This window comes from Deltaproteobacteria bacterium (assembly GCA_029858205.1).
Classification (GTDB): Bacteria; Desulfobacterota; GWC2-55-46; order GWC2-55-46; family DRQE01; genus JAOUFM01.
The window spans coordinates 1-55,611 of record JAOUFM010000011.1 but is presented as its reverse complement, the minus strand read 5'-3'; the positions used below and the strand labels follow the sequence as shown (position 1 = coordinate 55,611).

66 protein-coding genes, 1 pseudogene and 1 riboswitch (1 of these 68 only partly in view) are annotated in these 55,611 nt (G+C 53.2%); all 67 genes and pseudogenes read left to right on the top strand.

The window, feature by feature from the left end; all coding sequences use genetic code 11:
* On the top strand, positions 1-497 hold the 3' portion of the coding sequence (rplA, locus tag OEV59_08640) for a 50S ribosomal protein L1 (protein MDH4227794.1). Its footprint begins 205 nt before the window's first position; only the last 497 of its 702 coding nucleotides appear in the window; the start codon falls outside the window, past its left edge; it ends in the stop codon at positions 495-497.
* Between the two features lie 303 nt (positions 498-800).
* A complete protein-coding gene (gene rplJ / locus OEV59_08635; GenBank protein ID MDH4227793.1) occupies positions 801-1,331 on the top strand; it encodes a 50S ribosomal protein L10 in 531 nt (176 codons plus the stop codon).
* Positions 1,332-1,396: 65 nt separating this feature from the next.
* Positions 1,397-1,783: a 50S ribosomal protein L7/L12 gene (gene rplL, locus OEV59_08630; GenBank protein ID MDH4227792.1), complete on the top strand. Its 387-nt coding sequence runs from the start codon at positions 1,397-1,399 to the stop codon at positions 1,781-1,783.
* A gap of 150 nt (positions 1,784-1,933) precedes the next feature.
* The gene (rpoB, locus tag OEV59_08625) at positions 1,934-6,076 is read left to right on the top strand and encodes a DNA-directed RNA polymerase subunit beta (protein ID MDH4227791.1); all 4,143 of its coding nucleotides are present in this window, start codon (positions 1,934-1,936) and stop codon (positions 6,074-6,076) included.
* Between the two features lie 65 nt (positions 6,077-6,141).
* The gene (rpoC, locus tag OEV59_08620; GenBank protein MDH4227790.1) at positions 6,142-10,290 is read left to right on the top strand and encodes a DNA-directed RNA polymerase subunit beta'; all 4,149 of its coding nucleotides are present in this window, start codon (positions 6,142-6,144) and stop codon (positions 10,288-10,290) included.
* A 61-nt stretch (positions 10,291-10,351) separates the two neighbouring features.
* A complete protein-coding gene (gene rpsL, locus OEV59_08615; GenBank protein MDH4227789.1) occupies positions 10,352-10,723 on the top strand; it encodes a 30S ribosomal protein S12 in 372 nt (123 codons plus the stop codon).
* Positions 10,724-10,847: 124 nt separating this feature from the next.
* A complete protein-coding gene (gene rpsG, locus OEV59_08610) occupies positions 10,848-11,318 on the top strand; it encodes a 30S ribosomal protein S7 (protein ID MDH4227788.1) in 471 nt (156 codons plus the stop codon).
* A gap of 72 nt (positions 11,319-11,390) precedes the next feature.
* Positions 11,391-13,469 (top strand): elongation factor G, encoded by a 2,079-nt coding sequence (fusA, locus tag OEV59_08605; protein MDH4227787.1) that lies wholly within the window; start codon positions 11,391-11,393, stop codon positions 13,467-13,469.
* A gap of 38 nt (positions 13,470-13,507) precedes the next feature.
* Entirely contained in the window at positions 13,508-14,707 is a 1,200-nt protein-coding gene (tuf, locus tag OEV59_08600) for an elongation factor Tu (GenBank protein ID MDH4227786.1), read from the top strand.
* A 21-nt stretch (positions 14,708-14,728) separates the two neighbouring features.
* Positions 14,729-15,043, top strand: coding sequence for a 30S ribosomal protein S10 (rpsJ, locus tag OEV59_08595; GenBank protein ID MDH4227785.1), 315 nt, complete (start codon positions 14,729-14,731; stop codon positions 15,041-15,043).
* 24 nt (positions 15,044-15,067) lie between these two features.
* On the top strand, positions 15,068-15,694 hold the full coding sequence (gene rplC, locus OEV59_08590) for a 50S ribosomal protein L3 (GenBank protein MDH4227784.1): 627 nt from the start codon (positions 15,068-15,070) through the stop codon (positions 15,692-15,694).
* Positions 15,695-15,709: 15 nt separating this feature from the next.
* Complete coding sequence (gene rplD, locus OEV59_08585) at positions 15,710-16,336, top strand: 50S ribosomal protein L4 (protein ID MDH4227783.1); 627 nt, start codon at positions 15,710-15,712, stop codon at positions 16,334-16,336.
* A gap of 15 nt (positions 16,337-16,351) precedes the next feature.
* A complete protein-coding gene (gene rplW, locus OEV59_08580) occupies positions 16,352-16,642 on the top strand; it encodes a 50S ribosomal protein L23 (GenBank protein ID MDH4227782.1) in 291 nt (96 codons plus the stop codon).
* A gap of 116 nt (positions 16,643-16,758) precedes the next feature.
* Positions 16,759-17,583 (top strand): 50S ribosomal protein L2, encoded by an 825-nt coding sequence (rplB, locus tag OEV59_08575; protein MDH4227781.1) that lies wholly within the window; start codon positions 16,759-16,761, stop codon positions 17,581-17,583.
* A 2-nt stretch (positions 17,584-17,585) separates the two neighbouring features.
* The gene (gene rpsS / locus OEV59_08570) at positions 17,586-17,873 is read left to right on the top strand and encodes a 30S ribosomal protein S19 (protein MDH4227780.1); all 288 of its coding nucleotides are present in this window, start codon (positions 17,586-17,588) and stop codon (positions 17,871-17,873) included.
* Positions 17,874-17,905: 32 nt separating this feature from the next.
* Positions 17,906-18,235: pseudogene (rplV, locus tag OEV59_08565) on the top strand (50S ribosomal protein L22).
* A 140-nt stretch (positions 18,236-18,375) separates the two neighbouring features.
* On the top strand, positions 18,376-19,032 hold the full coding sequence (rpsC, locus tag OEV59_08560; protein MDH4227779.1) for a 30S ribosomal protein S3: 657 nt from the start codon (positions 18,376-18,378) through the stop codon (positions 19,030-19,032).
* Positions 19,033-19,070: 38 nt separating this feature from the next.
* A complete protein-coding gene (rplP, locus tag OEV59_08555) occupies positions 19,071-19,487 on the top strand; it encodes a 50S ribosomal protein L16 (GenBank protein MDH4227778.1) in 417 nt (138 codons plus the stop codon).
* Entirely contained in the window at positions 19,484-19,678 is a 195-nt protein-coding gene (gene rpmC / locus OEV59_08550) for a 50S ribosomal protein L29 (GenBank protein MDH4227777.1), read from the top strand. The genes rplP and rpmC overlap by 4 nt, the downstream gene beginning before the upstream one ends.
* A 1-nt stretch (position 19,679) precedes the next feature.
* A complete protein-coding gene (gene rpsQ, locus OEV59_08545) occupies positions 19,680-19,940 on the top strand; it encodes a 30S ribosomal protein S17 (GenBank protein MDH4227776.1) in 261 nt (86 codons plus the stop codon).
* A complete protein-coding gene (rplN, locus tag OEV59_08540) occupies positions 19,937-20,305 on the top strand; it encodes a 50S ribosomal protein L14 (protein ID MDH4227775.1) in 369 nt (122 codons plus the stop codon). Before rpsQ ends, rplN begins: the two co-directional genes overlap by 4 nt.
* Positions 20,306-20,347: 42 nt before the next feature.
* On the top strand, positions 20,348-20,686 hold the full coding sequence (rplX, locus tag OEV59_08535) for a 50S ribosomal protein L24 (GenBank protein MDH4227774.1): 339 nt from the start codon (positions 20,348-20,350) through the stop codon (positions 20,684-20,686).
* Positions 20,683-21,261 (top strand): 50S ribosomal protein L5, encoded by a 579-nt coding sequence (rplE, locus tag OEV59_08530; protein ID MDH4227773.1) that lies wholly within the window; start codon positions 20,683-20,685, stop codon positions 21,259-21,261. The genes rplX and rplE overlap by 4 nt, the downstream gene beginning before the upstream one ends.
* Before the next feature lie 18 nt (positions 21,262-21,279).
* Positions 21,280-21,465: a type Z 30S ribosomal protein S14 gene (locus OEV59_08525; protein ID MDH4227772.1), complete on the top strand. Its 186-nt coding sequence runs from the start codon at positions 21,280-21,282 to the stop codon at positions 21,463-21,465.
* A 31-nt stretch (positions 21,466-21,496) separates the two neighbouring features.
* Complete coding sequence (rpsH, locus tag OEV59_08520) at positions 21,497-21,895, top strand: 30S ribosomal protein S8 (GenBank protein MDH4227771.1); 399 nt, start codon at positions 21,497-21,499, stop codon at positions 21,893-21,895.
* Positions 21,896-21,921: 26 nt separating this feature from the next.
* Positions 21,922-22,470, top strand: coding sequence for a 50S ribosomal protein L6 (gene rplF, locus OEV59_08515; protein MDH4227770.1), 549 nt, complete (start codon positions 21,922-21,924; stop codon positions 22,468-22,470).
* 29 nt (positions 22,471-22,499) lie between these two features.
* Positions 22,500-22,841, top strand: a complete 342-nt coding sequence (gene rplR, locus OEV59_08510; protein ID MDH4227769.1) for a 50S ribosomal protein L18 — start codon at positions 22,500-22,502, stop codon at positions 22,839-22,841.
* A 35-nt stretch (positions 22,842-22,876) separates the two neighbouring features.
* A complete protein-coding gene (gene rpsE, locus OEV59_08505) occupies positions 22,877-23,377 on the top strand; it encodes a 30S ribosomal protein S5 (GenBank protein MDH4227768.1) in 501 nt (166 codons plus the stop codon).
* Positions 23,378-23,456: 79 nt separating this feature from the next.
* The gene (gene rpmD, locus OEV59_08500; GenBank protein ID MDH4227767.1) at positions 23,457-23,651 is read left to right on the top strand and encodes a 50S ribosomal protein L30; all 195 of its coding nucleotides are present in this window, start codon (positions 23,457-23,459) and stop codon (positions 23,649-23,651) included.
* 70 nt (positions 23,652-23,721) lie between these two features.
* Complete coding sequence (rplO, locus tag OEV59_08495) at positions 23,722-24,162, top strand: 50S ribosomal protein L15 (GenBank protein ID MDH4227766.1); 441 nt, start codon at positions 23,722-23,724, stop codon at positions 24,160-24,162.
* 3 nt (positions 24,163-24,165) lie between these two features.
* Entirely contained in the window at positions 24,166-25,479 is a 1,314-nt protein-coding gene (secY, locus tag OEV59_08490) for a preprotein translocase subunit SecY (GenBank protein MDH4227765.1), read from the top strand.
* Positions 25,479-26,141: an adenylate kinase gene (locus OEV59_08485; GenBank protein MDH4227764.1), complete on the top strand. Its 663-nt coding sequence runs from the start codon at positions 25,479-25,481 to the stop codon at positions 26,139-26,141. Before secY ends, OEV59_08485 begins: the two co-directional genes overlap by 1 nt.
* The gene (gene map / locus OEV59_08480; protein MDH4227763.1) at positions 26,116-26,877 is read left to right on the top strand and encodes a type I methionyl aminopeptidase; all 762 of its coding nucleotides are present in this window, start codon (positions 26,116-26,118) and stop codon (positions 26,875-26,877) included. The genes OEV59_08485 and map overlap by 26 nt, the downstream gene beginning before the upstream one ends.
* Before the next feature lie 6 nt (positions 26,878-26,883).
* On the top strand, positions 26,884-27,105 hold the full coding sequence (gene infA / locus OEV59_08475) for a translation initiation factor IF-1 (protein MDH4227762.1): 222 nt from the start codon (positions 26,884-26,886) through the stop codon (positions 27,103-27,105).
* A 66-nt stretch (positions 27,106-27,171) separates the two neighbouring features.
* Positions 27,172-27,285, top strand: coding sequence for a 50S ribosomal protein L36 (gene rpmJ, locus OEV59_08470; GenBank protein MDH4227761.1), 114 nt, complete (start codon positions 27,172-27,174; stop codon positions 27,283-27,285).
* Positions 27,286-27,318: 33 nt separating this feature from the next.
* Positions 27,319-27,693 carry a 30S ribosomal protein S13 gene (gene rpsM / locus OEV59_08465; GenBank protein MDH4227760.1) on the top strand — a complete coding sequence of 125 codons (375 nt, stop codon included), beginning with the start codon at positions 27,319-27,321 and terminating at the stop codon, positions 27,691-27,693.
* Positions 27,694-27,712: 19 nt separating this feature from the next.
* Entirely contained in the window at positions 27,713-28,090 is a 378-nt protein-coding gene (gene rpsK, locus OEV59_08460; GenBank protein MDH4227759.1) for a 30S ribosomal protein S11, read from the top strand.
* A 26-nt stretch (positions 28,091-28,116) separates the two neighbouring features.
* On the top strand, positions 28,117-28,743 hold the full coding sequence (gene rpsD, locus OEV59_08455) for a 30S ribosomal protein S4 (GenBank protein MDH4227758.1): 627 nt from the start codon (positions 28,117-28,119) through the stop codon (positions 28,741-28,743).
* Positions 28,744-28,844: 101 nt separating this feature from the next.
* Positions 28,845-29,870, top strand: a complete 1,026-nt coding sequence (locus tag OEV59_08450; protein MDH4227757.1) for a DNA-directed RNA polymerase subunit alpha — start codon at positions 28,845-28,847, stop codon at positions 29,868-29,870.
* Positions 29,871-29,883: 13 nt separating this feature from the next.
* Positions 29,884-30,438 (top strand): 50S ribosomal protein L17, encoded by a 555-nt coding sequence (gene rplQ / locus OEV59_08445; protein ID MDH4227756.1) that lies wholly within the window; start codon positions 29,884-29,886, stop codon positions 30,436-30,438.
* 133 nt (positions 30,439-30,571) lie between these two features.
* A riboswitch (SAM riboswitch) is annotated at positions 30,572-30,709 on the top strand.
* Positions 30,710-30,848: 139 nt separating this feature from the next.
* A complete protein-coding gene (locus tag OEV59_08440) occupies positions 30,849-32,102 on the top strand; it encodes a threonine synthase (protein MDH4227755.1) in 1,254 nt (417 codons plus the stop codon).
* Positions 32,103-32,188: 86 nt separating this feature from the next.
* Entirely contained in the window at positions 32,189-33,160 is a 972-nt protein-coding gene (locus OEV59_08435) for a 4Fe-4S binding protein (protein ID MDH4227754.1), read from the top strand.
* Positions 33,157-33,393 carry a sulfurtransferase TusA family protein gene (locus tag OEV59_08430; GenBank protein MDH4227753.1) on the top strand — a complete coding sequence of 79 codons (237 nt, stop codon included), beginning with the start codon at positions 33,157-33,159 and terminating at the stop codon, positions 33,391-33,393. The genes OEV59_08435 and OEV59_08430 overlap by 4 nt, the downstream gene beginning before the upstream one ends.
* A 52-nt stretch (positions 33,394-33,445) precedes the next feature.
* Entirely contained in the window at positions 33,446-33,724 is a 279-nt protein-coding gene (locus OEV59_08425; GenBank protein ID MDH4227752.1) for a MoaD/ThiS family protein, read from the top strand.
* Positions 33,725-33,730: 6 nt separating this feature from the next.
* A complete protein-coding gene (locus OEV59_08420) occupies positions 33,731-33,967 on the top strand; it encodes an NIL domain-containing protein (protein ID MDH4227751.1) in 237 nt (78 codons plus the stop codon).
* Positions 33,968-34,157: 190 nt separating this feature from the next.
* Positions 34,158-35,123 carry a cysteine synthase gene (locus OEV59_08415; GenBank protein ID MDH4227750.1) on the top strand — a complete coding sequence of 322 codons (966 nt, stop codon included), beginning with the start codon at positions 34,158-34,160 and terminating at the stop codon, positions 35,121-35,123.
* 86 nt (positions 35,124-35,209) lie between these two features.
* Positions 35,210-35,641 (top strand): M67 family metallopeptidase, encoded by a 432-nt coding sequence (locus tag OEV59_08410; protein ID MDH4227749.1) that lies wholly within the window; start codon positions 35,210-35,212, stop codon positions 35,639-35,641.
* 22 nt (positions 35,642-35,663) lie between these two features.
* Positions 35,664-36,479: a molybdopterin-synthase adenylyltransferase MoeB gene (gene moeB / locus OEV59_08405; GenBank protein MDH4227748.1), complete on the top strand. Its 816-nt coding sequence runs from the start codon at positions 35,664-35,666 to the stop codon at positions 36,477-36,479.
* Positions 36,480-36,520: 41 nt separating this feature from the next.
* A complete protein-coding gene (locus OEV59_08400; GenBank protein ID MDH4227747.1) occupies positions 36,521-37,726 on the top strand; it encodes a radical SAM protein in 1,206 nt (401 codons plus the stop codon).
* Between the two features lie 66 nt (positions 37,727-37,792).
* Positions 37,793-39,220, top strand: coding sequence for a DASS family sodium-coupled anion symporter (locus tag OEV59_08395; protein ID MDH4227746.1), 1,428 nt, complete (start codon positions 37,793-37,795; stop codon positions 39,218-39,220).
* Between the two features lie 5 nt (positions 39,221-39,225).
* The gene (locus OEV59_08390) at positions 39,226-39,690 is read left to right on the top strand and encodes a universal stress protein (protein MDH4227745.1); all 465 of its coding nucleotides are present in this window, start codon (positions 39,226-39,228) and stop codon (positions 39,688-39,690) included.
* Positions 39,691-39,717: 27 nt separating this feature from the next.
* Positions 39,718-40,329 carry an adenylyl-sulfate kinase gene (cysC, locus tag OEV59_08385; protein ID MDH4227744.1) on the top strand — a complete coding sequence of 204 codons (612 nt, stop codon included), beginning with the start codon at positions 39,718-39,720 and terminating at the stop codon, positions 40,327-40,329.
* On the top strand, positions 40,326-41,084 hold the full coding sequence (locus OEV59_08380) for a phosphoadenylyl-sulfate reductase (protein MDH4227743.1): 759 nt from the start codon (positions 40,326-40,328) through the stop codon (positions 41,082-41,084). The genes cysC and OEV59_08380 overlap by 4 nt, the downstream gene beginning before the upstream one ends.
* Positions 41,081-42,244, top strand: a complete 1,164-nt coding sequence (gene sat, locus OEV59_08375) for a sulfate adenylyltransferase (GenBank protein MDH4227742.1) — start codon at positions 41,081-41,083, stop codon at positions 42,242-42,244. Before OEV59_08380 ends, sat begins: the two co-directional genes overlap by 4 nt.
* Before the next feature lie 159 nt (positions 42,245-42,403).
* Positions 42,404-43,888, top strand: a complete 1,485-nt coding sequence (trpE, locus tag OEV59_08370) for an anthranilate synthase component I (GenBank protein MDH4227741.1) — start codon at positions 42,404-42,406, stop codon at positions 43,886-43,888.
* Positions 43,889-43,891: 3 nt separating this feature from the next.
* Positions 43,892-44,467, top strand: a complete 576-nt coding sequence (locus OEV59_08365) for an aminodeoxychorismate/anthranilate synthase component II (protein MDH4227740.1) — start codon at positions 43,892-43,894, stop codon at positions 44,465-44,467.
* 8 nt (positions 44,468-44,475) lie between these two features.
* Positions 44,476-45,489 (top strand): anthranilate phosphoribosyltransferase, encoded by a 1,014-nt coding sequence (gene trpD, locus OEV59_08360; GenBank protein MDH4227739.1) that lies wholly within the window; start codon positions 44,476-44,478, stop codon positions 45,487-45,489.
* Positions 45,490-45,497: 8 nt separating this feature from the next.
* Complete coding sequence (gene trpC, locus OEV59_08355; protein ID MDH4227738.1) at positions 45,498-46,295, top strand: indole-3-glycerol phosphate synthase TrpC; 798 nt, start codon at positions 45,498-45,500, stop codon at positions 46,293-46,295.
* Positions 46,296-46,301: 6 nt separating this feature from the next.
* A complete protein-coding gene (locus OEV59_08350; protein MDH4227737.1) occupies positions 46,302-46,925 on the top strand; it encodes a phosphoribosylanthranilate isomerase in 624 nt (207 codons plus the stop codon).
* Positions 46,926-46,927: 2 nt separating this feature from the next.
* A complete protein-coding gene (trpB, locus tag OEV59_08345; protein ID MDH4227736.1) occupies positions 46,928-48,130 on the top strand; it encodes a tryptophan synthase subunit beta in 1,203 nt (400 codons plus the stop codon).
* Complete coding sequence (trpA, locus tag OEV59_08340) at positions 48,127-48,939, top strand: tryptophan synthase subunit alpha (GenBank protein MDH4227735.1); 813 nt, start codon at positions 48,127-48,129, stop codon at positions 48,937-48,939. The genes trpB and trpA overlap by 4 nt, the downstream gene beginning before the upstream one ends.
* 27 nt (positions 48,940-48,966) lie before the next feature.
* Complete coding sequence (gene accD, locus OEV59_08335) at positions 48,967-49,815, top strand: acetyl-CoA carboxylase, carboxyltransferase subunit beta (protein MDH4227734.1); 849 nt, start codon at positions 48,967-48,969, stop codon at positions 49,813-49,815.
* 30 nt (positions 49,816-49,845) lie between these two features.
* Entirely contained in the window at positions 49,846-51,108 is a 1,263-nt protein-coding gene (locus OEV59_08330) for a bifunctional folylpolyglutamate synthase/dihydrofolate synthase (GenBank protein MDH4227733.1), read from the top strand.
* A 59-nt stretch (positions 51,109-51,167) separates the two neighbouring features.
* Entirely contained in the window at positions 51,168-53,339 is a 2,172-nt protein-coding gene (gene lptD / locus OEV59_08325) for an LPS assembly protein LptD (GenBank protein MDH4227732.1), read from the top strand.
* A gap of 19 nt (positions 53,340-53,358) precedes the next feature.
* Positions 53,359-54,126 (top strand): hypothetical protein, encoded by a 768-nt coding sequence (locus tag OEV59_08320; GenBank protein ID MDH4227731.1) that lies wholly within the window; start codon positions 53,359-53,361, stop codon positions 54,124-54,126.
* A gap of 12 nt (positions 54,127-54,138) precedes the next feature.
* Positions 54,139-55,137, top strand: a complete 999-nt coding sequence (locus OEV59_08315) for a hypothetical protein (protein ID MDH4227730.1) — start codon at positions 54,139-54,141, stop codon at positions 55,135-55,137.
* Positions 55,138-55,277: 140 nt separating this feature from the next.
* Positions 55,278-55,611, top strand: a 334-nt coding sequence (locus OEV59_08310) for a hypothetical protein (protein MDH4227729.1), incomplete at its 3' end; no start/stop codon positions are given.

Below are 55,611 nucleotides of genomic sequence, written 5' to 3'. Positions count from 1 at the left end.
GAAAGAAGTGTAGGATTTTGGTGTTCGCCAAGGGCGAAAAGGAACTTGAAGCGAAGAGCGCCGGGGCAGACTACACTGGCTCAGACGATATGGTCGAGAAGGTCAGTAAGGGCTGGCTCGAGTTCGACGCCGTTGTCGCAACCCCTGACATGATGGGCGCTGTCGGTAAGCTTGGAAAGGTGCTTGGCCCCAAGGGGCTCATGCCTAACCCGAAGCTTGGCACAGTGACATTCGACGTAAAGAAGGCGGTAAATGATCTAAAGGCCGGCATGGTCGAGTTCAGGCTCGACAAGGCGGGCATAGTGCACGCCCCCGTGGGCAAGTTCTCGTTTGGAGAAGCCAAGCTTAAGGACAACTTCAAGGCGCTTATCGAGGCCCTTGTAAAGGCGAAGCCTTCGGCAAGTAAGGGCGCTTATCTTAAGAGCCTCTATATCTCTACCACCATGGGGCCTTCGATAAAGCTCGATGCCACAGAGATAAGGAACGCGTTTAAGTAAGGTTTTGTATCCGCGCTCTCTTGCGACGCGCGGACTTTGTATTTTAAATTCGTTTTTTTTATTAAGGTCAAAGACAGTAGGGGCCGCGTGTTGAATGGACGTTTTAGCAATAAAATGTCTTTGCAGCACGAAGGCTTAATAATCCTACCGAGATCTTAACGCCACCCCCGGGGAACGTTTCGTTAACTTTCCCTTCGGCAGATGTTACAGGGCGGCGCGGTTGGTCTTCCGGACGCATACATTATGGCACCGGAATACTTTCTGTCTTTGGCAAAACTAAAGACAGAAAGGAGGGATGAAGAGTTGATAACGAGAGAAGAGAAAAAAGCGACGGTAGCCGAGTTTCACGAGAAGTTCGCAAAGGCACAGGCCGCGTTCGTGGCCTCGTACCAGGGCATCAAGGTCGAGCAGATAACAACGCTTAGAAGCTCGCTTAGGAAGGCCGGGGTCGAGCTCAAGGTGCTTCGTAATACGCTTGCGCGTTTGGCCGTGAAGGGCACTCCGTATGAAGGGCTCTCCGGGCACTTTAAGGGGCCAATGGCAGTTGCCATAAGCTATAAGGACGCGGCAGCGGCAGCAAAGGCTCTGACCGAGTTCATAAAGGACCAGCCGGTGTTCGCGCTAAAGGGCGGAGCGCTTGGAACAAAGATGCTCACAGTTGCCGAGGTAAAAGTACTCTCCGAGCTTCCATCCAAGGAACAGATGCTTGCGATATTTCTTGGCGGCTTGAAGAGCGTTCCTACGGGACTCGCAGTGGCGCTCTCGGGCGTGCCGCGTAAACTTCTTTACGCGCTTAACGCCGTTAAGAGTTCGAAGGAAGGCGCAGCAGCATAAGGCGTCTTTCGTGACCAGGGATTTTACATATTAACCATTAAAGATAACGGAGGAGGAGAAGTAACATGGCTAACATCACGCAGCAGGACGTACTGGCGTATCTGAAGGGCATTACGGTTCTCGAGCTCTCCGAGCTCGTAAAGGCGATAGAGACGGAGTTTGGCGTTTCGGCGGCGGCTCCGGTAGCGGTAGCGGCAGCGGCTCCGGGCGCTGCGGCAGGCGCGGCGGCAGGCGAGGAAAAGACCGAGTTCACGGTCGTTTTGAAGGATGCCGGCGCAAACAAGATAAACGTCATTAAGGAAGTAAGGACAGTGACGGGTCTTGGTCTTAAGGAAGCAAAGGACCTCGTAGAGGGCGCGCCGAAGACACTGAAGGAAGGCGTTAACAAGGAAGAGGCCGAGAAGATAAAGAAGCTCGTCGAGGGCGCAGGAGCAAAGGTAGAAATAAAGTAAGTTGTCTTGAGTGCCGCGCGCCGTTTTGGCGCGCGGCATAAAAAAGCGGTTCTTTTTTAGTGGAAACTTCCTGGATAAGACCTGCCGCGGCGCCAAAAACGGCGCGGCAGGCTTATTCGTTCAAAACCTTTCGAGAGGAGTAGAGTCAAAATGCCGTCCACTCTCATTAACGGTCATCTGCTTAGAAAAGATTATTCAAGGATTGGAAGGGTCGTTGATATTCCGAATCTGATAGAGGTGCAGATGAGGTCGTTCTCCGACTTCCTGCAGCTAGATAAAAAGCCCGAGGCAATGGAAGATGTCGGGCTTCTTAAAGTTTTAAAAAGCATATTCCCGATAAAGGACTACAGCGAGGCGGCCTCGCTCGACTTCGTGAAGTACGTCCTTCTTCAGCCAAAGTACACCATCGAGGAGTGTATCGAGAAGGGCATTACCTACGCCGCCCCGATGAAAATAGTTGTGAGGCTCACTACCTGGGACAAGGACGCCGAGACCGGCGCCCAGAGTGTCAGGGACATAAAGGAGCAGGAAGTTTATTTCGGCGAAATACCGCTCATGACGAGTACCGGAAGTTTCATCGTGAACGGCACCGAGCGCGTAATAGTCAGCCAGCTTCACAGATCTCCTGGCGTGTTCTTCGAGTACGAGAAGGGCAAGGGGTATTCCGGAAAACTTCAGTTCACCGCAAGGGTCATCCCGTACACGGGCTCGTGGCTCGACTTCGAGTTCGACCAGAAGGACCTTCTCTATGTAAGGATAGACAAGAGACGTAAGATGCTCGCGACCGTGCTATTGAAGGCCCTTGGCTATTCGATAGAGGAGATGCTAAATTATTTCTACCCGTGCGAGGACGTGTTCATCGACGGAAAGAAGATATCCAAGAGCATAGACACCGAGCACATCGTCGGGCAAAAGGCCGGCAGCGACATAAAGGACCCGAAGACCGGCGAGGTCATAATCAAGAAGGATAGAAAGATTACCCGCCTTATAGCCAAGAAGTTCGGTGCCGCAGGCATTAAGCAGATACCTGTCGAGGCCGAGGACATCATAGGCCGCGTTGTTTCGCAGGACATCGTAGACCCGGGTACCGGCGAGGTCGTTATCGAGTGTAACCAGGTGCTCACGAGGGAAACGCTAGACGAGATATCGAAGAGGAAGATAGAGAAGTTCAAGCTCCTCTACATCGAGGCCATGGGAAGGGCCTTCAGGGAAACTCTTATAAACGATAGAATCGGCAATGAGGACATAAAGCCGGTTGTCGAGTACAGGAACGCCAATCCTAACGACTCGGTCACCAATATGACGCTAAACGCCAGAATCGAGATATACAAGCGTCTTAAGCCGGGTGAGCCGCCAACGGTTTCGACCTCTACGCAGTTTCTCGAAAGCCTTTTCTTCGACGCCGCGAGGTACGATCTCTCAAGGGTCGGAAGGCTAAAGCTCAATAGAAAGATCGGCATAGACACGCCGCTTACTCTTACGACGCTTAAGAAGGAAGACATAATGGGCGTTGTGAAGTATCTTCTTGGCCTTAAAAACGGCCAGGGCGCCATCGACGACATCGACCATCTCGGAAACCGCCGCGTAAGAAGTGTGGGCGAGCTTCTCGAGAACCAGTACAGGGTAGGGCTCTTAAGGCTCGAGAGAGCGGTCAAGGAGAGGATGAGCCTTGGCGAGATAGAAACGCTCATGCCAAACGACCTTATAAACCCCAAGCCCGTAACCGCGGTCGTTAAGGAGTTCTTTGGATCGAGCCAGCTTAGCCAGTTCATGGACCAGACCAACCCGCTTAGCGAAATCACGCACAAGAGAAGGCTCTCGGCCCTTGGCGCAGGCGGTCTTACAAGAGAGAGGGCAGGGTTCGAGGTAAGGGACGTGCACACGACCCACTACGGCCGTATATGCCCGATTGAGACGCCAGAAGGCCCGAACATCGGTCTTATCGTGTCGCTTAGCACCTATGCGCGCGTAAACGATTTCGGCTTTATCGAGACTCCCTACAGAAAGGTCCTTGACGGAAAGGTCACGAACAGGACTGTGTATCTCTCGGCGCTTGACGAGGAAGAGCACATCATAGCGCAGGCTAACGCGCCAATGGACGAAACCGGGCGTTTTACAAGCGAGTTCATATCCGCGAGAAAGGCCGGAGAGTTCGTCATGGCCAAGCCAGACGAGATAACGCTCATGGACGTTTCTCCAAACCAGCTTGTCAGCGTAGCCGCTGCTTTAATACCGTTTCTCGAGAACGACGACGCCAACAGAGCGCTCATGGGCAGCAACATGCAGCGTCAGGCCGTGCCGCTCATCTCTACAGAGGCCCCGCTTGTCGGCACCGGCATGGAGAGTGTCGTTGCCATGGACTCTGGCGTTACGACGGCCGCAAAGCGCGCAGGCACTGTCGAGAACGTCGACTCAACGAGGATAGTGGTAAGGGCCTCGGGCGGCGACGTCGACATATATAACCTGACAAAGTTTAGAAGGTCTAACCAGAACACGTGTCTTAACCAGAAGCCCCTTGTAAGAGAGGGCGACAAGATAGAGGCAAAGCAGGTCATAGCGGACGGCCCCTCCACAGCCAACGGCGAGCTGGCGCTTGGTAAGAACGTGGTCGTTGCCTTCATGCCGTGGGGCGGTTACAACTTCGAGGACTCTATTCTCATAAACGAGAGGCTTCTTAAGGACGACGTCTTTACCTCCGTGCATATCGAGGAGTTCGAGACAGTAGCCCGTGACATAAAGCTTGGTAAAGAGGAAATCACGCGCGATATCCCGAATGTCGGCGACGAAGCGCTTAAGAACCTCGATGAGTCCGGCATCGTGTGTGTTGGCGCCGAGGTCGTTCCCGGCGACATACTGGTCGGTAAGATTACGCCCAAAGGGGAAACGCAGTTTTCTCCGGAGGAAAAGCTTCTAAGGGCGATATTTGGCGAAAAGGCCGAAGACGTGAAGGATACGTCCCTTCGGGTCCCGCCCGGCATCGAGGGCGTTGTCATAGACGCCAAGGTGTTTTCGAGAAAGGGCTCGGAGAAGGACGACCGGGCAAAGAGCATCGAGGAGCGCGAGACAGCGAGGCTTGTAAAGGACCGTGACGACGAGATAAGCATCGTTAAGAGCGCGGCATTTGCAAAGGCCGAGAGGATACTAAAGGGCAAGAAGTCGGGAGTAAGGCTTGCCGACAAGAAGGGCAACACCATACTTTCGAAGGGCACTGTGCTCACGAAGGAAATACTCGACGAGCTCTCGGAAGCGCGGATAAGGGAGATAATCCCGGCAGGCGAGGAAAAGGCCGAGGAGGATTTGAAGGAAGTATTTACGAAGCTCGATGAGCAGGTCGGGGCGATAAAGCACGTATTTAGCGAGAGGATAGCGAGGCTAAAGCGCGGCGACGAGCTCCCGCCGGGCGTTATAAAGATGGTCAAGGTCTATATCGCCATGAAGAGAAAGATTTCCGTTGGCGACAAGATGGCCGGAAGGCACGGAAATAAGGGCGTTATATCGAGGATACTGCCCGAGGAGGACATGCCGTTTATGAAGGACGGCCGCCCTGTGGATATGGTGCTTAACCCGCTTGGCGTTCCTTCAAGGATGAACATCGGCCAGATTCTCGAGACCCACATCGGCTGGGCAGCGAGAAAGATGGGCGAGGACATAAACGCGATGTTGGAGGCCGAGTACAGCCCGAACTCGATAAAGGATAAGATAAAGAAGTACTACGGCACGCTCGAGTTCTCGAAGTTCATAAACACGCTCTCCGACGACGAGGTGCTTGAGGTGGCAAGGCGGCTTGGCCACGGCATATTCATCTCGACCCCGGTATTCGACGGCGCGGTGGAGGCGGATGTAAAGAGCGCGCTCGATGGCGTGGGGCTTGGCCAGAACGGCAAGATGACGCTCTATGACGGAAGGACAGGCGATCAATTCGACCAGGACGTAACGGTCGGAATTATGTACATGCTAAAGCTCCATCACCTTGTCGACGACAAGATACACGCAAGGAGCACGGGCCCGTACTCGCTGGTTACGCAGCAGCCGCTTGGCGGCAAGGCGCAGTTTGGAGGCCAGAGGCTTGGAGAAATGGAAGTCTGGGCAATGGAGGCGTACGGAGCAGCAAACTGCTTGCAGGAGTTTTTGACGGTAAAGAGCGACGACGTTCCCGGAAGGACCAAGATGTACGAGAGCATAGTCAGAGGCGATTACACGCTCGAGCCGACTATGCCGGAATCCTTTAGCGTCCTTATAAAGGAAATGCAGAGCCTTGGGCTCGACGTCAATCTGATGGATTCGGAGGAATAGCCGGTAGCGGCGTTCCCTGGCGATTTTTTATATAATCATGGTTTTATAAAAAGGAGGTATCTAAAGTGGAAACCCTTAAGGCCCTCTTCGATAAACAGAAGAAGCCGGCGGACTTCAACGCCATAAGAATCACCATCGCCTCTCCCGAGAAGATAAGGGAGTGGTCGCATGGCGAGATAAAGAAGCCCGAGACCATAAACTACCGTACCTTCAAGCCCGAAAGGGACGGCCTTTTCTGCGCCAAGATATTTGGCCCGGTAAAGGACTTCGAGTGCAACTGCGGAAAGTACAAGAGGATGAAGCACCGCGGAGTTATCTGCGAAAAGTGCGGAGTCGAGGTAATACCTTCCAAGGTTAGAAGGGAAAGGCTCGGACACATAGAGCTTGCCACCCCGGTTGCGCATATATGGTTTTTAAGGAGTCTTCCGTCGAGGATCGGCACAATGCTCGATATGACGCTAAAAGAGGTCGAGCGCGTGCTCTACTATGAGAACTATGTTGTCATAGACCCGAAGGATACCGATTTGAAGGAAGGCGAGCTTCTTAGCGACGACAAGCACCACCAGGCAATCGAGAAGTACGGTGTTGATTCGTTTGTTTCCGGCATGGGCGCAGAGGCCATACGCGCGCTCCTTAAGAAGAGCGAGCTCGAGGCCCTTTCCTCCAAGCTTAGGGCGGAGAGCAAGAAGACATCCTCGGATGCAAAGCGTAAGAGGATAGCCAAGAGACTTAAAGTAGTCGAGGCGTTTCTTAATTCCGGGAATAAGCCCGAGTGGATGATAATGGAAGTCATCCCGGTGCTTCCGCCGGACCTAAGGCCGCTTGTTCCGCTAGATGGCGGCAGGTTCGCAACGAGCGACCTAAACGACCTCTACAGGCGCGTTATCAACAGAAATAACCGTCTTATAAAGCTCATGGAGCTTAATGCCCCTGATATCATCATCAGGAACGAAAAGCGCATGCTCCAGGAGGCAGTTGACGCTTTGTTCGATAACGGCAGAAGGGGCCGCATCATCACGGGCCAGAATAAGAGGCCGCTTAAGTCCTTAAGCGACATGATAAAGGGTAAGAGCGGACGTTTCAGGCAGAACCTTCTTGGTAAGCGCGTTGACTATTCGGGCCGCTCGGTCATCGTCATAGGCCCGGACTTAAGGCTCCATCAGTGCGGACTTCCGAAGAAGATGGCAATCGAGCTCTTCAAGCCGTTCATCTATCAGAAGCTCGAGGAGAGGGGTTACGCAACCACCATCAAGAGCGCAAAGAAGATGCTCGAGAGAGAGAGAAGCGAGGTTTGGGACGTTCTTGACGAGGTCATAAAGGAGCATCCGGTGCTTCTAAACAGAGCGCCCACACTCCACAGGCTCGGCATCCAGGCATTCGAGCCGCTTCTTGTAGAGGGCAAGGCCATACAGCTTCATCCGCTTGTGTGTTCGGCATTTAACGCGGACTTCGACGGAGACCAGATGGCCGTGCACGTGCCGCTTTCCATAGAGGCGCAGACAGAAGCAAGGGTGCTAATGATGAGCACCAATAACATACTTTCGCCTGCGCACGGCAAACCGGTTATCGTTCCAACACAGGACATCGTGCTCGGGCTCTACTACCTTACGAGAGAGAGGCCGGGGGCAAAGGGCGAGGCCAAGGTGTTTTCGTCACTTGATGAGGTAAGAGCTGCCTTCGATTCATCCGAGGTCGGGCTCCAGGCCGCCATAAAGGTGAAGGTCGACGGCGCGCTGCTGGACACTACTGTCGGCAGAACAGTGCTAAGAGAGATAGTTCCTTCCTCGATAACGTTTGAGGAAATCAACAAGGTCATGGATAAAAAGCAGCTTGCCGAGCTTATCGACCTCTGTTACCGCCGCTCGGGCAGTAAGGAAACCGTAATCCTTGCCGACAGGCTAAAGGATATGGGTTACAGGTATGCGTGCAAGGCCGGCATCTCGATTTGCATAGACGACATGAAGATACCGCAGAAGAAGCAAGCCATCCTTGATGAAGCATACGGCGAGGTAAAGGAAATTCAGCAGCAGTACAACGAAGGTCTTATCACCGACGGCGAGCGCTACAACAAGGTCATCGACATCTGGGCGCAGGCAACAGAAGAGGTCGCTGAAGAGATGTTAAAGAACCTCGGCACCGATGACGTGAAGGATGAAAAGGGCAAGATAAAGAAGATACCGAGCTTTAACCCCATCTTCATCATGGCCGACTCCGGAGCCAGAGGAAGCGCGCAGCAGATAAGGCAGCTTGCCGGAATGAGGGGACTCATGGCAAAGCCTTCGGGAGAGATTATCGAAACACCTATTACCGCGAACTTTAGAGAGGGCCTCACCGTGCTTCAGTACTTCATCTCAACGCACGGCGCGAGAAAAGGTCTTGCAGATACGGCTCTCAAAACCGCGAACTCGGGTTATCTTACAAGAAGGCTTGTCGACGTTGCCCAGGACGCAATCATCGTCGAAGACGACTGCGGCACGCTTGACGGTATCTATATCTCGACACTTCTCGAAGGCGGAGAGGTTATCGAGCCAATCGGAGAGCGCATACTCGGCAGGGTCGCGCTTGAAGACGTGGTTGAGCAGTACTCAGGGGAGACGCTTGTGCCGGCCAACACCGAGATAACCGAGGATGCGGTTAGAAGGATGGAGGAGGCCGGAATAGACAAGGTAAAGATAAGGAGCGTTCTTACCTGCAGAAGTCCGCACGGCATCTGTGCCAAGTGTTACGGCAGAGACCTTGCAAGAGGCCACATGGTTGACATGGGCGAGGCCGTCGGCGTTATAGCGGCGCAGAGTATCGGAGAGCCCGGCACACAGCTTACGATGCGTACCTTCCACATCGGAGGAACAGCGAGCAGAAGGGCCGAGCAGACGGCTCTCGAGGCAAGGCACGACGGAACGATTAAGTTCGTCAAGCTCTCAACCGCCGTCAACTCAAGGGGCGAAACCGTTGTAATGAACCGTAACGGCGAGATAGCCATAGCCGATTCGCAGGGCAGGGAGAGGGAGAGAAATCCTGTTATATACGGAGCAAAGCTTCGAGTGAAGGAAGGCGACCACGTTGCCGCAGGCACGGTCATAGCCGAGTGGGATCCTTATACCATTCCGATACTTACAGAGATGAGCGGAAAGGTAAAGTTCGGGGATATCGAGGACGGCCGCACCATGAAGGAGCAGGTCGACGAGGTCACCGGACTCTCGAGTAAGGTCATCGTCTCCTACAGGGACGCGGACATGAGGCCGCGTATTTCCATTAAGGACGATTCCGGCAAGACCCACAAGATAACCGGAACTTCCATGGTCGCAAGGTATCTCTTGCCGGTAGGCGCCATCATAGGCATAGCCGAGGAAGAGCACGTCAAGGCCGGCGACATGATAGCGAAGATTCCGAGGGAAACGACAAAGACAAAGGACATCACCGGAGGTCTGCCGCGTGTTGCCGAGCTCTTCGAGGCGCGTAAACCCAAGGAGTGCGCAATAATAAGCGAGGTCGACGGAGTTGTGACATTTGGCAAGGACACCAAAGGTAAACGTAAGGTCGTCATCACTCCCGAGGCAGGCGATACGAAGGAGTACCTGGTGCCAAAGGGTAAGCACATAAGCGTTAGAGAGGGCGACCACGTGAGGGCAGGCGAGCCTATCATGGACGGCAGCGCCAACCCGCACGACATCTTGAGGATACTTGGCGTAAAGGAACTTGCAAAGTATCTTGTCGACGAGGTACAGGAAGTCTACAGGCTCCAGGGCGTCAAGATCAACGATAAGCATATCGAAGTTATCGTTCGACAGATGCTGAAAAGGGTGAAAATCACCGACCCCGGAGATACCGGATTCCTCGTTGGCGAGCAGATAGAGCGTCACATATTTGAGGCGGAAAACGAGAAGGTGCTTACAAAGGGCAAGCGTCCTGCAGTTGCAGAGCCGCTTCTCCAGGGTATAACCAAGGCCTCTCTCTCAACCGAGAGCTTTATCTCTGCGGCGAGTTTCCAGGAAACCACCAAGGTGCTCACCGGCGCTGCGGTAGAGGGTAAAATCGATTATCTTCGCGGCTTAAAGGAGAACGTTATCATGGGCCGCTTGATACCTGCCGGCACCGGGTTCCATAAGTACCGCGGCACGGGGCTGCATGTGGAGAGCCTTGAGGACGACGATGAAGAGGCTGCGGCGGATGCAGCAGAAGAAAAAAATATCGACGAAGGGCAAATAACCGCTTGACAAGTGCCCCCGAAGTTGATAAATTTGAAAGATTAAGTTTTTAGGAAACGGAAGATAAAATATGCCGACGATAAATCAGTTAGTAAGAAAAGGACGCAGGTCTCTTAAACAGAAGACGACCTCTCCGGCGCTCGAATCATGCCCGCAGAAGAGGGGCGTTTGCACAAGGGTTTACACCACTACGCCGAAGAAGCCGAACTCAGCGCTAAGAAAAGTCGCGAGGGTAAGGCTTACCAATGGCATAGAGGCTTCGGCGTATATACCAGGCATTGGGCACAACCTGCAGGAGCACTCGGTAGTCCTCATAAGGGGCGGCAGGGTAAAAGACCTCCCCGGCGTAAGGTACCACATCGTAAGGGGCACTCTCGATACAACGGGTGTCACCGACCGTAAGCAGGGACGTTCCAAGTACGGAGCAAAGAGGCCCAAGTAAGAGCACGGCCTGTGGCTGATGTGAATCGGCTCATGGCTTGCGCGGGGATTTGTTTTTTCTACCGCAAAGCGTGAGTGGCGGGTTGGTTTTTTTGTTTTTTAACTTCCAGAAGGAGTTTTAAGGTATGGCCCGTAAGGGAAATGCACAAATAAGAGAAGCGCTTCCGGATCCGGTCTTTAACGACGTCGTTGTCAACAAGTTCATCACCAAGCTGATGTTCGACGGCAAGAAGAGCACGGCGGAGAGGGTCGTATACGGCTCTTTCGAGGCGATAGAGGAAAAGACCAAGTCCGAGCCCCTGAAGGTCTTTAAAAAGGCCCTTGAGAACGTAAAGCCCACGGTCGAGGTAAAGTCAAGAAGGGTCGGCGGCGCAACGTACCAGGTTCCCATAGAGGTAAGGCCGGACAGAAAACTCTCTCTCGCGCTTAAGTGGATAATCGGCTACGCAAAGGAAAGAAGCGGCAAGTCGATGGTGGAGAAGCTTACGGCAGAGATACTGGACGCGGCAAACAACAAGGGCGGCGCGGTTAAGAAGAGAGAAGACACCCACAAGATGGCGGAAGCAAACAAGGCCTTCGCGCACTTTAGGTGGTAGGTTAGGGTTTAGAAGCGGCAGGGCTGTTGGAAAATCAAAAAGTAGAGCAAACGGAGAAAGGCAGCATATAAAGTGGCACGGACGGTCTCATTAGAACAACATAGAAACATCGGTATCATGGCCCACATCGACGCGGGTAAAACCACGACTACCGAGCGTATTCTTTATTATACAGGCGTCACCTACAAGATAGGCGAGGTCCACGAGGGCACTGCTGTCATGGATTGGATGGAGCAGGAGAGGGAGAGGGGCATCACCATCACCAGCGCCGCCACTACCTGTTCCTGGAAGGATATAAAGATAAACATCATCGACACGCCAGGCCACGTCGACTTTACAATCGAGGTCGAGAGATCTCTCAGGGTTCTTGACGGCGCGGTAGCGGTGTTCTGCTCTGTTGGAGGAGTCGAGCCCCAGAGCGAAACCGTCTGGAGGCAGGCCAATAAGTATAAGGTTCCGCGCGTTGCGTTCATAAACAAGATGGACAGAGTAGGCGCCGATTTCGACCGTGTCGTAAGGATGATGGTCGACAGGCTAAAGACCCGCCCCGCGGTGCTTCATCTTCCGATAGGCAAGGAAGAGACCTTCAAGGGCGTGGTAGACCTTGTCGATAACAGGGCCGTTGTATGGCACGACTCGGAGCTTGGAGCTAAGTTTACTTACGAGGAAATACCGGCGGACCTTAAGGCAGCTGCAGCAGAGGCAAGAGAGAAGCTTATAGAGGTAGCCAGCGACTTTGACGAGACCATAATGGAGAAGTTCCTTGACGGTAAGGAAGTTACCAATGAAGAGCTCAAAAAGGCCCTTAGAAAGGGCACGCTCAATATGGCGATAACGCCGGTAATATGCGGCACGGCATTCAAGAACAAAGGCGTGCAGCTTCTTCTCGACTCGGTAGTAGATTATCTTCCTTCCCCGATGGATGTCCCGCCCGTAACGGGCCTTGATCCAGACACAAAAGAAGAACTTACAAGAGAAACCAAGGACGACGCTCCGTACGCGGCCCTTGCCTTTAAGATAATGACCGACCCGTTTGTCGGGCAGCTCACGTTCTTTAGAGTCTACTCAGGCAAGATAGAGGCGGGTTCTTACGTTTACAATTCCAGTAAGGGCCAGAAGGAAAGAATCGGCCGTCTTGTGAAGATGCACGCCAATAAGCGCGAGGAAATAAAGGAAGTATTCGCCGGCGACATCGCTGCGGCCGTTGGCCTTAAGAGCACCATCACAGGAGATACCATATGCGATATGGAAAAGCCCGTGATACTCGAGTCCCTCGATATACCGGAGCCGGTGCTTAGTATCGCAATCGAGCCCAAGACAAAGGCCGACCAGGAAAAGCTTGGAGTGTCTTTGCAAAAGCTTGCGGTCGAGGACCCGAGCTTTCGCGTAAAGACAGACGAGGAAACGGCGCAGACAATCATCTCCGGCATGGGAGAGCTGCACCTTGAAATTATCGTAGACCGTCTCCTAAGGGAGTTCAAGGTCGAGGCTTCGGTCGGAAGGCCGCAGGTCGCGTACAAGGAAACAATTACAAAGGCTGCCGAGAGCGAAGGTAAATACGTCAGACAGACCGGCGGTAAGGGCCAGTACGGACACGTATGGCTCACTGTCGAGCCCAATGAAAGAGGCAAGGGCTTCGAGTTCGTAAATAAAATTGTCGGCGGCACGGTTCCGAGGGAATACATCCCGGCAGTTGAAAAGGGTATTATCGGAGCTTGCGAGAGCGGCTCGCTTGCAGGGTATCCGGTGGTGGACGTAAAGGTTACGCTTTTCGACGGGTCGTATCACGACGTCGATTCGAGCGAAATGGCATTCAAGATAGCCGGCTCCATGGGCTTTAAGGACGGTGTTAAAAGAGCCGGGCAGATACTTCTTGAGCCAATCATGGACGTCGAGGTCGTTATGCCCGAGCAGTTTATGGGCGACGTTATCGGAAACCTGAACTCGAGAAGAGGAAAGATACAGGGCATGGATTCCAGAGGCGGCTTCCAGGTCGTCACCGCAAAGGTGCCGCTTGCCAATATGTTTGGGTATTCAACCGACATAAGGAGCGCAACCCAGGGCAGAGCGACATTTACCATGCAGTTTTCGCACTACGAGCCGGTCCCCAATTCGGTTCTCGAGACTCTTATAGCAAAGGCATCGGCCTAAGTCATTATTAAACACTAACAAGGCGGAGGGAAAGTATCATGAGCAAGGCTAAATTCGAGAGGACAAAACCGCACGTAAACGTCGGCACCATCGGTCACGTCGACCACGGCAAGACGACCTTGACAGCGGCAATCACCAAGGTTCTTTCCTCAAGGGGCGGAGCAGAATTCCTGGCCTACGACCAGATAGACAAGTCGCCCGAAGAAAGAGAGAGGGGCGTTACCATATCGATTACCCACGTCGAGTACCAGACCGATAAGCGCCACTACGCGCATATCGATTGTCCTGGCCACGCAGACTACGTTAAGAACATGATAACCGGAGCCGCACAGATGGACGGTTCCATACTCGTTGTGAGCGCAGCAGACGGCCCGATGCCGCAGACAAGAGAGCATATACTTCTCTCTCGTCAGGTCGGCGTGCCTTACATCGCGGTGTTCATGAACAAGGTCGACATGGTCGACGATAAGGAACTAACCGATCTCGTCGAGCTCGAGGTAAGGGACCTTCTTAACCAGTATAAGTTCCCGGGCGATACGACGCCAATCATCAAGGGAAGTGCTCTTAAGGCCCTTGAGTGCGGCTGCGGCAAGGCAGAGTGCCAGTGGTGCGGCCCGATACTAAAGCTTATGGACACGCTCGATTCCTATATACCCGAGCCAAAGCGCGACATCGACAAGCCGTTTCTCATGCCTGTTGAGGACGTGTTCTCGATATCAGGTAGAGGCACTGTTGTTACCGGCAGAATCGAGAGAGGCATAGTAAAGGTCGGCGAGGAAATCGAGATAGTCGGTATCCGTCCGACAATCAAGACCACGGTAACGGGTGTTGAAATGTTTAGAAAGCTCCTTGACGAGGGCAGGGCCGGCGATAACATCGGCGCGCTTCTAAGAGGCACGAAGAAGGAAGAAGTCGAGAGAGGGCAGGTGCTTGCAAAGCCCGGCTCGATTACTCCGCACACGAAGTTCAAGTGCGAGATATACGTTCTTACGAAGGAAGAAGGCGGACGCCATACTCCGTTCTTCAAGGGCTACAGGCCGCAGTTCTATTTTAGAACGACGGACGTTACCGGAGTTGTTACGCTTCCGGAAGGTGTAGAGATGGTAATGCCAGGCGATAACGTAAGTGTTGAGGTTGAGCTGATTACGCCGATAGCAATGGATGAGGGCGTGAGGTTCGCGGTGAGGGAAGGCGGCAAGACGGTTGGGGCCGGAGTTGTAGCAAAGGTCATAGCTTAATTAAGGGTACGGAGCGCGAACTTGGAAAACCAGAAGATAAGAATAAGACTTAAGGCATACGATCACAGGCTTCTTGACCGCTCGGTCAAGGATATAGTCGACACCGCCAGAAGAACCGGGGCGAATGTCAAGGGGCCGATACCACTTCCGACCAAGATCGCGAGGTTTACGGTGCTGCGCTCTCCGCATGTCGACAAAAAGAGCAGAGAGCAGTTCGAGATGAGGACGCACAAGCGCCTTATGGACATAGTCGAACCCACGCAGCACACGGTGGATGCGCTAACAAAGCTCGATTTGCCGGCGGGTGTTGACGTAGAGATAAAGTTTAGCGAATAGTTTTCAAGAGAAGGGTTATCTGTCATGATAGAGGGTTTGCTCTGTAAAAAAATTGGAATGACGCGCATATTCATCGAAGGCGCCGAAGTGCCGGTAACGGCCATTCAGGCCTCCGACTGCCATGTGACGCAAAAGAAGGTCAAGGAAAAGGACGGCTACGACGCCGTTCAGCTTGGTCTTTCGACAAAGAAGGAAAAGGCCACCCCCAAGGCCATGCAGGGGCACTTTAAGAAGGCCGGAACGCCTCCGCTTAGGCACCTTGCCGAGTTTGGCGGCGATTCGCTAGATGAATACAAGGCAGGGCAGAAGATAGAGCCTTCAGCGGTATTCAAGGCCGGCGACATCGTGGACGTAAGGGGCGTATCAAAGGGCAAGGGCTTCATGGGCGTTATGAGAAGGCACAACTTTAGCGGCGGTGCCGAGTCCCACGGCTCGATGTTCAACAGGGCCCCGGGTTCCATCGGCTCGAGCTCGTATCCTTCGAGGGTCTTTAAGGGAATGAGGATGGGCGGACACATGGGAGATGCTCCGGTGACCGTGCAGAATCTCAAGATAGTAGGCGTAAAGGACGACGTGCTTCTTGTAAAGGGCGCGGTTCCAGGGGCGGTTGGCGCCATCGTGATGGTTAAAAAGGCTTCCAAAAAGAAATAACGGACGGTTAACGACATGGCAATAGACATTTTAAATAAAGAGGGCAAGAAGGTTTCGACCCTCGACATATCGGGCGGCCCCTTCGACGCAAGAGTCAACGAGGGCCTCATATATGAAATCGTTAAGATGCAGCGCGCCAATCGTAGAAGCGGCAACGCATCTACCAAGACAAGGGCCGAGGTAAGCGGCTCCGGCGCAAAGCCCTGGAGGCAAAAGGGCACTGGACGCGCAAGGTCCGGAGAGAAGAGAAGCCCGGTGTGGAGGCACGGCGGCGTTGTGTTTGGCCCGCATCCAAGGGATTACTCCTATAAGCAGCCAAAGAAGGCCGTGCTTGGAGCTGTTAAGTCTGCGCTCGCCTATAAGATAAAGGAAAGCAAGATGAACCTTATCGAGACCTTCGAGCTGAAAGAGCCGAAGACAAAGCTCGCTACCGCGCTTTTCGAGGCGATGAAGTTCAAGAGCGCGCTCGTGATAGCCGACAATCCCGGAAAGAACGAGCTCCTTGCGACAAGGAATCTTAAGGATTATAAGCTGCTCGACGTCAAGCACATAAACGCTTACGATATACTGAAGTACGACGGCCTCGTCATGACCAAGCAGGCGTTCGAGAAGTTCGAGTCGTTAGTAAAGGGAAAGGCATAAGCAGGGAGAGATATTATGAAGGAAGTATACGATATAATAAAGTCGCCGATAATAACCGAGAAGTCTACTGCCATGCACGCAACCACCGGGGCCGTGGCGTTCTGGGTGGATGTGAGGGCAAGTAAGACCGAGATAAAGGCGGCGGTCGAGAAGATTTTCAACGTGAAGGTCGAGTCCGTGAACACGAATAAGGTTCCGGGCAAGGTAAAGAGGCTTGGCAAATACGAAGGCAAGACCTCCACGCGTAAGAAGGCGTATATAAAGCTCAAAGAGGGCGGCAAGATAGAGTTCTTCGAGGGCGTATAGTTTGGGATTTGCAAGACGGCCCGCACAGACGCTAAGGGGCCGCGCTGGATGGGCCGGGTAAGGCCGGTCTCTTGGTAGAGAAAAAACATTAACTTTGTAAAGAACGGGAAAATGACATGCCAGTAAAAACTTATAAACCGACATCGCCGGCGCTACGTAAGAAGACGACGATGGATTTCTCTCACCTCTCTAAGAAGAGGCCTGAGAGGGCGCTAACGAGTTCGCTTAGAAAGACCGGCGGCAGGAACGCAAACGGCCGCGTGACAATGCGCTGGATAGGCGGCGGTCACAAGCGTCTTTACAGGGTAATAGATTTCAAGAGGGATAAGAGAAACATCCCGGCCATAGTGGAAGCTCTTGAGTACGATCCGAACCGCTCGGCAAACATAGCGCTTCTAAAGTACGCGGACGGAGAAAGGCGCTACATCATAGCTCCAAACGACGTGGCAGTTGGCTCAAGCATAATGGCAGGCGAGAGCGCCGAGATACGTCCGGGCAACGCGCTTCCTTTGAGGCTTGTTCCGGTCGGCACGTTCGTGCACAACGTTGAGATGAAGCCCGGCAAGGGCGGCCAGATGGTAAGGACAGCCGGGGCGTTTGCTCAGCTCATGGCAAAGGAAGGCAGCTATGCGACGTTGAAGCTTCCTTCAAACGAAATGAGAATGGTGCCTATAGATTGTTATTCGACTATCGGGCAAATTGGCAACATAGAGCATGAGAACATAACCATAGGCAAGGCCGGAAGGACGAGATGGCTCGGGCGTCTTCCGAAGGTCAGGGGTGTTGCGATGAACCCCGTAGACCATCCGCACGGCGGAGGCGAAGGTAAAAGTAAGGGCGGCAACCATCCGACAAGCCCATGGGGCACTCCGACCAAGGGTTACAAGACAAGGGGCCGTAAGCCGAGCGATAAGTTCATAGTGAGCAGGAGGAAGAAGTAACCGTGCGCTCCCAGAAAAAAGGACCGTTTGTAGATGCCCATTTGTTAAAGAAGATAGAGACCTCGCTGGACGCGAAAAGTAAAAAGGTCATAAAGACCTGGTCCAGAAGGTCGATGATAACGCCCGAGATGGTGGGTTTTACCTTCTCGGTGCATAACGGAAAGAAGTTCGTTCCGGTCTTCGTGACCGAGAACATGATAGGCCACAAACTCGGCGAGTTTTCGCCCACAAGGACCTTCAACCAGCACTCCGGTGTTAAGAAGGTCAAGGCAGCCGGGGCCAAGGGCTAATTGACGGTTAATCCATAACGAGGGAATTTTAGATGGAAACGAGAGCAACGGCAAAATACGTAAGGGTTTCGGCGCAGAAGGCGCGCCTTGTGGTCGACTTGATAAGGGGCAAGATGATTCCTGAGGCCCTTTCAATACTCGAGTTCAGCACAAAGGCGGTTAGCAGGCCCATAAAGAAGGTCCTTAACAGCGCTGTCGCCAACGCCGAGAATAACAGCAACCTGGATGTCGACAGGCTTTACGTGAAGACAGCGTTTGTTGACCAGGGCCCTGTGATGAAGAGGATGCACGCAAACACCATGGGCCGCGGCTTCATCGTAAAGAAGAAGATGAGCCATATCACGTTGATACTCGACGAGAGGGCCGGGGCAAAGGCCAAGGCCAAAAAGGACGCAGTAAAGGCAAAGTCCGGCGCAGAGGGCGTCGAGGCGAAGACTGCGAAGGCGTCCGGCGAGAAGAAGGCAGCGCCGAAAAAGGCGAAGGCCGCAAAGGGAGGTAAGTAGTGGGTCAGAAGATTCATCCAACCGGCTTTAGGGTAGGCATATATAAGGACTGGCTCTCGAGGTGGTACGGCAAGAAAAACTATGCCGCGTGCGTGCACGAGGATAAGAAGCTTCGTGATACCGTAAAGAAGAAGCTCTACCACGCCGGTGTGTCCAAGATAGAGATAGAGAGGGCAGCGGAGTCCATAAAATTGATAATACACACATCGAGACCCGGCATAGTCATCGGTAAGCGCGGCGCGGAAGTTGATGTGATGAAGAAGCAGCTAAAGGACATGACCGGCAAAGAGGTCGATGTCGATATAGTGGAAGTAAGAAAGCCCGACCTGGACGCGCAGCTTGTGGCAGAAAACATCGCCATGCAGCTTGAGAGAAGGGTGTCGTTTAGAAGGGCGATGAAGAAGTCGGTAACGACGAGCCTTAGGATGGGCGCTCAGGGCATAAAGATAATGTGCGCGGGAAGGCTCGGAGGCGCTGAAATCGCGAGGACCGAGTGGTACCGCGAAGGCAGGGTGCCGCTCCATACTTTAAGGGCGGATGTCGATTACGGCTTTGCAGAGGCAAAAACGACATACGGAATCATCGGCGTAAAGGTGCATATCTACAGGGGCGAGTTCGCGCCGAGAACAGTTATAGCCGCGCAGCCTCAGGCATAAGTTAAAGAAGCAGATATAGGCGTAAGGGGAATATTACTATGTTAATGCCAAAGAAAACAAAATTCAGAAAGCAGCAGCGCGGCAGGAGAAGAGGGCTTGCCACGAGCGGCGCGACTTTGAACATGGGCACATACGGCCTTAAGGCCACGCAGTGCGCATGGCTCTCGACAAGGGAGATAGAGGCCGGAAGAATTGCAATGACCCGCTTCATAAAGAGGGGCGGTAAGATCTGGATAAGGATATTCCCGGATAAGCCTGTTTCCAAGAAACCGGCCGAGACGAGGATGGGAAGCGGAAAAGGGGCCCCGGAGGACTGGGTGGCCGTGATTAAGCCCGGACGCATACTCTATGAGATGGAGGGCGTTACCGAGGAGACGGCAAGAGAGGCGTTTAGGCTTGCCTCCCACAAGCTTTCCGTGCCGACCAAGTTCGTTAAGCGGGAGGGCGTGATATGAAGGCTTCGGAAATAAGGGGCATGAGTGTTGAAGAGATAAAGAATAAGTGCGAGGAGCTTAAGAAGGAGCTTTTCCATCTAAAGCTTAGGCACTCGACCGGGCAGCTTGACAAGCCCGTGAAGATGGGGTTCGTGAAAAGGGACATCGCGCGCTTAAAGACCGTTATAGCAGAGAAGAAGAGGGCCAAGTAATATGAGCGAGACTCGTAAGAAGAGAAAGACCATAGTCGGAAACGTTGTCGGCGACAAGATGAACAAGACGGTCGTTGTCTCTGTGGAGACGATAGTCAAGGATCCGACCTACGGCAAGTATCTTAAGCGCAAGATAAAGTTCAAGGCCCACGACGAAAAGAACGAAAGCAAGGTCGGCGACCGCGTGGCTATCACCGAGACGAGGCCGCTTAGCAAGACCAAACGCTGGCGCGTTGAGCAAATACTGGAGAAGGCAAGATGATACAGATTCGTACGCTTTGCACCGTCGCGGACAATTCGGGCGCGAGGAAGGTGTCATGCATAAAGGTGATAGGCGCGTCCAATAAGCTTATAGCCGGTATCGGAGACGTTATTGTGGCCAACATAAAAGAGGCCATTCCGGACGGCAAGGTGAAAAAGGGCGACGTCGTAAAGTGCGTCATAGTAAGATGCGTAAAGCCGCTTAGAAGGCCGGATGGCTCTACAATCAGGTTCGACGAGAACTCGGTTGTGCTCATCAACAAGGATAACGAGCCCATTGGGACAAGGATATTTGGCCCGGTTGCGAGGGAGCTTAGGGCGAAGAAGTTCATGAAGATAATCTCGCTTGCGCCGGAAGTGCTATAAGGCGATATTAACCGAAAGGGATTTGAGGCAGAAGGGTTATTTATGATAGAAAAGCTCGAGAAGATAAAGATAAAGAAGGATGACCAGGTAATGGTCATGGTCGGCAAGGACAGGGGTAAAAGCGGCAAGGTGGTGCGCGTCAATAAGGAAGCCCCGGGCTCTGTCATTGTCGAGAAGCTTAATATGATAAAGCGTCACCAGAAGCCCACGCAAAAGAACATGCAGGGCGGCATCATAGACAAGGAAGCTCCTATAAAGCTCTCCAATGTCATGGTGATATGCCCCAAGTGCAAGGGCCCGGTGAGGGTCGGCAGGAAGGTCATGGAAGGCGCTGGAACGGTGAGAACTTGCAGGAAGTGCGGGGAGGTATTGGATAAATGAGTACGGCAAAAGGTAGCAGCGCGGCTAAGGCTCCAAGCCCGCGCTTAAAAGAGATGTTTAAGAAGGACGTGGCCCCGGCCCTTGTAAAGCAGTTCGGGTACAAGAACGTAATGCAGGTGCCAAAGGTCGAGAAGGTCGTCGTCAACATGGGTGTGGGCGAGGCTACCAAAGAGGCAAAGGTAATAGAGGCCGCTGTGCGCGACCTTACGGCCATAACCGGGCAGAAGCCCTCTCTTAGAAAGGCGAAGAAGAGTATCGCTACCTTCAAGCTCAGGGCAGGCATGCCGATAGGAGCGATGGTCACGCTTCGCGGCGCTCTAATGTATGAGTTCCTTGACCGTCTCTTCAACTTCACCATGCCAAGGATCAGGGACTTCAAGGGTGTTAGCGACAAGGCATTCGACGGCAGAGGCAATTACACGCTTGGCATAAGCGAGCAGATAATATTTCCCGAGATAGAGTACGACAGGATAGACAAGATACGCGGCATGAACATCACCATGGCAACCACGGCCAAAACGGACGAAGAGGCGAAAGCGCTTTTGAAGGGCCTCGGGATGCCGTTTAGGAACTAAGAGAGCGGAGGGTTAGTTTTGGCAAAGAAGTCTTTGATAGCTAAGGCGAAGCGTAAACAGAAGTTTGCCGTGCGTGAGTACAACCGCTGTCCCATATGCGGCAGGTCCAGGGCGTACTACAGGAAGTTCGACATGTGCCGTATGTGCTTAAGGAAGATGGCCCATAGAGGCGAGCTTCCGGGCGTAATAAAAGCGAGCTGGTAAGCTCGAAAAAAGAAACGGAGTTTTTACTTATATGGCTATGACAGATCCAATCGCCGATATGCTCACCAGGGTGCGTAACGCCCAGTGTGCAAGGAAGAAAGACGTGATAATACCCGCTTCAAAGGTGAAGACCGAGATACTCGGCATCTTGAAGGAAGAGGGCTACGTCGGCAACATCACGGTCGTGAAAGAGGACTCGAAGTCCAAGTTGAAGGTCGAGCTCAAGTACGGGCCGGACAATAAGGGCGTTATAGCAGAGGTAAAGCGTTTAAGCAAGCCCGGCAGAAGGCTCTATGTGAAGAGCGATGCGATACCGGATATAGTAAACGGTCTTGGCGTGGCTATTGTTTCCACCTCGAAGGGCGTGATGAGCGATAAAAAGGCAAGAGAGCTCGGGCTTGGCGGCGAGCTGATTTGTTCGGTATATTAATAATTCGGAAGGTCTAAGGATATACTATGTCAAGGATAGGTAAGAAACCCATAAAGATACCCGGCGGCGTGAAGATTGCCAAGGAAGGCCAGCTTGTTAAAGTCAGCGGCCCCAAGGGCAACCTCTCCTTCCCGGTTAGAAAAGAGATAACCGTCAGCACCGACGGAACGACGGTGACCGTTACCAGAAGCGCGGAGTCGAACCTCGTAAAAGGGCTCCACGGGCTGACCAGAACGCTGATAAGCAACATGATAAAGGGCGTTACCGACGGCTTCGAGAAAAAGCTCGAGATAGTGGGCGTTGGCTACAAGGCCGAGGTCAAGGGAGCGGAGATAAACTTCGCCCTCGGGTTTTCGAACCCGGTCGTGTACGCGCTTCCCCAGGGAATAAGCGCGGCTGTGGATAAGCAGACGCTTGTATCGATAAAGGGCGCGGACAAGAAGATGGTCGGGCAGGTCGCGGCGGAAATAAGGTCTTTAAGGCCGCCGGAGCCTTACAAGGGCAAGGGCATCAAGTACGCGGACGAGGTAATAAGGAGAAAGGCCGGCAAGGCAGGCAAGGCAGGAGGTAAGTAGTGTCTATCAGCGCATTAACACATAAGAGAATGACCGGCTGGCACAGAAGAAAGGCCAGGGTAAGAAAAAAGGTTGGCGGCAACCCGGAGCGCCTTAGGCTTAACGTCTACAGGAGCAACAAGCACATCTACGCGCAGCTCGTAGAGGACATTGCCGGAAAGACCGTGCTCGCGGCCTCTACCCTTACCGAAGGCGTAAACGTCGATAAGATGAACAAGACCGATGCAGCCAAGAAGGTTGGCGAGCATCTTGGAAAACTTGCCAAGGCAAAGGGCATAACGAAGGTAGTGTTTGACAAGAGCGGTTATATGTACCACGGGCGTGTCAAGGCCGTGGCCGATGGCATGAGGGCCGCGGGCATAGATTTCTAATTGCAGTGAACAACTAACAAGAGCGGGGGTTTTTTTTGGAAAGGATAGACGCGAACGCACTGGATTTGAAGGACAAGCTGGTATACCTTAACAGGGTTGCCAAGGTCGTCAAGGGCGGCAAGCGCTTTAGCTTCAACGCCATCGTGGTAGTAGGCGACGGCCGCGGATATGTGGGCTACGGACTTGGCAAGGCCAACGAAGTGCCCGAGGCCATAAGAAAGGCCGTTGACCACGCCAAAAAGGCGCTCTTTAAGTTTCCGATAATGAACGGCACGATACCGCACCAGGTAACCGGGTCGTTTGGCGCAGGCAAGGTCATACTAAAGCCCGCAGCCCCGGGAACCGGCATCATAGCGGGCGGCGGCGTAAGGGCCGTAATCGAGAGCGCGGGAGTGCACGACGTGCTTACAAAGTCGCTTGGGTCCAATAACCCGCATAACATGGTGAAGGCTACCGTGGACGCGCTTAAGAGACTCAAGAGCCCGGAGCATGTTGCAAGGCTAAGGGGCAAGGTGTTTGAAGAGGTGAAGAAATAACATGGCTACGGAAAAGAAGATAAAGAAGGCGGCTCCCCAAAAGGCGGCAGCCCCCAAAAAGGCAGCGGCTACCAAAAAGATGGCGGCGGCCTCCGGGACCAAGGTAAAGGTCACGATGGTCAGGAGCTATATCGGTGGCACAGAGAGGCAAAGAGAGACCTTAAAGGGGCTCGGGCTGAGGAAAATTAACTCCTCGAAGGTTTTGGTAGATACGCCGTCGGTACGCGGCATGATAACCAAGGTCGCGCATCTTGTAGAGGTAGAGCCGGCATAATCGGTTTAGTAAGCGGCGGTTTTTGAAATAGTACGGCTAGTAGAAATTAGCGAATTAAAAAGAGGGTCAGATGCTTAACAGGCTTAAGGCGCCTAAGGGCGCGGTTAAAAAAATAAAGAGGGTCGGCAGGGGCGAGAGCTCGGGCTGGGGCAAAACTTCCGGTAAAGGCCACAAGGGCCAGAAGGCCAGAAGCGGCAAGACCGTCAGGCCGGGGTTCGAGGGCGGACAGATGCCGCTGCAGAGAAGGCTCCCCAAGCGCGGCTTTACCAGCATGACCAAGACGGAGCTTAATATATTGAACGTCGGTTGTCTCGACGAGGCATTCAAGGCCGGCGAGACCGCTTCGACAGAAACGCTTTTCGAGCGCGGCCTCATAAAGAACAGAAGAAGGCGTCTTAAGGTTCTTGGCGACGGCGATATAAAGAAGGCCATAACCGTCAAGGCGGATATGTTTAGCAAATCAGCCAAGAGCAAAATAGAGGGGGCCGGCGGCAAGGCGGAGGCTCCGTAAGAGGTGGCGTTTAAGGACGTTAAAAATCAGGAAGCGGCAAGCGACCTAAGCAAAAGGATACTGATAACGATACTCTTGCTCGGCGTCTACAGGATGGGGGTCTTTATACCGACTCCAGGAATCGACGCTAAGGCGCTTTCTTCGTTTTTTGCGGCTGCAAAGGGCACGATGCTCGATGTGGCGACGATGTTTACCGGCGGAGCGCTCGAGAATTTTTCGGTCTTTGCGCTGGGCATAATGCCCTACATAACCGCGGCCATTATACTTCAGCTTCTAACCGCCGTGGTTCCGTCTATCGAGAAGCTCTCGAAAGAAGGCGAGCAGGGCAGAAAGAAGATAACCGAGTATACAAGGTATTTGACGATAGTCATAGCGATCTTCCAGGCCTTTATCATATCAATGGGGCTCGAGAGGATGACCGGGTCTTCCGGAGAATCCATAGTGATGAACCCGGGTTGGGGTTTCAGGCTTCTTGCAACTATAACGCTTACCTCCGGTACGGCGTTCATCATGTGGCTTGGCGAACAGATAACAGAGAGAGGCGTTGGTAACGGCATTTCTCTTATAATAACCGCAGGCATAGTTGCCAGCATGCCGGCGGCGCTCGGGCAGACTATAACGCTTGTAAGGACCGGGCAGATAATGTTTCTTGGCGCGATTGTGCTGATATTGCTGGTGATAGCCATTGTCGCGATAGTCGTTTACTTCGAGACCGCGCAGAGGCGAATACCCATACAGTCGCCAAAGAGGATAGTCGGAAGAAATGTAATGGGCGGCGCCATGCAGCATCTGCCGCTTAAGCTTAACGTATCGGGCGTTATACCGCCGATATTTGCTTCGTCGCTTCTTTTATTTCCGGCGACGATAGTGACGACATTCGATGTGCCGGCGCTAAAGAGTGTGGCTTCGTATTTCGACCCTACCGGGTTGATGTATAACATACTGTTTGGCATCTTGATAATATTTTTCGCTTATTTTTACACGGCGATACAGTTTAACCCGAAGGACGTTGCCGAGAACCTTAAGAAGAACGGCAACTTTGTTCCCGGTATAAGGCCGGGGGCAAATACGGCAGAGTACATAGAAAAGGTGCTCGAGCGCATCACGCTTTGGGGCTCTCTTTATCTTGCGGCGGTGTGCATACTTCCGTCGTGGGTGGTGCTAAAGTTTGGCGCGCCGTTCTATTTTGGCGGCACGGCTATATTGATTGTCGTTACAGTTGCCATAGACACGGCACAGCAGATAGAGTCGCACATGTTATCGAAGAGCTATCAGGGGCTTCTTAAGAAGGGCAAGATTAAGGGGAGAAGCAGCTGATGCTCAACATCATTCTCATGGGGCCCCCCGGGGCAGGCAAAGGCACTCAGTCGAAGTTCGTTTCCGAGAAGTTCAAGATACCGCAGATATCGACCGGAGACATACTAAGAGCCAACGTGAGAGAGAAAACAGAGCTCGGGAAAAAGGCAAAGGACTTCATGGACAAGGGGCTGCTCGTTCCCGACGCCCTTGTCGTTGACATGGTTGCAAAAAGGCTTGACGAGAAGGACTGCGCAAATGGCTGCATCCTCGACGGCTTTCCGAGAAACGTAAAGCAGGCCGAGGCGTTAGATGAGACCATAAAAGGCTCCGGGCACGGGATATCGGCGGTCGTTGGCATAGAGGTTGAGAAAAAGGAACTGGTAAGGCGCATAAGCGGCAGGCGTATGTGCAAGAAGTGCGGAGCGGCGTACCATATAATATTCAATCCGCCGGTGAACCTCGATATGTGCGATAAGTGCAACGGGGATCTTTATCAGCGCGACGACGACAAGGAAACGACCATAGAGGAAAGGCTCAAGGTATACGAGCAGGAAACGCTTCCTCTGGTGACTTATTATAAAGGCAAGGGGCTCTATTCTTCCGTAAAGGGAGTTGGGAGCATGGACGAAATATCGCAGTCTATATTCAAGGCAATTGAGTCAAGACGCGGTAATACTTAGAAGCTTCGAGGAGATAGAGAAGCTTCGGCAAAGCAACAGGATAGTGGCCGAGGTCCTCTCAATCCTCTCGAAACAGGCCGCCTCAGGGGTTACGACGATGGACCTCGAGGAAGTTGCGGCCGATGAGATAAAGAAACGGGGCGGCAGGCCCGCCTTCAAGGGTTACAGAGGTTATCCGTTTTGCCTGTGCACCTCGGTTAACGAAGAAGTCGTGCACGGGATGCCTTCGAAGAAGAGGGTTTTAAAGGAAGGCGACATAGTCGGAATAGATTGCGGTGTTTTACTAGACGGTTATTACGGCGATTCTGCCGTTACCGTGCCGATAGGCAAAGTAAGCAGTGAGGCAGCAAGGTTAATAGAAGTAACGAGACGCTGTCTTGAACTCGCAATCGAGGCCGCAAGGCCTGGTAACAGGCTCCACGACATATCCCATGCCGTGCAGAGCCACGCAGAAGAAGCAGGGTTTTCGGTAGTAAGGGCCTTTGTGGGGCACGGTATAGGTAAAAGCCTGCACGAGGCGCCACAGGTTCCGAACTTCGGGACTCCGGGAACCGGAATGAAGCTTAAAGAAGGCATGGTGCTCGCAATCGAGCCCATGATAAACGCGGGAGGCCCTGATGTAAAGGTACTCTCCGACGGATGGACGGCGGTAACAAAGGACGGGGGCCTTTCGGCCCATTTCGAGCACTCTGTGGCTATTACAAAGGACGGCCCGTTGGTGCTTAGTAGACTTTAGCCCATTATGTCCAAAAAGGAAGAGTCAATACAGGTAGAGGGCACGGTGGTGGAAACGCTTCCGAACGCCATGTTCAGGGTGGAGTTGGACAACGGGCATAAGATCCTAGCCCACGTGTCCGGGAAGATGCGCATGTATTTCATAAAGATACTGCCTGGAGATAAAGTGACGGTCGAGCTTTCGCCCTATGATCTCACCAGAGGCAGGATAACTTACAGAGTAAAGTAGAACAAGGGGCCGCGTCGGCATCCGGGGCGGCGCTAAACAGGGAAGGCAAAAAAAGAGGAGTAAGTCATGAAGGTACGTAGTTCGGTTAAAAAGATATGCGCGAAGTGCAAGCTATTTAGGCGTAAGGGCGTTGTGCGCGTTACGTGCGAGAACCCGAAGCACAAACAGAGGCAGGGTTAGGGCCGGGCTCTAATTTCAAGGAGGTAGCATAAAGTGGCAAGGATAGCAGGCGTTGACTTACAGAAGAACAAGAGAATAGACATCTCTCTGATCAAGATATACGGCGTTGGAAGGTCGAATGCCGCCGTGATACTCGAGAAGGCGGGTGTTGATCCGTCAATACGGACGCAGGATCTGACCGAGGCCAATGTCGCGGCCATAAGAAAGGTCATCGACACCGAGTACAAGGTCGAGGGCGACATGAGGAAGGAAGTGTCCATGAACATAAAGCGTCTCATGGACATCAACAGCTACAGGGGCCTTAGGCACAGGAAGAACCTCCCGGTAAGGGGACAGAGGACCAAGACCAACGCGAGAACGAGAAAAGGGCCGAGAAAGGCCGCCGTCATGATAAAGAAGACGGAGTAAAAAAAGGAGCATTTAAAACATGGCAAAGGGCGGAAAAAAAGTAAAGAGGTCGGTCTCAAAGGGCATAGCCCATATCAACTCGACCTTCAATAACACGGTTATCAGCATAGCTGACCCAAGCGGCAACGTGCTTGCGTGGGCAAGCTCGGGAAGCTCGGGGTTCAAGGGCTCGAGAAAGGGCACTCCGTTCGCGGCGCAGGTTGCGGCGACGAACGCGGCGAAGAAGGCCATGGAGCATGGCGTTAGGACCGTGGACGTATATATAAAGGGCCCGGGCGCGGGCAGGGAATCGGCGCTAAGGTCGCTGCAGGCAGCGGGCTTTAGCATAGCGCTTATCAGGGACGTTACCCCTGTTCCGCACAACGGATGCAGGCCGCCCAAGAGGCGCAGGGTTTAAGAGAATTTTAAACGGAGGTATTTACTTTGGCAAGACAGACTGGACCGGTATGTAAGTTGTGCAGGAGAGAGGCGCTGAAGCTCTTTTTGAAGGGCGATAGGTGCTACACCGACAAGTGCGGTTTCGAGAGAAGAAGCTACCCGCCGGGGCCACAGGCTCAGGGCAGGAAGAAGATGAGCGAGTACGCCATCCAGCTTCGCGAAAAGCAGAAGGTCAAAAGGATATACGGCCTCAACGAAACCCAGTTCGGACGCATATTCGAGAAGGCCGAGAGGGCAAAGGGCATCACGGGCGAGAACCTGATATCGTTTCTCGAGAGGCGCCTGGATAACGTGGTCTACAGGATGGGCTTTGCCTGTTCGAGAGGGGAAGCCAGGATGCTGGTGACCCAGGGGCACTTTACCGTGAACGGCAAGAAAGTGAACATGCCGTCCTTTGCGGTGAAGCCCAATGATGTGGTGGAGCTTAAGACAGCGATGCGCGAGAGCGCCCACATCGGCGAAAATCTTAAAAGTGTTGACAGGCGCGGTGTTCCTGCATGGGTGGTGCTCGATAAGGGCGCGTTCAAGGGTTCCATATCCAGGGCCCCGAAGCGCGACGACGTAACCATGCCGATAGAGGAGCATTTGATAGTCGAGCTTTATTCGAAGTAGTATTGAATGCCCCGTGGTCTTATCCGCGGGGTTGGTTGGTATTTGGAGGAAGCGGTGTTGGAAGCTTTTCTTTATTAATTTTTTAAAGCGAGAGGGATCGAATGCAGAAAAACTGGCGCGAACTCATCAAACCGAAAAAGCTCGAGGTTGAAAAAGTTACGGCAACTTACGGCAAGTTCACGGCCGAGCCGCTCGAGAGGGGTTACGGCATGACGATTGGCAACAGCCTGAGAAGAATCCTCATTTCCTCGCTTCAGGGCGCTGCCGTTACGTCCGTTAAGTTCGACGGCGTGCTCCACGAGTTCTCGAACATCCCGGGCGTCAAGGAAGACGTCTCGGACATTATTTTGAACATAAAGCAGATAAAGCTCAAGATGAACGGCGAGGGCCCGCGCACCATGAAGCTTTCGGTAAAGGGCGCTGCGGAAGCAAAGGCAGGAAGCATCGAGCACGACGATTCAATCGAGATACTGAACCCGGAGCTCATAATCGCTCACGTTGGCAAGGACGGCAAGCTCGAGTGCACGCTCACCGTCGATTCCGGCAAGGGCTACGTTCCGGCCGAGAAGAACAAGACGCCGAACATGCCGGTAGGGGCAATAGCGGTCGATTCGATATTCCAGCCGGTATCGAGAGTGAACTTCGACGTTACGAACGCCAGGGTCGGGCAGAGAACCGATTACGATAAGCTTTCGCTCGAGGTCTGGACAAACGGCGCGATAGACCCGCAGTCCGCGGTAGGCATAGCCGCGAAGATATTCAAGGAGCAGCTGTCGCTCTTTATCGGCTTCGACGAGGTTGCCGAGGAGGCCGAGGGCAGGGGCGCGGAGGACAAGGTCGAGAGCATGCCGTGGTTCAACGAGAACCTGCTTAAGACGGTAGATGAGCTCGAGCTTTCGGTAAGGAGCGCAAACTGTCTTAAGAACGCCAACATCAAGTACATCGGCGAGATGGTGCAGAAGACCGAACAGGAGATGCTCAAGACAAAGAACTTCGGCAGAAAATCGCTAAACGAGATAAAGGAAATACTTCATACCATGGGGCTCGATTTCGGCAAGAAGCTCGAGGGCTTCCCGACGAGAAAAGAGCTCGATAAGACGCATCAGGAACGCAAGCAAACCGAGTAAGGAGCTTTTATAAATGAGGCATAACAGGGACGAAAAAAGATTTAAAAGGCGCGTTGGCCACTTAAGGTGCATGATGGCCAACATGACGAGCGACCTTATCCTTCGCGAGAGCATAAAGACCACAACGCCGAAGGCAAAGGAGCTAAGAAAGGTCGCCGAGCGCATGATTACGCTTGGAAAGGCCGGCGATACCGCCGCAAGAAGGCGCGCCATGGCATTCATGCGTAATAAGAACGCCGTGACCAAGCTTTTTGACGACGTCGCATTGAGGTTCAAGTCGAGAAACGGCGGTTACACGCGAATCATGAAGCTGGGTTTCAGGCCTGGCGATTGCGCTCCGGTCTCGATAATAGAGCTCGTTGAGAAGCAGTCCATGCTCCCGGCTGTGACCGAAGGCGCGGCAGCAGAGAAGAAGGCAAAGGCCCCGAAGGCTCCTAAAGCACCGAAAGAGCCTAAGGCCCCGAAGGCTCCGAAGCCTGTAAAGCCAAAGAAAGAGGCTACGGCAAAGCCCAAGGCGGAGAAGAGAGCCGCTGCCCCAAAGAAGGGCGCAAAGAAAAAGGGCGCATAATAGCTAATTAAATCAAGGGGTTGCCGGAAGCCCCCCCTTGGTGTTAAAAGGCGTTGATTCTGAAAAGAGTTTTTAGCTTGACAAATCAACGGGTTTCAGGCATTATTTAACATACAACCGAATAAGCAGTACCTTCTTATCGTGAGTGGCTAAGGGATCTGGCCCGATGACGCCACAGCAACCGGGGGTTTTTGAAAAAGAAAACTCCGTCAAGGTGCTAACTCCAGCAGGCAGTGCGGCAGATACCGTGCCGGTGCCTGGAAGATGAGGGGAGCGTTATATAAGGACGTCTATGATAACCTCTTCTTTGTATCTTCAAAGAAGGGGTTTTTTTATTTCTGTTTTCAGCGCGGCAATGGGCCGCATTGTTTGGTAGAAGGGTAAACGAGAGAGAGACGGAGGTAGAGCAGATGAGTTATATAAAGAGCCTTAAGTGCCGCGAGTGCGCAAGAGAGTACCCCAAAGAGGCGCTCCATGTATGCGAGTACTGCTTCGGGCCGCTCGAGGTCGCGTACGAGTACGACAAGATAAAGAAAGACCTTACAAGAGAGAAGATAGAAAAGCGCGCCCCCAATATGTGGCGCTATCGCGAGCTTCTTCCGCTAGAAGGCGAGCCGACGGTCGGGCTCCAGGCCGGGTTTACGCCGCTTGTCAGGGCAAAGAACCTTGGCGAGGCCCTTGGCGTTAAGGAGATATACATAAAGAACGATGCAGTGAGCTTCCCCACACTGTCCTTCAAGGACCGCGTCGTTTCCGTTGCCATATCGAGGGCGCGGGAGCTGGGCTTCAAGGTCGTCTCATGCGCATCTACCGGTAACCTTGCCAACTCCGTTGCCGCCAACGCCGCAGCCTGCGGCATGGAGAACTACGTGTTCATACCGTATGACCTCGAGCCAACGAAGGTGCTCGGCACACTCGTCTACGGGTCGAATGTGGTCGGCATAAAGGGCAACTACGACGAGGTAAACCGCCTTTGCAGCGAAATCGCCGGAAAGTACGGCTGGGCATTCGTGAATATCAATATCCGCCCGTATTACGCCGAGGGCTCGAAGTCCTACGGCTACGAGATAGCCGAGCAGCTCGGGTGGAAGCTCCCGAAGCATATCGTTGTGCCGATGGCCGGAGGCTCTCTCATAACAAAGATATGGAAGGCCTTTAACGAGTTCCATAAGCTCGGGTTCATCGATTCCGTGCAGACAAAGGTCTACGGCGCGCAGGCAACCGGATGCTCGCCCATAACCACGGCGGTAAAGGCCGGGGCAGAGCTCATAAAGCCGGTTAAGCCGAACACCATTGCCAAATCGCTCGCAATCGGCAATCCTGCAGACGGCTTCTACTCGGCAAGGGTCATGAGGGATAGCGGCGGCTACGGCGAGGACGTAAGTGATGAGGAAATAATATCATCCATAAAGCTGCTTGCCGAGACAGAGGGCATATTCGCCGAGACAGCTGGAGGCGTAACGCTTGGAGTAACGAAGAAGCTGATTGAGCAGGGCCGCATCCCCAAAGACGAGTCCATAGTGATTTCCATAACCGGCAACGGGCTAAAGACCCAGGAAGCGCTCCAGGGCAGCATCGCAGCCCCGCCGGTCATAAGCGCGAGCCTCCGTGACTTCGACGAACTCGTTGCTGTAAGCGGCAAGAAATACGCTGTAAGGGCCTAAACCCTTGCCAGGGGGCTCTGCTTTCTGGTAAAATGGCAATTTCAGGGCAATAGAGCAAGACTTCGAAAGGAGTTCACATACAATAAATGGACAGGTTCATAGAAGATAAGGTAACAAAGGTATCCGTAAACATCGGGGACGGCGAGAAGAAGGTCGACTTTAACGACCTTAAGACCGGAGGGTTCATTAAGCAGCGGCAGAAGGATCTCTTTACCGTACGCCTTAGGTGCCCGGGCGGAAGGATGACGACCGATAAGCTTGTCGAGGTCTCGAAGATAGCACACAAGTACAGTAAGCAGAGTGTGGTGCATTTCAGTTTTCGTCAGTCGCTTGAAATCCTTTACGTCGACTATAAGGACTTTAACGCTATAGTTGCGGACCTTGCGGCAATCGGCATGAAGGTGGCGTCCTGCGGCCCGAGGGTCAGGGTCCCTACCGCATGCGGCGGGTGCGAGTATAACCCGAACGGCTTAAGCGATACGCAGGGGCTTGCGAAGATGGTCGATGAGAAATACTTTGGCACGCCCACGCACCATAAGTTCAAGATGTCTTTCTCAGGCTGTCCGATAGACTGCTCGAGGACGCGCGAGATGGATCTCGGGTTCCAGGGTGTTGTTGATCCGGAGTGGGAAGATCCTACTTGCACGGGCTGTACGATTTGCGCCGAGGTCTGTAAGGACGACGCAATCGCCTCGCACCCGGAGACCGGTAAGCCCATCTACGATGCGAGTAAGTGCATCTACTGCGGCGACTGCATCAGGGCATGCCCCACAGGCGCATGGAGGGCAAAGCGTTACGGACATCTCGTGAGGATAGGCGGTAAGCACGGCAGACATCCTGTCGAGGCAAAGGAAATCGCAGTGTTTATTCCTGACAATAAAGTTCCGGCGGTAATCGAGAAGACGATAGAGTGGTACATGGCAAACGGCTTAAGGGGCGAGAGGATTGCCACCACAGTGAAAAGAGTCGGGCTTGAGAGCTACATGAAGTTCATGGGCCCAACACTCGAAGGCACGCGCATACTTGGCGGCAAGGAAGTGGTTGGTGGCGTAAGATGAGCGAGATAAAGGTAGACGATACGCTAGACCTTAGGGGAGTGCTCTGCCCGATAAACTTCGTGAAGACGAAGCTCAAGCTCGAGGGCATGGATCAGGGGCAGGTGCTCGAGCTGGTGCTCGATTCCGGAGAGCCCATACAGAACGTCCCGAAAAGCATCAAGGAAGAAGGCCACAAGATAGTTGAAGTGAAGAAAGAGGCAGACCACTTCAGGCTGAAAATCGAGAAGTGTTAGGCGCGTTTCTTTTAGCCATACAACAAGAGACAACAGAGGAGGTTCTTGGATTATGCCGATAAAGGTTCGTATACCAACGCCGCTTAGAAAGATAACCGGCGGCAAAGACGAAGTAGATGCAAACGGAAAAACCGTCGCCGATATACTAAGCGACCTTGAGAAGAACTACCCCGGGCTTAAAGAGAGGATATGCGAGGCAGACGGCACGCCGCGTAAATTCGTCAATCTCTACGTTAATGACGAGGACATAAGGTTTAAGAACAATCTCACGACCGAGCTTAAGGACGGCGATGAGCTGTCCATTATCCCTGCAATCGCAGGCGGAAGGTAGACTGACTTGAAAAAGAGAGTGTATCTCACATACCCCAGAGAGATGGTGAAGGAGCCTCTTATATACGAGGTGTCCAAGCGCTTTAACGTCTCTACCAACATTCGCCAGGCAACCGTGTCTGACGACTTGGGGCTTGTTGCGCTCGAGATAGAGGGTACGGATGAGAATGTGGAAAAGGCCGTAAAGTTTTTCACTGAAAAAGGCGTTAAAGTAGAGCCCATTGAACTCGATATAGTTGAGTAGAAATGCTCTAACTTATCGTATTCTTTGGGTTTTATTTTGGCAAAGTTCTTGACAGTTTTAGTAGAGTATTATAAACTTGAGTATACTGCTAAGGTATTATGGCGGTATTTCGCGGTGTTATTAAACGAGACACCGTTGTTTTGAATATAAAGGCCTCGTTATGAGAGGCTGCGTTTTCGGAGGAATTGGGATGAAGTCATCCGAAGCAGTTGGAAAGGCGGGCGTGAATGCCGCCCAGAGCGCAAACGCAAAGGCCGCCAGCAAGTCGATTATCGAGCTTGTGGGCAATACGCCGCTTGTGCGCATCAATAACATAACAAAGGATCTGCCAGAAGGTGTAGAGATATACGCAAAGCTCGAAGGGCATAATCCCGGAGGCTCGGTAAAGGACCGCCCGGCGCTAAGGATGGTGCTCGATGCAGAGAAGCACGGGCATCTTACGAAGGACAAGATCATCCTCGACTCGAGCTCCGGTAATACAGGAATCGCGTACTCGTGGATAGCCGCGTACAAGGGCTACAAGCTCGACCTCGTTGTTCCGCAAAACGTGAGCGAGGAGCGTAAAAAGATACTCAAGGCATTTGGCGCAAACGTCATCTTCTCGAGCCCCTTTGAGGGCTCTGACGGAGCGATAAGACTTTGCTGGAAGCTATACGTCGAGAACCCGGAGAAGTACTGTAAGCTCGACCAATATAACAACCCCTCTAACCCTGACGCGCATTACGACACGACCGGGCCGGAAATCATTGAGCAGACAGGCGGACGCGTTACGCATTTTGTAGCTACTATCGGCACGGGCGGCACCATCATGGGCACGGGCAGAAGGCTGAAAGACTTTAATAAGGACATACACATCGTGGCTGTCGAGCCCGATAACCCAATGCACGGCCTCGAGGGCTTAAAACACATGGCGACATCGATAGTGCCCGGCATTTATCACGAGGAAGAGCTCGATGAGAAGGTGTCTGCCCCGACCGAGCCGTCCTATGAACTGGTAAAGAGGCTTGCGAGGGAAGAGGGCATTCTGGTAGGCCAGTCCTCCGGAGCGGCGATGTGGGGCGCGCTCGAGGTTGCGAAGAAACTTAAGAAGGGCCTCGTTGTCGTTATCTTCCCGGACGGCGGAGATAAGTATCTTTCTACTAGGCTTTGGGAGTAGGTTTGCAAGTACTGTTTGACGCATCTTTGCCGTTTGGCATTATGCATGCGGCTGGGATGCGGATTTGTTTTTTTTAGGAGGCATACATGCTTAAGTTTAAGAAAAGTGTATATGAAGAAATAAGGAGGGTGTCGGAGGCTGCATATCCACATGAATGTTGCGGGGCACTTATTGGAAAATTTTCAGAAGACGGTTCAGCTACTGCTGTTAGTTCTGTTTCTTTAACAAATATGAATACAACCAGGGCTAATGATAGGTATGAGGTAAATCCTGCTGAACTGTTGAAAGTTGAGAAGGATGTAAAGAGAGAAGGACTTGATGTGATAGGTTTCTTTCATTCACACCCGGATCATCCATCAAAGCCATCTCAGTTTGATAGAGATAGAGGATGGCCAGAATATCATTATACAATAGTATCGGTTGAGAGTGGTGCTGTGGCGGATATAAAAAACTGGAAAATCGAGGCAGAGGATAAGCCGTTTGGGTCGGAGCCTTTTGAAGTAGAAGTAGATGACTAAATAACGAGCGGAGAAGGAAACGATGGATTTCTCAGAAGAGCAAATAGAGCGGTATTCGCGCCACATAATACTTCCAGAGGTCGGAGGAAAGGGCCAGGCAAAGCTTCTTAAAGCCAAGGTCTTTGTACTCGGGGCCGGAGGGCTCGGCTCGCCTTCGCTTATGTATCTTGCTGCAGCCGGCATAGGCACAATCGGCATAGCCGACGGCGATGCGGTTGACCTTAGTAACCTCCAGCGGCAAATTATTCATAACACGAAGAAAATCGGCGTGCATAAGGCAGTGAGCGCCAGGCAGACCATAAACGAGCTTAACCCGGACGTAAAGGTCGTTACCTATGAAGAACGCCTTACCGCTGACAACGTCCGCGAGGTAATCCGCGACTACGACGTTGTGCTCGATGGAAGCGACAACTTCCCGACGCGCTTTCTGATGAACGACGCGTGCTTCTTCGAAAAGAAGCCGCTTGTCTCCGGAAGCATGTTCCGCTTCGAAGGCCAGGTGGCGATATTTAAAGGGCATGATGAATTCCCGTGCTACCGCTGTCTTTATCCGGAGCCGCCGCCAAAGGGGCTTGTGCCAAGCTGCCAGGAGGCAGGAGTGCTTGGCGCGCTTGCCGGGGTCGTCGGAGTGCTTCAGGCGGTTGAGGCGATTAAAGAGGTTTTAAAAATCGGCGACGGCCTTGCCGGGTATCTTATGATATTTGACGCGCTTAAGATGACATTCAGGAAAGTTCGCGTAAGAAAAGACCCTGACTGCGCGCTTTGCGGCAAGAACGCGACCATAAAGGAACTAATCACTTACGAAGAGGCCTGCGAGCTTCGGGCCCCGGGTAAGTAAGGCTTTAACATGTATCTGCGCGCACGGGAGCGCGCTGCTCTATGACGACGAAAAACTATTTTCAGAACTCGTCTACCCTTAAGATAGATCTGATGCTTCGCGGCATACGCGTATCGGAAGGGCTAAAGGGCGCGAACTGCCGTAAGGGCAGGGCAGGGGCGGGCATAGACCTGATACTTCCAAAGGGCACGCTCGTGAACGTGCCCTGCGGAGAGGACTTTACCGAGCATTCGCCCTATGAGCTTAAGAAAGCCAGGAAAGGGCTCGTAATAACCGACGGCACGCGCGAGATGAAGGTTACTGCCGTGCCGGAGCCGAGGTTTTATTCCGATAAGACCTCTACCGGAGTGCCGTTTTGCGACATAGCCACGGTGCACGGAAGCTACGCCGTGATTACGCCTTCTCCGAAGTGCGAGTTCTTCGACAGTAAGGTCGAGTGCCGCTACTGCGCCGGGAACTTCGATATGGCAGGCGCGGACGCGAGGCTCTTTACAGTCGAAGAGGTGCTCGAGACCGTAAAGGCGATTCTCGACGAGGGCGTTTGCGAAATCATTTATCTCTCGATAGGTTTTAGCAGGGGCGGGGACGGCGGTATCGAGCTTCTTCGGCCGTATATAAAGGCCATAAAGAACCACTTTAACTGCCTTGTTGCTGTGGAGGCGCTGCCGCCAAAGGAAGATAAATGGATAGACGAGGCGTACGCGCTTGGCGCGGATTCGCTTCTCTATAATCTCGAGATATTTGATTCCGAGCTCTTTAAGATACTTTGCCCGGGCAGGGAAGAGCTTATCGGCAGAAAGCGTTACCTTGACGCGCTTAAATACGCGGCAACGGTATTTCCAAACGGCACGGTTGCATCGCACCTGATAGTAGGGCTCGAGCCCCCGGGCTCGACCTGCATGGGCATAGATTATCTGACCGAAATTGGCGTTGTGCCGATATTGCCCGTTTACAGGCCGCAGCCGGGAAAGGCCCTTAGGATGGGGCCGCTCACGGCAGAGGTGATAATACCGGTATATAAGCACCTCTACACTGCTGTCAAGAAAAACAAGATAAACACCTCGTGGGTGCGCGATATCAGCATGGTAACCACACCCATAGAGAGCAAGCTTCTCTCGGGAGAGGAAAAGAGCGGAGTGCTTTCGCTCTTCGACGGGTTTTACAAGACAAAGCTCGGCATCAAGACGGCCTGGGGGCTATCGACTCTTAGAAGAAAGCTTCGCGTAAAGGATAAGGGCGAGCAGTAGGGCGCGGGGTGTGTTTTGCGCCCTGCGGGCCTTGGTTGGGCGTTAAACGTCAGGAGACATTAACCCTTGAGCATAGAGATAGATAAAAGGCCACTCTGGGTCATACTGCTTTCGAGGCTGGTAAGGCCGGCGTTCTTTGCCCTGCTGGCGATTGCCTTTTATGTTGTCGTGCGCTCGGAACCCCCGGCAGGACTAAGCGAGGCAGGTAAGAACGCCCTCGCGGTGTTCGGTGTATGCCTTGCCCTATGGGTTTCTAACGTAATACCGCTTGCAGTGACGAGCATATTGGCGATGGTGCTTGTGCCGCTCCTTGGCGTCCTTACGAGAAAGGACGTGTACGCGACATTTGGCAACGAAGCCGTGTTCTTCATTCTCGGAGCGTTTATACTCGCGGGAGCCGTTATGCAGAGCGGACTATCGAGTAGAATTTCGCTTGTGATACTCGATAAGTTCGCGGCCACCCCAGAGAGGCTCTGGTTAAGCGTATTTTTCCTTGCGGCATCGCTTTCGTTTTTCATGAGCGAGCACGCGGTTGCGGCAATGCTCTTTCCCATAGTGCTCGATATGTCGAAGACGCTTGGTCTAAGGCCGGGCAAGAGCTCCTACGGCAAGCTCCTGTTTCTCTCGCTTGCGTGGGGGTGCGTTATAGGCGGTGTGGCGACTTTCCTTGGCGGAGCAAGGGTGCCGCTCGCAGTCGGCATATTAAAGGAGCTTACCGGCAAGAGCATAGACTTTATCGATTACACGATAGCGGTCTTTCCGCTCGTCATCGCGCTTTTGATAGTAGGGTATCTGGTGCTGAGGTTTTTCTTTGTCTCGGACGTCGAGAACGTTGATAAGGTGCACGAGACGCTAAAGCGCCGCATACACGCGATGGGCAAGATCAAGTACGCCGAGTACGCGGTCGGCGCGGTGCTTCTCGTCACGATAGCGGCGTGGGCGCTTCTTGGCAAAACCGCAGGGCTCTCGACGATAGCGCTCGTTGCCGTGGTGGCGTTATTCGTCTTCAAGCTCGTGAGATGGAAGGATATAGAGGAGTACGTCAATTGGGGCGTAATCCTCATGTACGGCGGCGCCATAGTGCTTGGCTCCGCGCTAGATAAGAGCGGCGCGGCCTTCTGGTTTGCGAAGTACACGATGGGCAACTGGGTCACGACGGCAATGGCGGCGGTGGTGTTTTTCTCCTTCGTGACGCTTGTGCTTACCGAAGGCATCAGTAACGCCGCGGTCATAGCAATACTGCTGCCCGTTGCAATCGGGCTTTCCGGAAGCTTTGGCATGTCGCCCGAGCTCGTAACGCTCGCAATCGCCATACCCGCGGGGCTGGCGTTTTGCCTGCCGATGTCGACTCCGGCGAACGCAATCGCCGTGTCATCGAATTTTGTGACGGTAAAGGACATGGCAAAGACAGGGGTCATAATGACAGTAGCGGCATGGGTGCTCTTTAACGTGATGGCCGCGTACTACTGGCCGGTTATAGGAGTCTGGAAGTGAACTCTATGAAGAGCGTTCTGCTGATATTTTCGGCCACAAGGGTTTCTGAGAAGGCGCTTGGGCTTGCCGTGTCGGCTGCCAAGAAGGACAATGCCAGGCTTGTCGTGCTCTACGTCATAGAGCCGGAGATTGCCGAGGAAATATTCGATAAGTTCTCGGACATAGGCTTCATAGGCGACAAGCCCTCGGAGGAATTGGCCGAGGCCGTTATGAAGGAATACAGGCAGCGCGCCTATGAGGTTACGGGCAAGGCGCAGGTCATGGCCATGGAGGAAGGTGTCGGCTTCGATGCGCTTATAGAGCAGGGGGATTTTGTCGAGAAATCGATTGAGACCATCGAGCGTTACAAGGCCGGTCATGTGATTGTTCCCAAGAGGAAGCTTTCGACGCTTGCGAAGTATTTTTCAAGGTCGCGTGTCGATGAATTGGTGTCGAGGTTGTCTTGCAAGGTTGAGGTTGTGGAGGATTGAAGCAAAAAAACACGAAGGAGACTAAAAATGGCGGAGCAGAAGGCAACGAACATAAAGTGGCATCACGGTAAGATTTCGAGGGCTGACAGGGAAAAGCTGATGGGCCAGAAGGGCGTTACGGTGTGGCTTACCGGGCTCTCGGGCGCTGGTAAATCCACGATAGCCGTGGAACTTGAGCACGCGCTTCTCGAAAACGGCCACCAGGCCTATATATTGGACGGCGACAACATCCGCCACGGTTTGAATAAGAACCTTGGGTTCTCGCCTGCTGATAGAACAGAGAACATCAGAAGAATCGGCGAGGTTGCGAAGCTCTTTACCGATGCCAACATCATCACTATCACGGCCTTCATATCTCCGTATAAGGCGGACAGGGACGAGGCAAGAAAGCTCCAGAAGGAAGGAGAGTTCATCGAGGTCTATGTAAAGTGCCCGGTCGAGGTCTGCGAAGAAAGGGATGTAAAGGGGCTCTACAAGAAGGCCAGAGCAGGCGAGATAAAGGAGTTTACCGGCATCTCCGCGCCCTACGAGGAGCCGGACAAGGCGGAGTTGACGCTCGATACCTCAAAGCTCAGTGTCGAGGACTCGACAAGGAAGATACTCGGGTATCTCGAGGAAAAGGGATATATAAAGCTTTGAAGCTCGAAGACATACATAAGATAGCTGACATAGGCGAGGCCGAGCTTGCCGAAATAGAGAAGCTTACGCCCGAGGCGATGGTGCGTTTTGCATTCGAGAACTTCGGTAAAAAGGCGGCAATCGGCACGAGCTTTCAGCTAACCGGCGCTGTTATCGTGGACATGGCAGCTGCCGCGGGGCTGCCGTTTCGGGTCTTTACCGTCGATACATTGCGGCTCCACCCGGAGACCTATGCTGCGATGAACGAGACCGAGACAAGGTATAAGGTTAAGGTCGAGCGCTTCGCGCCAAAGGAAGACAAGGTAAAAGAAATGACCGAGGAGTTTGGCGAGTATCTCTTTTTCACGAGCAAGGCCATGCAGGAGTACTGCTGCAATGTCCGCAAGGTTGAGCCCAATGAGCGGGCAATGGCAACGCTGGACGTCTGGATAACCGGGCTCAGAAAAGACCAGTCCGAGCACAGGAAGAAGAGCGTTGAAAGGGCCTCGATTGTGGAGGATGGCGGAAGGAAAATCTTAAAGCTCGTCCCGCTTGCCGATTGGACAGAGGCTGATGTTAAAAAGTATATAAAAGAGAATAACGTTCCTTATAACGAGCTTTTCGATAAGGGATATGATTCGATAGGGTGCGTCATCTGTTCAACTCCGCTTGTAAAGGGCGAAAAGCCCCGCTCCGGAAGGTGGCGCTGGTTTAGTCAGGACGACGCGAAGGAATGCGGAATACACACACGTAAAGGAGGAAGCAAAGGAAAATGATACAGCAGATAGAGCCGCATGGCGGCAAACTCATCAACAGGATTCTCGAAGGCAAGGAAAGGGAAGAAGCTTCAAAGAGAAGCAAGGAATTAAAGAAGGTCACGCTTACGGAGAGGGAAATATCCGACCTTGAAATGATAGGCATCGGCGCGCTAAGCCCGCTCGAAGGGTTTATGCGTAAAGACGACTATCACTCTGTCATGGACACGATGCACCTCGTTAACGGGCTTCCGTGGACCATCCCTGTGACGTTGTCCGTTACAAAGGACGAGGCCTCGGCCCTTAAAGAAGGCCAGGAGGTTGCTCTGGTGGACGCCTCCGGCAAGACCCTTGCCGTAATGACCATCGAGGAAAAATTCGAGCATGACAAGGAAAAAGAGGCAGTGCAGGTCTACGGCACAAAGGAAGACGCGCACCCTGGCGTTAAGAACATGTATGCCATGGGCGAGGTGCTAATAGGCGGTAGTATTTCTGTCATAGAGAGGCCGGAGTACGCGAACTTTAAGGAGTACAGGCTCGACCCTGTCGAGACGAGGAAACTCTTTGCAGACAAGGGCTGGAAGAGGATAGTAGGCTTTCAGACGCGTAATCCCATCCACAGGGCGCACGAGTACATACAGAAGTGCGCGCTCGAGACCGTGGACGCTCTTATGATACACCCGCTTGTCGGAGAGACCAAGGGCGACGACATCCCTGCTTCCACAAGGATGAAGTGCTACGAGGCCCTTATGGCCAATTATTACCCCAAGGACAGGGTGCAGCTTGCCGTGTTCCCGGCTGCTATGCGCTACGCCGGCCCCAAGGAAGCGATATTCCACGCAATAGCGAGGAAGAACTACGGCTGCACGCACTTTATCGTGGGCAGAGACCACGCCGGGGTCGGCAGCTACTACGGCACCTTCGACGCACATTTTATATTTGATAACTTCGATGCGGCGAAAATCGGCATCACGCCCATGTTCTTCGACCACACGTTCTTTTGTAAGAAGTGCGGCAGCATGGCCTCTTACAAGAGCTGCCCGCACGGCAAGGACGACCATATAACGCTCTCGGGAACAAAGGTGAGGGAGATGCTCGTTAACGGCCAGTGCCCGCCGCCGGAGTTTTCGCGTAAGGAAGTCGCTGAAATACTTATCGATGCAATGAAGGCAAAGAAGTAGTTTTTGTCTAGGCTAATCGAGCCCCCGTAAGGCGCAGTCGGCGCTTTGCGGGGGTTTTGTTTTGGGTGCTTTTATGGCGGCCTTTTCCAATGCGTTTTACGCTGCCTGCAAAGGGGATTTTATTGACTACCCGAAATACCTGTGTTAATCTTGAAACTTATGAAAAGATTAAAGTTTTTTCCTTCCATAGATGAGTTTAAAAAGCGCTCGGCGGCCTTTAACGTCATCCCGGTATTTGCCGAGATAATGGCCGATACAGATACGCCTGTGTCCGCATTTATGAAGATGGACACAGGAGGCGACGCGTTTTTGCTCGAAAGTGTGGAGGGCGGGGAAAAATGGGGCAGATACAGTTTCCTTGGCGTTTCCGCAAAGGCCACAATAAGGTCAAAGGGTAAGACAATCGAGATAACCGAGGGCTCGAAGAAGACCGCGACCGAGGGTAACCCTCTTGACGCGCTAAGGGCGTATTTCAAGAAGTTTCGGGCGGACGAAACATCCTCCATCCCGAGGTTCTTTGGCGGCGCAGTCGGGTTCATGGGCTACGACATGGTAAGGCACATGGAGAGGCTCCCGGACTCTACCGTTGACGACCTTAAGGTCGACGACATGTATTTGATGATAACCGACGGCTTCCTTGTATTCGACAACGTCGAGCAGAAGATACGCGTTGTTGTGAACGCCTTTGTCGACGATTATGCCGACGCCTCTGCTGCCTACGATTCTGCAACGAAGAGGGTCGAGGAACTGGTTGTGAAGTTAAGGGGCGCGACGTTGAAGGCCGGGGCTGCCGGCACTGGCGGTTCTGCAGAGTTTTCCTCTAACGTAAAGAAGGCGGACTTTCTAAAGTCCGTTGAAAAGGTAAAGGAGTACATATTCGCGGGCGATATCATACAGACCGTCATATCGCAGAGGTTCTCTACCCCGCTTGGCTCGTCTCCCTTCGACGTGTACAGGGCGCTTCGGGTGACGAACCCGTCGCCGTATATGTTCTTTTTAAGGCTCGGGGATGTAACGCTTGCAGGCTCTTCGCCGGAAATACTTGTGCGTGTGGAGGACGGCGTGATAGATGTCCGCCCCATAGCAGGAACAAGAAAGCGAGGCAAGGACGAGGCAGAGGATACCTCGCTTGAGAAGGAGCTTCTCGCAGACCCAAAGGAAAGGGCCGAGCATATAATGCTTGTGGACCTTGGGCGTAACGACGTCGGCAGGGTCTCGAAGACAGGCTCCGTAAAGGTCGATGAGTTCATGGTCATAGAGCGGTACTCGCACGTGATGCATATAGTCTCGAACGTGAAGGGCAGGATGCGTGACGGTGTCGATTCCTTCGATGTCCTTAGCGCGTGCTTTCCTGCAGGCACTTTGACAGGCGCGCCGAAAATCAGGGCAATGGAGATAATAGAAGAAGTAGAGACAACAAAGCGCGGCGTGTATGGCGGATGCGTCGGGTATATGGGGTTCTCGGGCAACGTCGACCTCTGCATAGCCATAAGAACCGTGCTCATGAAGGATAACGTCGCGTACGTGCAGGCAGGCGCTGGCATAGTGGCTGATTCGGTCCCTGAAAAAGAGTTTGAGGAAACGGAGAATAAGGCCAGGGGCGTACTGAAGGCCGTTACAATGGCAAAGGAAGGGTTTGTATAAGCAATGCTTTTGATGATTGATAATTACGACTCGTTCACTTATAACCTTGTCCAGTACCTTGCAGAGATGGGCGAGGAGGTAGTAGTTAAGAGAAACGACGAGGTTACGGTGGACGATATCGCGAAGCTTAATCCCGAAAGGATTGTCATATCTCCCGGGCCCTGCGACCCGGAGAAGGCAGGGATATCGGTTGAGGCGGTTAAGAAGTTTGCGGGCAAAGTGCCGATGCTTGGCGTATGTCTTGGGCACCAGTCCATTGCGCACGCATTTGGCGCAAGCATTGTCAGGGCCGAGCGCATCATGCACGGCAAGACCTCGATGATATATCACGACGGAAAGACCATTTACGAGGGCATATCCAACCCGTTCGAGGCAACGAGGTATCATTCCCTTGTTGTAAAGAAGGATACCCTTCCAAAGGATTTCGAAATAAGCGCGTGGACCGATGCCGATGAGATAATGGGCATCAGGCATAAAAAGTTTTTGCTCGAAGGCGTGCAGTTCCACCCGGAGAGCATACTTAGCGAATCAGGGAAAACGCTTTTAAGGAATTTTCTTAAGCTTGGCGTGAGGGTGTAGGGAAGGTCATGGATATAAAAGACGCGATAGCAAGGGTTGTAAAGGGCTCTGACCTTACCGAGGCAGAGATGTTTTCTGTGATGAACGAGGTGATGAGCGGTAACGCCACCCCTTCGCAAATCGCCGCCTTTATAACCGCCCTTCGCATGAAGGGCGAGACAGTAGCCGAGATAACCGGCGCTGCCAGGGTGATGAGAGAAAAGGCTGCAAAGGTCGATGCAGGTGAAGGCCCTATAGTGGACACATGCGGCACCGGGGGCGACGAGACAGGGACGTTCAATATCTCGACAGCTGCGGCCTTTGTCGTAGCTGCCTGCGGCATAACGGTAGCAAAGCACGGCAACAGGTCTGTTTCCTCCAAGTCCGGGAGCGCTGATGTGTTAAAGGCCCTTGGCGTGAATATAGATGCGGAAGTTGCAAAGGTCGAAGACTGTCTTAAGACAGTTGGCATAGGCTTCCTCTTTGCCCCGCTCTTTCACGGGGCCATGAAGCACGCGGCCCCTGTAAGAAGGGAAATAGGCATACGCACAATATTCAACGTGCTGGGCCCTCTTACCAACCCTGCGGGAGCAAAGTATCAGGTGCTTGGCGTGTATGACCCGCTACTTACCGATATACTCGCGCAGGTGTTAAATAACCTTGGCTCCAGGCGCGCCTTTGTAGTTCGCGGCGAGGACGGCCTTGATGAAATCACGCTTGCGGACTCAACCAAGGTCTCTGAGCTCGATAACGGAAAAATAAAAAGTTACCGTATCTCTCCCGAAGATTTCGGGTTCACAAGATGCAAGGCAGAGGATTTGAAGGGCGGCGGCCCCGATGACAACGCGAAGATAATACGCGGCGTGTTCGAAGGTAAGAAGGGGCCGGCTCGCGACATAGTAATTCTTAATGCCGCTGCCGCGATAGCAGCCGCAGGCAAGGCAGGCACATTCGAAGAGGGCATAGCGGTTGCAAGGGGCGCTGTTGATTCCGGCGAGGCAGGAAAGAAGCTTGATTCGCTCGTGCGTATGACCAATGAGTAAGGCTTGAGATGGCGGTTCCGGGAATACTTAGAGAGATAGTAGAGCATAAGAAGGCCGCCCTTGCCGCGCTGTTTAAGGAGAAGCCGAGAAAAGAGCGTATCGCTGGGTTTGAGGCTGAGATAAGGCTCACCCCTAAGACGCGCGGGTTTGAGGCAGCGCTCTTGGGCGAGGGTGTGCGCGTCATAGCAGAGGTTAAGAAGGCATCTCCGTCAAAGGGGATTATCAGGGCCGACTTCGACCCTGTTGCGGTGGCGCTTACTTACGAAAAAAACGGCGCAGCGGCAATATCGGTGCTTACCGATGAAAAGTACTTCATGGGCAGCCTCGAGAACCTTGTCCGCATAAGAGAGAAAGTCTCGCTGCCGCTTTTAAGAAAGGATTTTATAGTAGACGAGTATCAGATCTGCGAGGCAAGGGCAGTTGGCGCGGACGCGATACTTCTCATAGCCGCGGCACTTGATAAGGGCCGCATGAAGGAACTAATGGACGCGGCATCGGCTCTCGGATTGGACAGCCTGATAGAGGTGCACACGGAAAAAGAGCTCGATGCGGCTCTTGATATCGGCGCGAAACTGATAGGCATCAACAATAGGGACTTGAATACCTTTGTTACCGACATAAACACCACCGTTCGCCTTATCGAGCGCATACCGGCAGAAAAGACCGTGGTGACGGAGAGCGGGATTAACCGCATAGAGGATGTGAGGCTTCTCGACGCAGCGGGAGTGGACGCTTTTTTGATAGGCGAGTCCCTTATGCGCGAGGCTGATATCGGAAAGAAACTTCGCGAGCTTAGAGGCGCGTAGGGAGGCATGGCCGTGGGTGTGAAGGTCAAGATATGCGGCATTACCTCCGTTGAGGACGCTCTTATGGCAGTAGAGGCCGGGGCCGACGCGCTCGGGTTCGTGTTCTGGAAAAATAGCCCGCGCTACGTTGACCCTGCAAAAGCCGGAGAGATAGTAAAGGCGCTGCCGCCGTTCGTTATAACCGTTGGCGTATTCGTTGACGAAAAGCAGGATGTGGTCAATAATGTAGTGAAGGAAGCCGGACTTACCGTTGCCCAGCTTCACGGCAGCGAGACCAATGATTATATAAAGGGCGTGCACGTAAAGTCTATAAAGGCCGTGCGCGTAAAGTCCACTGAGGACATGATATTGCTTGCAAGTTTCGACGCTGCCTCGGCAGTGCTCCTTGATACGTATAAAGAGGGAGTTCCGGGAGGCACGGGCACTACATTCGACTGGGAAATCGCCTCCGGGACAGAGGACTTTGCAACAGTGATACTTTCGGGCGGCCTTACGCCAGATAACGTGGCAAGGGCAGTCAAGATGGTAAGGCCCTATGCGGTTGACGTTAGCTCAGGGGTAGAGTCAAAGCCTGGCAAGAAGGACGCAAAGAAAGTACAAAAGTTCATAAAGGAGGCCAAGAGCGCCTGATTATGTCATCATTTGACAACCTACCGGATAAGACCGGACATTTCGGCCAGTACGGAGGCCGCTATATCTCGGAAACTCTCATGCCCGCTGTAATGGAGCTTGAGCGTGCCTACTTGAAGTTCAAGAACGAGAAAGGTTTCAAGGACGAGCTTGCGTATTACTTGAAGGACTACGTAGGCCGTCCGACACCTTTATATTTCGCCGAAAGACTTACGAAGAAGCTTGGCGGGGCAAAGATATATTTAAAACGCGAAGACCTCTGCCACACGGGAGCGCATAAGGTAAATAACACCATAGGCCAGGCTCTCCTTGCAAGAAGGATGAAGAAAAAGCGCGTCATCGCGGAGACAGGGGCCGGGCAGCACGGAGTCGCCACAGCTACCGTTGCAGCGATGTTTGGTCTCGAGTGCGAGGTCTACATGGGCGAGGACGATATTCAACGCCAGAGCCCGAACGTTTTCAGGATGAAGCTTCTTGGCGCAAAGGTCAACTCCGTAACATCCGGGAGCCGTACGCTTAAGGACGCGATGAACGAGGCGCTTAGGGACTGGGTGACGAATGTAAGCAATACCTTCTACATAATCGGCTCTGTTGCCGGGCCGCATCCGTACCCGATGATGGTGCGCGATTTTCAGTCCATTATCGGCGATGAAGTAAAGCGCGATTTAAAGCGCGCAGAAGGACGCCTTCCGGACCTCGTAATCGCCTGTGTCGGCGGCGGCAGTAACGCCATGGGCATATTCCATCCGTTTCTAAAATACCGCAAGGTGCGCCTAACCGGAGTAGAGGCTGGGGGAAGCGGCATAAGGAGCGGACGCCACGCGGCAACCATAAGTGCCGGAAGGGTCGGTGTGCTACACGGCAGCAAGAGCTATCTGCTTCACGACAAGTACGGCCAGATAATAGACACTCATTCCGTTTCAGCGGGGCTCGATTACCCGGGTGTTGGGCCCGAGCATTCGTACCTTAAAGACATCGGCCGCGTTAAGTACACCTCCATTACCGACAAGGAGGCCATAGCAGCCTTTAAGCTCCTTTGCGAGACAGAGGGCATAATACCTGCTCTCGAGAGCTCGCATGCCGTTGCGTACGCGTGCAAGGCCGCAAGGAGAGTCGGCAAGGGCCGTGTGATAGTCGTAAATCTCTCGGGCAGGGGAGATAAGGACCTTGCAACCGTTTCGAAGATACTGGGGTTTAGCCTATGAAGAAAAAACAACTTAAGCCGTCTGGCATAGCCGCCGCGTTTAGCAAGGCGAAAAAAGAAGGCAAAAAGGTTTTCGTGCCGTTTGTTACCGCAGGAGACCCGGACATAAATGTTACTTTAAAGATAGTCCTTGCGCTCGAGAGAGCAGGGGCCGATATTATCGAGCTTGGCGTGCCGTTCTCGGACCCCATGGCGGACGGCCCGACCATACAAGCGTCGAGCGAGCGGGCGCTTAAAAAGGGCGTTACCATAGATACGGTTTTTTCGCTCGTAAGGAGCATACGTAAAAAGACTTCCATTCCGGTAGTGCTCTTCGGGTATTACAATCCCGTGTTCTCGTATGGCCTCTCGCGTTTTGCAGAGAGGGCGAAAAAGGCCGGAGCGGACGGCGTGCTAATCGTCGACATGCCGCCGGAAGAATCCAAGGAACTTAGAACGGAGCTTACGAAGCAGAAGCTCGATTTGATATACCTGCTTACTCCGACAAGCGATATCTCGAGGATAAAGACCGTTACAAAGAACGCAACGGGCTTCATATACTACGTAAGTGTGGCGGGCGTTACCGGCGCGAGAAAGAGTGTAGCCTCGGCTCTTGCCCCTGCCGTGCGGCGCGTAAAAAAGCACACAAAGCTCCCGGTTGCCGTGGGGTTTGGCATATCCACTCCGGCGCAGGCAAGAGAGGTGAGTAAGGTTGCCGACGGCGTTGTCGTAGGGAGCGCCATAATAAACGTGATTGCAAAGTCAAAGGCCAATGTGGCGGATAAAAAAGTAGAGGGCTTTGCAAGGTCGCTTACAAGGGCGATGCGCTGATAATAAGGAAACTTTGCCGGAGGCATAATGGTCTGGTTCAAAAAAGACATATTTTCGAAGGGCGAGGAAAAGTCCGATAAGTCCGTCAAGGTGCCGCAGGGCATGTGGATAAAGTGCGACAGTTGCGGCGAGATAATATACCAGAAGGAACTCGAGAAGAACTTCGACGTGTGCCCGAAGTGCTCCCATCATTTCAGGATTTCCGCGCGCAGAAGAATGGAGATAACGCTCGATGAGGGAAGCTTTCGAGAGCTCTTCATAGACCTCGAGGCCGGAGACCCGCTTGGCTTCGTAGACCAGAAGACCTACAAGGACCGCATCAAGGCAACCCAGGCCAAGGCAGGCGAGAAGGACGCCTTTATTTGCGGCGAGGGGCTGCTTGACGGCAGGAAGGTCATGGCCGGCAGTTTCGAGTTCTCGTTCATGGGCGGCAGCATGGGAAGTGTAGTTGGAGAGAAGATAACCTCGCTTATCGAAACAGGCATCGAGCTCAAGGCGCCTGTCATAGTGTTTTCCGCCTCCGGAGGAGCAAGGATGCACGAGGGCATATTCTCTCTCATGCAGATGGCAAAGACCTCGGCTGCCCTGGCAAAGCTTCGTGATGCTGCGGTGCCCTATGTATCCGTTTTGACGGATCCGACGACCGGCGGCGTTACCGCGAGCTTTGCGATGCTTGGCGACGTGATAGTGGCGGAGCCAAAGGCCCTCATAGGCTTTGCCGGGCCGCGCGTTATCGCCGAGACCATCAAGCAGAAACTTCCGGAAGGTTTCCAGCGTTCCGAGTATCTATTGGAACACGGCATGGTCGACATGATAGTCGAGAGAAAGAACATGCGCCAGGCGCTGATTAAGATAACGGCGCTTTTGACCGCGTAAGGTAGCCTTTGGCCGCGCGGCCATTTTTCTATGCCCACCCCAAACGAGGTTCTTCGAAAACTGTATGCGCTTGCCCCGCCGCTCGTTAAGCCCGGGCTTGGCAGAGAGAGGGCGCTTCTAAAGGCACTTGGCAATCCGGAGCGCGCGTACCCTTCGATACTTGTCGCAGGCACCAACGGCAAGGGCTCCACTTCCGCATTCGCGCACTCGATACTTTCGGCAGCAGGGCTCGATACAGGGCTCTACACATCGCCGCATCTTATTGCTTTTAACGAGCGCATAAAAGTTAAAGATGCCCTTATCAAAGGCAGCGAGATTGTCAGGCTTGCTTCCCGCATATCGAGGAAGGCTCCAAAGGGCACGACCTTTTTCGAGTTCACGACAGCCATGGCATTCGAGTACTTTCGTGAAAAGGGCGTTGACGCGGCCGTAGTCGAGGTCGGCATGGGAGGCCGCCTTGACGCAACGAACGTTATAACCCCGGGAGTTTCTATCATAACCGGCGTTGGCATGGACCACATGAAGGAACTCGGTAATACTATTTCGAAGATAGCTGCCGAGAAGGCTGGGATAATCAAAAAGAACTCGAACGTGGTAACTGCCGCAGCAGGCGCTGCACTTAAGGTCATCGAGAAGGCGGCAAAAGAGAAAAATGCGAGGGTCTTCGTATGCGGGCGCGATTTCTCCGTTACGCGCTCGGGCCGTGCGCTTAAATACGAGAGTAGAGACCGCGTTATAAAGGGCTTAAGGCTCGCTCTTTTCGGCGCTCATCAGTTGAGGAATGCGGCGTGCGCAATCAAGGCCGTTGAGCTGATGGAGGATTACATAGGCTGCGTGTGCGACGACGCAGTGCGTGAAGGGCTTGTAAGCGCCGCATGGCCCGGGCGCTTCGAGACATTTGGCACGCGGCCACGCGTCGTAGTGGACGCGGCGCATAATACAGACGGCGCTCTCGCATTGAAAAATGCGCTAAAGGATGCAGGTATCGTAAAGCCCGTTCTCGTGCTCGGCATAATGGCCGATAAGGACATAGACGGCATTTTGAAGGCGCTTATTCCTCTGGCACGAAAGGTCGTGGTCACAAGGCCGGATATGGCAAGAAGCGCTTCGCTTGATGAGCTTGCGGCAAGGGCAGGGAAGTTCGGTATAGAGGCCATCCGCGAGGGGCGTGTTTCCCGCGCGTTAGAGAAGGCCCGAAAAGAGGCAGGGCCGTCCGGGGTTGTCTGCGTTTCGGGCTCGGTATTTACTGCTGCGGAGGCGATAAGGTTTTTACGGCGGCGTAAGCGCTATTAAAGTGCGCTGTTGTAAAGGGCCGCGTCCTGTGGTAATTTTCTCTTGTTTGGCATCATGTTATGACAAGACGCAATTGTATCGGCATAGCGGCGTGCATCGCCGTTTTCTTTGCGGCATTTATTGCCGTTTCTCCTTCTTTTTGCGCGGAGCCTGCCAAGGCGGAGCCCGCGTACACGAAGTTTTTTAAAAGCGACCTTCCAATCGAGATATCCGGCGATAACGTCAACTACGATAAGGCAACTGATACGTACCGCGCCGAGGGCTCTGTTGTCATAGAGCAGGAGGGCATACGCCTCACTGCTGACAAGGTGAACGTGGATATGAAAAACGGGCTCGCCTCAGCCTCGGGCCATGTGAAGATAGTTTACAAGGATGAGAGCTTTGTTGAGGCCGAGAGCCTCGACATCGTGATGAAGGACGAGACCGCGGTGTTCGTGTCAGCGCGCGTCTATTATAAGGAAGATAATATTTACATTAGCGCAGACGAGCTTAAAAAGACCGGCCCGGAATCCTACTCGGCAAAGGGCGCGTCCTTTACGACCTGCGACTGTGCCGAGGGCGAGACCCCGCCGTGGAGCTTCTATACCACAGGGGCATCGGTAACGGTCGGGCGCACGTTCAAGGCCAGGGGCGCGTTTTTCAGGATAAAGAGCGTGCCGGTTTTCTATCTGCCGTATGTCAGCATTCCGGTTAACCGCGAAAGGCAAAGCGGGCTTCTTGCGCCGAGGTTCTCCTACTCGAAGCTTGGCGGCGCGGGCGTGGACAACTCTTTATTCTGGAATATATCGGACAGCAGGGACGCCACCTTCTACCTTGATATTGACAGTAAGCGCGGCCTCGGCACGGGGCTTGAGTACAGGTACTTTAATACCGCAAACAGCTTTGGCAACATGCGTTACTATAATTACAGGGAAAGCGACATAGAGCGCATCCATAAATACAGGGCAGACCAGTTAAATTATCTGCACCCGCTGTCGGCTGACAACGACAGGCAGCGTTTTTACTTTGACCACACGCTATACGGGGCAAACGGCTTGAGCTTCAAGGCCAAGCTCGATATCGTCAGTGATGACGAGTATTTTCTGGACTTTGGCAGGAACTTTAACGAGAAAAGCCTCGAAAGCGTTGAGAGCGTTATTTCCGTTACAAAGGCATGGGACAGGAGCGCGCTTGTTATACAGGGAAGGCGTTTTGATAACCTGTATGTGCAAAACGACTCGGGTGTGGCCAGTAAATTCCCGGAGGCCATGTTCACGATGCAGCCGCACAGAGTATGGTTCACGCCGTTTTTTATGAGCATGGATGCCCAAGCAGCGCGTTTCGACAGGCGCGCCGGGGTGGAGGGCGTTAGAGGAGATGTGCGCCCTGAGTTTACGCTCCCTGTTTACGCGGGCCCCATAGAGTTTACTCCGTTCTACGCGCCGCGTTATACGGCGTATAAGAGCGAATCGGCGGCAGCAGGCAGTAATACAGACGAGCGCCTTATCTACGAAACAGGGGCAAAGTTAGAGTCAACGCTTTACCGTACATTTGAGTTGGGTGAGGGGCGCTTCCGAAGGCTCGGGCATATGATGCGGCCCTCGATAAAGTACTCCTATATACCCGACGAGCCGCAGGGCGATCTACCTTACTTCGATGCTGTCGACAGGGTCGAGGCGAGAAGCCTCGTTACCTATGCGTTCAGGACAATTCTCTCGGCAAGGCTCTCTGACAAAGGGCCAAGGCTCGATGTGGTCGATTTTGAAGTGAGGCAGTCCTATGACATAAGAGAGGCACAGGGGCTAAATAACTCAATTGAAGAGAGGCCGTTTTCGGACGTGCTTGGAAGGCTGCACCTTAGGCCCGAGAGATGGGCAACCATGTTCTTTGAGACAGAGATAGACGCGTACACCAAGCGCGCCGATATATTCAAGTCTTCCGCGTCCTTTGCGCCGTATGAAGGGTACTCGCTCTCCCTTAACTATATATTCGAGAGAGGTGTCGCGCGCTATGGCGCTGCCAGCGCGCTTTTCAAGCTCTACGGCAACCTGTCCGCCGGATTTACAGAGAGGTATTCGTTTAAGGGAGACGTCTCCCTTGGCCGCGATTATATCGTCGAGTATAAGCACAAGTGCTGGAGCGCGGCCTTTGTCTACGAGGAAAGGCCGGAAGAGGACTCTGTCATGCTCACCTTCTCCCTTGGCGGCATAGGTGAGATACTCACCGCAGGCATGGGGCTCGGGTCGAAGTAGGAGGATAAAGGAAAGATATATGTTCTACAAGGCTTCCAAAGATACGGTAAGGGCGTCGGTTGTGTTAAGGCCTGTTGAGTCCAAGCGCCTTATTGCGGCGGCAATAAGGGAAATGGCCGAGGTCAGGGCCGCGATGAAGAACGGGTATGTGGTGATTATCGGCGGCACCACGAACGCGCACGTTGCTTCCTTGCTTCTTGGCAGGAAGGTCGATGATTTCTGGTTTGCCGCAGGCCGCATAACAGGAGGAGAGCTTGGCGCAAATCCTCTTGAGAAGAGGATAAAGCCAATAGTCATAAAGGACGGCCGCGAAGTTGACATGCATCCAAATGACGCGATAAAGGAGTTCAAGGCTACCGATGTTTATATAAAGGGCGCGAATGCCGTTGATATGGAAGGTAGCGCGGGCGTGCTCATGTCTAGCGATACGGGCGGCACCATAGGCGCTGCAATAGGCATACTGAAGGCAAGGGGGGCTAATTTAATTGTGCCCGTTGGGCTTGAAAAACTCGTGCCATCGGTTGCCGATGCTTCTTTAATGTGGGGGCAGGGAACCATAAAATATTCTACAGGCGACAAGGCCGGCATGATGCCGCTTACAGGCGCAAAGATCGTTACAGAGATAGAAGCACTCGCCATACTTTTCCCGAACGTTGGGCTTAAGGCCGTGCACGCGGCCTCAGGCGGTGTTGGCGGGAGCGAGGGCGCTGTGATGATCGTTATCGAAGGAAGCGACATCGCGGTCAAGAAGGCATTTGACTTTGTCGTTGGCTTTAAAAATGAATAACCGCCTTACACCATGAAACCAACTTATAAAGCCTACCTCAAAGAGACCTTCAAGACGAAGCTTCCTGCGTTCATGGCAGGCGGGCTCATAAGCGCGCCGCTTGATGAGCTTGTGAAGGAGGGAGGGTTCGAATTGAACGCCCTTTCAACCGACCCTTCAGAGATAGTGCGCTATGCGCTTTTATTCAGGGAAAAGGCAAAGACAGATAATCTTTCCATACCATATATAATGACCGTTGAGTCCGAGGCATACGGCGGCGAGAGCGAGCAACGTGGCACTGTAGAGGACGAGCACTATCCCTTTGATAGCGTCCATGCGCGTATTCCCGTGCTCGACCCGGGAAAGGACGCCAGGATGCCGCTTGTAGCCGATGTAATGAGGCGGCTTAAGCCGCATTGTAATAAGGAAGCGCCGCTTATTGCCGACGTTGCCGGGCCATTTGCGCTTGCAACATCGGTTACGCACGCAAAGGGGCTCTTGACTGCGCTTAAAAATTCTCCCGAAGACGCGCATGCGTTCCTGGACGCCCTTGTTGACAATACGCTTGTTTACGCAGGCTCTCTCGGGGATGCCGGGGCTGATACGATATTCATAACCGAGAACTTCGCCTCTTACCTGACCGTAGGCCCGGGGTTTTTCGAAGAGTTTGGAGTGAGGCACATAGGAAGGCTCGTTGGCGGCATAAAGGCCTTTGGCATGAACACGATACTGCACCTTTGCGGCGATGTTACCGCACTTGCATCGTCTATTCAGGCGATAGGCATGGACGCAGTATCCGTAGACAATTCAACCGACGTTCCTTCGCTTGTGGCCGCGCTTTCGGATGTGGCAGTCATGGGCAATGTCTGCGCAGAGACCGTTACATCCGGGCCTTCCGGGGCCGTGGTCGCTGCGGCAGGGCGCGCCGCAGATGGCGGCGTCTCCATTCTTTCCTCCGCCTGCGGCATAGACGCATCGTGCCGTGCCGGGCATATTGCCGCGCTTTTTTCCGCACTAAACCGTTCGAATTGATTTTATTTCCAGAAGAGAAAATGTTATAATATAAAAAGTAAGACACAGGGGCCTGTCTTTTTAGGCAGGGGTGAATCAACAGGGGACCGCAGGCAAGTTGTTTTTCGTTCATTCTTATCCGTAGCATAACGGAGGAACCGATGTTTTTCCTTCCGAAAATACTTATTTTCACAGGCGCGTTTTTTCTGTTCTCCGGCAGCCTTGCCCATGCATCCGGGCCTGTGGCGGCAAAGGTAGAGTTGCAGCTTGTCGTGCCTGAGGTTGGTGCTTTGGGTGGGGAGGCCGTTACCCCGGTGCCGCTTGTTTTGCCAGAGCGCGCTCAGAACGGTTTTTTAGACGGTATTGTTCCCGGTGTGCCGGCAAAGCCGCTATTAGCTACTGTTTTAGCCGGTGCCGATGACACGGGTGCCGCATTGCCAGAGTTCCATCCGGCGCCGCTGCCCATGGCCGATGACGATGACAGACTACGGCTTG

Excerpts from the sequence above, each read along its gene's own strand:
- rpmC (MDH4227777.1), top strand. The coding sequence starts at position 19,484 with ATGAAGGCTTCGGAAATAAGGGGCATGAGTGTTGAAGAGATAAAGAAT.
- rpsQ (MDH4227776.1), top strand. The coding sequence starts at position 19,680 with ATGAGCGAGACTCGTAAGAAGAGAAAGACCATAGTCGGAAACGTTGTC.
- rplN (MDH4227775.1), top strand. The coding sequence starts at position 19,937 with ATGATACAGATTCGTACGCTTTGCACCGTCGCGGACAATTCGGGCGCG.
- rplE (MDH4227773.1), top strand. The coding sequence starts at position 20,683 with ATGAGTACGGCAAAAGGTAGCAGCGCGGCTAAGGCTCCAAGCCCGCGC.
- rpsH (MDH4227771.1), top strand. The coding sequence starts at position 21,497 with ATGGCTATGACAGATCCAATCGCCGATATGCTCACCAGGGTGCGTAAC.
- moeB (MDH4227748.1), top strand. The coding sequence starts at position 35,664 with ATGGATTTCTCAGAAGAGCAAATAGAGCGGTATTCGCGCCACATAATA.
- rplW (MDH4227782.1), top strand. The coding sequence starts at position 16,352 with ATGAAGGAAGTATACGATATAATAAAGTCGCCGATAATAACCGAGAAG.
- rpsL (MDH4227789.1), top strand. The coding sequence starts at position 10,352 with ATGCCGACGATAAATCAGTTAGTAAGAAAAGGACGCAGGTCTCTTAAA.
- OEV59_08315 (MDH4227730.1), top strand. The coding sequence starts at position 54,139 with ATGAAACCAACTTATAAAGCCTACCTCAAAGAGACCTTCAAGACGAAG.
- rplX (MDH4227774.1), top strand. The coding sequence starts at position 20,348 with ATGATAGAAAAGCTCGAGAAGATAAAGATAAAGAAGGATGACCAGGTA.
- trpC (MDH4227738.1), top strand. The coding sequence starts at position 45,498 with ATGGCGGTTCCGGGAATACTTAGAGAGATAGTAGAGCATAAGAAGGCC.
- rplF (MDH4227770.1), top strand. The coding sequence starts at position 21,922 with ATGTCAAGGATAGGTAAGAAACCCATAAAGATACCCGGCGGCGTGAAG.
- rplD (MDH4227783.1), top strand. The coding sequence starts at position 15,710 with ATGGCAATAGACATTTTAAATAAAGAGGGCAAGAAGGTTTCGACCCTC.
- tuf (MDH4227786.1), top strand. The coding sequence starts at position 13,508 with ATGAGCAAGGCTAAATTCGAGAGGACAAAACCGCACGTAAACGTCGGC.
- OEV59_08485 (MDH4227764.1), top strand. The coding sequence starts at position 25,479 with ATGCTCAACATCATTCTCATGGGGCCCCCCGGGGCAGGCAAAGGCACT.
- trpA (MDH4227735.1), top strand. The coding sequence starts at position 48,127 with ATGAAGAAAAAACAACTTAAGCCGTCTGGCATAGCCGCCGCGTTTAGC.
- OEV59_08320 (MDH4227731.1), top strand. The coding sequence starts at position 53,359 with ATGTTCTACAAGGCTTCCAAAGATACGGTAAGGGCGTCGGTTGTGTTA.
- OEV59_08330 (MDH4227733.1), top strand. The coding sequence starts at position 49,846 with ATGCCCACCCCAAACGAGGTTCTTCGAAAACTGTATGCGCTTGCCCCG.
- rplQ (MDH4227756.1), top strand. The coding sequence starts at position 29,884 with ATGAGGCATAACAGGGACGAAAAAAGATTTAAAAGGCGCGTTGGCCAC.
- OEV59_08435 (MDH4227754.1), top strand. The coding sequence starts at position 32,189 with ATGGACAGGTTCATAGAAGATAAGGTAACAAAGGTATCCGTAAACATC.
- rpsK (MDH4227759.1), top strand. The coding sequence starts at position 27,713 with ATGGCAAAGGGCGGAAAAAAAGTAAAGAGGTCGGTCTCAAAGGGCATA.
- OEV59_08425 (MDH4227752.1), top strand. The coding sequence starts at position 33,446 with ATGCCGATAAAGGTTCGTATACCAACGCCGCTTAGAAAGATAACCGGC.
- trpD (MDH4227739.1), top strand. The coding sequence starts at position 44,476 with ATGGATATAAAAGACGCGATAGCAAGGGTTGTAAAGGGCTCTGACCTT.
- rplO (MDH4227766.1), top strand. The coding sequence starts at position 23,722 with ATGCTTAACAGGCTTAAGGCGCCTAAGGGCGCGGTTAAAAAAATAAAG.
- cysC (MDH4227744.1), top strand. The coding sequence starts at position 39,718 with ATGGCGGAGCAGAAGGCAACGAACATAAAGTGGCATCACGGTAAGATT.
- OEV59_08350 (MDH4227737.1), top strand. The coding sequence starts at position 46,302 with ATGGCCGTGGGTGTGAAGGTCAAGATATGCGGCATTACCTCCGTTGAG.
- trpB (MDH4227736.1), top strand. The coding sequence starts at position 46,928 with ATGTCATCATTTGACAACCTACCGGATAAGACCGGACATTTCGGCCAG.
- OEV59_08390 (MDH4227745.1), top strand. The coding sequence starts at position 39,226 with ATGAAGAGCGTTCTGCTGATATTTTCGGCCACAAGGGTTTCTGAGAAG.
- rpmD (MDH4227767.1), top strand. The coding sequence starts at position 23,457 with ATGGCGGCGGCCTCCGGGACCAAGGTAAAGGTCACGATGGTCAGGAGC.
- OEV59_08365 (MDH4227740.1), top strand. The coding sequence starts at position 43,892 with ATGCTTTTGATGATTGATAATTACGACTCGTTCACTTATAACCTTGTC.
- OEV59_08415 (MDH4227750.1), top strand. The coding sequence starts at position 34,158 with ATGAAGTCATCCGAAGCAGTTGGAAAGGCGGGCGTGAATGCCGCCCAG.
- accD (MDH4227734.1), top strand. The coding sequence starts at position 48,967 with ATGGTCTGGTTCAAAAAAGACATATTTTCGAAGGGCGAGGAAAAGTCC.
- OEV59_08410 (MDH4227749.1), top strand. The coding sequence starts at position 35,210 with ATGCTTAAGTTTAAGAAAAGTGTATATGAAGAAATAAGGAGGGTGTCG.
- rpmJ (MDH4227761.1), top strand. The coding sequence starts at position 27,172 with ATGAAGGTACGTAGTTCGGTTAAAAAGATATGCGCGAAGTGCAAGCTA.
- sat (MDH4227742.1), top strand. The coding sequence starts at position 41,081 with ATGATACAGCAGATAGAGCCGCATGGCGGCAAACTCATCAACAGGATT.
- OEV59_08450 (MDH4227757.1), top strand. The coding sequence starts at position 28,845 with ATGCAGAAAAACTGGCGCGAACTCATCAAACCGAAAAAGCTCGAGGTT.
- lptD (MDH4227732.1), top strand. The coding sequence starts at position 51,168 with ATGACAAGACGCAATTGTATCGGCATAGCGGCGTGCATCGCCGTTTTC.
- trpE (MDH4227741.1), top strand. The coding sequence starts at position 42,404 with ATGAAAAGATTAAAGTTTTTTCCTTCCATAGATGAGTTTAAAAAGCGC.
- rplB (MDH4227781.1), top strand. The coding sequence starts at position 16,759 with ATGCCAGTAAAAACTTATAAACCGACATCGCCGGCGCTACGTAAGAAG.
- rplP (MDH4227778.1), top strand. The coding sequence starts at position 19,071 with ATGTTAATGCCAAAGAAAACAAAATTCAGAAAGCAGCAGCGCGGCAGG.
- rplL (MDH4227792.1), top strand. The coding sequence starts at position 1,397 with ATGGCTAACATCACGCAGCAGGACGTACTGGCGTATCTGAAGGGCATT.
- OEV59_08440 (MDH4227755.1), top strand. The coding sequence starts at position 30,849 with ATGAGTTATATAAAGAGCCTTAAGTGCCGCGAGTGCGCAAGAGAGTAC.
- rplR (MDH4227769.1), top strand. The coding sequence starts at position 22,500 with ATGACCGGCTGGCACAGAAGAAAGGCCAGGGTAAGAAAAAAGGTTGGC.
- infA (MDH4227762.1), top strand. The coding sequence starts at position 26,884 with ATGTCCAAAAAGGAAGAGTCAATACAGGTAGAGGGCACGGTGGTGGAA.
- OEV59_08400 (MDH4227747.1), top strand. The coding sequence starts at position 36,521 with ATGACGACGAAAAACTATTTTCAGAACTCGTCTACCCTTAAGATAGAT.
- rpsG (MDH4227788.1), top strand. The coding sequence starts at position 10,848 with ATGGCCCGTAAGGGAAATGCACAAATAAGAGAAGCGCTTCCGGATCCG.
- rplC (MDH4227784.1), top strand. The coding sequence starts at position 15,068 with ATGATAGAGGGTTTGCTCTGTAAAAAAATTGGAATGACGCGCATATTC.
- OEV59_08430 (MDH4227753.1), top strand. The coding sequence starts at position 33,157 with ATGAGCGAGATAAAGGTAGACGATACGCTAGACCTTAGGGGAGTGCTC.
- rpoB (MDH4227791.1), top strand. The coding sequence starts at position 1,934 with ATGCCGTCCACTCTCATTAACGGTCATCTGCTTAGAAAAGATTATTCA.